The 56,703-nt window shown below is 72.2% G+C and carries 53 protein-coding genes (2 of these 53 running past the window's edge); 33 read left to right on the top strand and 20 right to left on the bottom strand.

Annotation, left to right across the window (positions count from 1 at the left end; translation table 11 throughout):
* The 4 genes from ACMCNO_RS12065 to ACMCNO_RS12080 form a co-directional block, all read left to right on the top strand.
* Positions 1-975: the 3' portion of an ABC-F family ATP-binding cassette domain-containing protein gene (locus ACMCNO_RS12065; RefSeq protein ID WP_412749495.1), read on the top strand. Its footprint begins 630 nt before the window's first position; only the last 975 of its 1,605 coding nucleotides appear in the window; its start codon lies off the left edge, out of view; its stop codon occupies positions 973-975.
* A gap of 450 nt (positions 976-1,425) precedes the next feature.
* Positions 1,426-1,653, top strand: a complete 228-nt coding sequence (locus ACMCNO_RS12070) for a helix-turn-helix domain-containing protein (RefSeq protein ID WP_015620263.1) — start codon at positions 1,426-1,428, stop codon at positions 1,651-1,653.
* Complete coding sequence (locus ACMCNO_RS12075) at positions 1,650-2,435, top strand: enoyl-CoA hydratase/isomerase family protein (RefSeq protein ID WP_412749496.1); 786 nt, start codon at positions 1,650-1,652, stop codon at positions 2,433-2,435. Before ACMCNO_RS12070 ends, ACMCNO_RS12075 begins: the two co-directional genes overlap by 4 nt.
* A gap of 113 nt (positions 2,436-2,548) precedes the next feature.
* Positions 2,549-4,492: an ABC transporter ATP-binding protein gene (locus ACMCNO_RS12080; RefSeq protein WP_412749497.1), complete on the top strand. Its 1,944-nt coding sequence runs from the start codon at positions 2,549-2,551 to the stop codon at positions 4,490-4,492.
* Between the two features lie 69 nt (positions 4,493-4,561).
* On the opposite strand, the gene mug is transcribed toward ACMCNO_RS12080, so the two are convergent.
* The 6 genes from mug to ACMCNO_RS12110 all read right to left on the bottom strand — a co-directional run bounded on the left by mug (position 4,562) and on the right by ACMCNO_RS12110 (position 8,869).
* Entirely contained in the window at positions 4,562-5,182 is a 621-nt protein-coding gene (mug, locus tag ACMCNO_RS12085) for a G/U mismatch-specific DNA glycosylase (protein ID WP_412749498.1), read from the bottom strand.
* An 8-nt stretch (positions 5,183-5,190) separates the two neighbouring features.
* A complete protein-coding gene (locus ACMCNO_RS12090) occupies positions 5,191-5,952 on the bottom strand; it encodes an SDR family oxidoreductase (RefSeq protein ID WP_412749499.1) in 762 nt (253 codons plus the stop codon).
* A gap of 53 nt (positions 5,953-6,005) precedes the next feature.
* Positions 6,006-6,470, bottom strand: coding sequence for a hypothetical protein (locus tag ACMCNO_RS12095; RefSeq protein WP_412749500.1), 465 nt, complete (start codon positions 6,468-6,470; stop codon positions 6,006-6,008).
* Positions 6,467-7,282 (bottom strand): DUF692 domain-containing protein, encoded by an 816-nt coding sequence (locus tag ACMCNO_RS12100; protein ID WP_412749501.1) that lies wholly within the window; start codon positions 7,280-7,282, stop codon positions 6,467-6,469. The genes ACMCNO_RS12095 and ACMCNO_RS12100 overlap by 4 nt, the downstream gene beginning before the upstream one ends.
* A complete protein-coding gene (locus ACMCNO_RS12105) occupies positions 7,279-8,220 on the bottom strand; it encodes a TIGR04222 domain-containing membrane protein (protein ID WP_412749502.1) in 942 nt (313 codons plus the stop codon). The genes ACMCNO_RS12100 and ACMCNO_RS12105 overlap by 4 nt, the downstream gene beginning before the upstream one ends.
* A 64-nt stretch (positions 8,221-8,284) precedes the next feature.
* On the bottom strand, positions 8,285-8,869 hold the full coding sequence (locus ACMCNO_RS12110) for a TetR/AcrR family transcriptional regulator (protein WP_412749503.1): 585 nt from the start codon (positions 8,867-8,869) through the stop codon (positions 8,285-8,287).
* A 185-nt stretch (positions 8,870-9,054) separates the two neighbouring features.
* Between ACMCNO_RS12110 and ACMCNO_RS12115 the strand changes: the two genes are divergently transcribed.
* Complete coding sequence (locus ACMCNO_RS12115; protein WP_130511623.1) at positions 9,055-9,705, top strand: HAD family hydrolase; 651 nt, start codon at positions 9,055-9,057, stop codon at positions 9,703-9,705.
* Positions 9,706-9,889: 184 nt separating this feature from the next.
* On the top strand, positions 9,890-10,816 hold the full coding sequence (locus tag ACMCNO_RS12120; RefSeq protein WP_412749504.1) for a serine protein kinase RIO: 927 nt from the start codon (positions 9,890-9,892) through the stop codon (positions 10,814-10,816).
* Positions 10,817-10,894: 78 nt separating this feature from the next.
* Here the strand turns inward: ACMCNO_RS12120 and ACMCNO_RS12125 are convergent, their stop codons facing one another.
* From ACMCNO_RS12125 to ACMCNO_RS12135, 3 genes are all read right to left on the bottom strand, one after another.
* Complete coding sequence (locus ACMCNO_RS12125; protein ID WP_412749505.1) at positions 10,895-11,140, bottom strand: DUF2630 family protein; 246 nt, start codon at positions 11,138-11,140, stop codon at positions 10,895-10,897.
* 81 nt (positions 11,141-11,221) lie between these two features.
* Complete coding sequence (locus tag ACMCNO_RS12130; protein ID WP_412749506.1) at positions 11,222-14,005, bottom strand: aconitate hydratase; 2,784 nt, start codon at positions 14,003-14,005, stop codon at positions 11,222-11,224.
* A gap of 144 nt (positions 14,006-14,149) precedes the next feature.
* Positions 14,150-16,087 (bottom strand): glycosyltransferase family 4 protein, encoded by a 1,938-nt coding sequence (locus ACMCNO_RS12135; RefSeq protein WP_412749507.1) that lies wholly within the window; start codon positions 16,085-16,087, stop codon positions 14,150-14,152.
* Positions 16,088-16,238: 151 nt separating this feature from the next.
* Here ACMCNO_RS12135 and ACMCNO_RS12140 point away from each other — a divergent pair, with 151 nt between their 5' ends.
* Entirely contained in the window at positions 16,239-16,703 is a 465-nt protein-coding gene (locus tag ACMCNO_RS12140) for a hypothetical protein (protein WP_412749508.1), read from the top strand.
* 6 nt (positions 16,704-16,709) lie between these two features.
* Here the strand turns inward: ACMCNO_RS12140 and ACMCNO_RS12145 are convergent, their stop codons facing one another.
* Complete coding sequence (locus tag ACMCNO_RS12145) at positions 16,710-18,179, bottom strand: aminopeptidase P family protein (RefSeq protein ID WP_412749509.1); 1,470 nt, start codon at positions 18,177-18,179, stop codon at positions 16,710-16,712.
* Between the two features lie 185 nt (positions 18,180-18,364).
* Between ACMCNO_RS12145 and ACMCNO_RS12150 the strand changes: the two genes are divergently transcribed.
* Entirely contained in the window at positions 18,365-19,303 is a 939-nt protein-coding gene (locus ACMCNO_RS12150) for a PfkB family carbohydrate kinase (RefSeq protein WP_412749510.1), read from the top strand.
* Positions 19,304-19,349: 46 nt separating this feature from the next.
* Here the strand turns inward: ACMCNO_RS12150 and ACMCNO_RS12155 are convergent, their stop codons facing one another.
* The 4 genes from ACMCNO_RS12155 to ACMCNO_RS12170 all read right to left on the bottom strand — a co-directional run bounded on the left by ACMCNO_RS12155 (position 19,350) and on the right by ACMCNO_RS12170 (position 22,305).
* Positions 19,350-19,742, bottom strand: a complete 393-nt coding sequence (locus ACMCNO_RS12155) for a thioesterase family protein (RefSeq protein WP_412749511.1) — start codon at positions 19,740-19,742, stop codon at positions 19,350-19,352.
* A 200-nt stretch (positions 19,743-19,942) separates the two neighbouring features.
* On the bottom strand, positions 19,943-21,373 hold the full coding sequence (locus ACMCNO_RS12160) for a PH domain-containing protein (RefSeq protein WP_412753682.1): 1,431 nt from the start codon (positions 21,371-21,373) through the stop codon (positions 19,943-19,945).
* Between the two features lie 158 nt (positions 21,374-21,531).
* Entirely contained in the window at positions 21,532-22,059 is a 528-nt protein-coding gene (locus tag ACMCNO_RS12165) for a PH domain-containing protein (RefSeq protein ID WP_412749512.1), read from the bottom strand.
* A gap of 9 nt (positions 22,060-22,068) precedes the next feature.
* Positions 22,069-22,305: a hypothetical protein gene (locus tag ACMCNO_RS12170; RefSeq protein ID WP_412749513.1), complete on the bottom strand. Its 237-nt coding sequence runs from the start codon at positions 22,303-22,305 to the stop codon at positions 22,069-22,071.
* Positions 22,306-22,609: 304 nt separating this feature from the next.
* On the opposite strand from ACMCNO_RS12170, the gene ACMCNO_RS12175 reads away from it, so the two are divergent.
* From ACMCNO_RS12175 to ACMCNO_RS12205, 7 genes are all read left to right on the top strand, one after another.
* Complete coding sequence (locus ACMCNO_RS12175) at positions 22,610-23,746, top strand: AAA family ATPase (protein WP_412749514.1); 1,137 nt, start codon at positions 22,610-22,612, stop codon at positions 23,744-23,746.
* The gene (locus tag ACMCNO_RS12180; protein ID WP_412749515.1) at positions 23,743-24,756 is read left to right on the top strand and encodes a DUF58 domain-containing protein; all 1,014 of its coding nucleotides are present in this window, start codon (positions 23,743-23,745) and stop codon (positions 24,754-24,756) included. The genes ACMCNO_RS12175 and ACMCNO_RS12180 overlap by 4 nt, the downstream gene beginning before the upstream one ends.
* Complete coding sequence (locus ACMCNO_RS12185) at positions 24,753-25,703, top strand: VWA domain-containing protein (RefSeq protein ID WP_412749516.1); 951 nt, start codon at positions 24,753-24,755, stop codon at positions 25,701-25,703. The genes ACMCNO_RS12180 and ACMCNO_RS12185 overlap by 4 nt, the downstream gene beginning before the upstream one ends.
* A 457-nt stretch (positions 25,704-26,160) precedes the next feature.
* Positions 26,161-26,865 (top strand): beta-ketoacyl-ACP reductase, encoded by a 705-nt coding sequence (locus ACMCNO_RS12190; protein ID WP_412749517.1) that lies wholly within the window; start codon positions 26,161-26,163, stop codon positions 26,863-26,865.
* A gap of 34 nt (positions 26,866-26,899) precedes the next feature.
* The gene (fabI, locus tag ACMCNO_RS12195) at positions 26,900-27,667 is read left to right on the top strand and encodes an enoyl-ACP reductase FabI (protein ID WP_412749518.1); all 768 of its coding nucleotides are present in this window, start codon (positions 26,900-26,902) and stop codon (positions 27,665-27,667) included.
* Between the two features lie 50 nt (positions 27,668-27,717).
* Positions 27,718-28,746, top strand: coding sequence for a ferrochelatase (locus ACMCNO_RS12200; protein WP_412749519.1), 1,029 nt, complete (start codon positions 27,718-27,720; stop codon positions 28,744-28,746).
* Positions 28,743-29,522 carry an HAD-IIA family hydrolase gene (locus ACMCNO_RS12205; protein WP_412742084.1) on the top strand — a complete coding sequence of 260 codons (780 nt, stop codon included), beginning with the start codon at positions 28,743-28,745 and terminating at the stop codon, positions 29,520-29,522. Before ACMCNO_RS12200 ends, ACMCNO_RS12205 begins: the two co-directional genes overlap by 4 nt.
* 234 nt (positions 29,523-29,756) lie before the next feature.
* On the opposite strand, the gene ACMCNO_RS12210 is transcribed toward ACMCNO_RS12205, so the two are convergent.
* Positions 29,757-30,260: an NUDIX domain-containing protein gene (locus ACMCNO_RS12210; protein WP_412749520.1), complete on the bottom strand. Its 504-nt coding sequence runs from the start codon at positions 30,258-30,260 to the stop codon at positions 29,757-29,759.
* A 7-nt stretch (positions 30,261-30,267) separates the two neighbouring features.
* On the bottom strand, positions 30,268-31,056 hold the full coding sequence (locus ACMCNO_RS12215; RefSeq protein WP_412749521.1) for a hypothetical protein: 789 nt from the start codon (positions 31,054-31,056) through the stop codon (positions 30,268-30,270).
* An 88-nt stretch (positions 31,057-31,144) separates the two neighbouring features.
* Between ACMCNO_RS12215 and ACMCNO_RS12220 the strand changes: the two genes are divergently transcribed.
* Entirely contained in the window at positions 31,145-31,960 is an 816-nt protein-coding gene (locus ACMCNO_RS12220) for a DUF3097 domain-containing protein (protein WP_412749522.1), read from the top strand.
* Positions 31,961-32,026: 66 nt separating this feature from the next.
* On the opposite strand, the gene ACMCNO_RS12225 is transcribed toward ACMCNO_RS12220, so the two are convergent.
* Positions 32,027-33,337 carry a serine hydrolase domain-containing protein gene (locus tag ACMCNO_RS12225; RefSeq protein ID WP_412749523.1) on the bottom strand — a complete coding sequence of 437 codons (1,311 nt, stop codon included), beginning with the start codon at positions 33,335-33,337 and terminating at the stop codon, positions 32,027-32,029.
* Positions 33,338-33,610: 273 nt separating this feature from the next.
* Here ACMCNO_RS12225 and ACMCNO_RS12230 point away from each other — a divergent pair, with 273 nt between their 5' ends.
* The 7 genes from ACMCNO_RS12230 (at position 33,611) to ACMCNO_RS12260 (ending at position 41,253) form a co-directional block, all read left to right on the top strand.
* Complete coding sequence (locus ACMCNO_RS12230) at positions 33,611-34,060, top strand: NfeD family protein (RefSeq protein ID WP_412749524.1); 450 nt, start codon at positions 33,611-33,613, stop codon at positions 34,058-34,060.
* A gap of 32 nt (positions 34,061-34,092) precedes the next feature.
* Positions 34,093-35,217: an SPFH domain-containing protein gene (locus tag ACMCNO_RS12235; protein WP_412749525.1), complete on the top strand. Its 1,125-nt coding sequence runs from the start codon at positions 34,093-34,095 to the stop codon at positions 35,215-35,217.
* 274 nt (positions 35,218-35,491) lie between these two features.
* The gene (locus tag ACMCNO_RS12240; protein ID WP_412749526.1) at positions 35,492-36,157 is read left to right on the top strand and encodes a hypothetical protein; all 666 of its coding nucleotides are present in this window, start codon (positions 35,492-35,494) and stop codon (positions 36,155-36,157) included.
* A 195-nt stretch (positions 36,158-36,352) separates the two neighbouring features.
* Positions 36,353-36,943 (top strand): dihydrofolate reductase family protein, encoded by a 591-nt coding sequence (locus ACMCNO_RS12245; RefSeq protein WP_412749527.1) that lies wholly within the window; start codon positions 36,353-36,355, stop codon positions 36,941-36,943.
* Positions 36,944-36,950: 7 nt separating this feature from the next.
* Positions 36,951-37,769, top strand: a complete 819-nt coding sequence (locus ACMCNO_RS12250) for a TrmH family RNA methyltransferase (protein ID WP_412749528.1) — start codon at positions 36,951-36,953, stop codon at positions 37,767-37,769.
* A 25-nt stretch (positions 37,770-37,794) separates the two neighbouring features.
* Positions 37,795-38,949 (top strand): MalY/PatB family protein, encoded by a 1,155-nt coding sequence (locus ACMCNO_RS12255; RefSeq protein ID WP_412749529.1) that lies wholly within the window; start codon positions 37,795-37,797, stop codon positions 38,947-38,949.
* A 657-nt stretch (positions 38,950-39,606) separates the two neighbouring features.
* Entirely contained in the window at positions 39,607-41,253 is a 1,647-nt protein-coding gene (locus tag ACMCNO_RS12260) for a globin (RefSeq protein WP_412749530.1), read from the top strand.
* Here ACMCNO_RS12260 and ACMCNO_RS12265 read toward each other — a convergent pair.
* Entirely contained in the window at positions 41,235-42,557 is a 1,323-nt protein-coding gene (locus ACMCNO_RS12265) for a hypothetical protein (RefSeq protein ID WP_412753683.1), read from the bottom strand. The genes ACMCNO_RS12260 and ACMCNO_RS12265 overlap by 19 nt on opposite strands.
* 84 nt (positions 42,558-42,641) lie before the next feature.
* Here ACMCNO_RS12265 and murD point away from each other — a divergent pair, with 84 nt between their 5' ends.
* From murD to ACMCNO_RS12310, 9 genes are all read left to right on the top strand, one after another.
* A complete protein-coding gene (murD, locus tag ACMCNO_RS12270; protein ID WP_412749531.1) occupies positions 42,642-43,994 on the top strand; it encodes a UDP-N-acetylmuramoyl-L-alanine--D-glutamate ligase in 1,353 nt (450 codons plus the stop codon).
* A gap of 429 nt (positions 43,995-44,423) precedes the next feature.
* The gene (locus tag ACMCNO_RS12275; RefSeq protein ID WP_412749532.1) at positions 44,424-45,386 is read left to right on the top strand and encodes a MurR/RpiR family transcriptional regulator; all 963 of its coding nucleotides are present in this window, start codon (positions 44,424-44,426) and stop codon (positions 45,384-45,386) included.
* Between the two features lie 68 nt (positions 45,387-45,454).
* Entirely contained in the window at positions 45,455-46,765 is a 1,311-nt protein-coding gene (locus tag ACMCNO_RS12280) for an extracellular solute-binding protein (RefSeq protein ID WP_412749533.1), read from the top strand.
* A 75-nt stretch (positions 46,766-46,840) separates the two neighbouring features.
* Entirely contained in the window at positions 46,841-47,821 is a 981-nt protein-coding gene (locus tag ACMCNO_RS12285; protein WP_412749534.1) for a carbohydrate ABC transporter permease, read from the top strand.
* Positions 47,821-48,723: a carbohydrate ABC transporter permease gene (locus ACMCNO_RS12290; protein ID WP_412749535.1), complete on the top strand. Its 903-nt coding sequence runs from the start codon at positions 47,821-47,823 to the stop codon at positions 48,721-48,723. Before ACMCNO_RS12285 ends, ACMCNO_RS12290 begins: the two co-directional genes overlap by 1 nt.
* Positions 48,724-48,762: 39 nt before the next feature.
* The gene (ngcE, locus tag ACMCNO_RS12295) at positions 48,763-50,193 is read left to right on the top strand and encodes an N-acetylglucosamine/diacetylchitobiose ABC transporter substrate-binding protein (RefSeq protein WP_412749536.1); all 1,431 of its coding nucleotides are present in this window, start codon (positions 48,763-48,765) and stop codon (positions 50,191-50,193) included.
* 23 nt (positions 50,194-50,216) lie between these two features.
* Positions 50,217-51,116, top strand: coding sequence for a carbohydrate ABC transporter permease (locus ACMCNO_RS12300; protein ID WP_412749537.1), 900 nt, complete (start codon positions 50,217-50,219; stop codon positions 51,114-51,116).
* Positions 51,117-51,135: 19 nt separating this feature from the next.
* Positions 51,136-52,059: a carbohydrate ABC transporter permease gene (locus ACMCNO_RS12305; RefSeq protein WP_412749538.1), complete on the top strand. Its 924-nt coding sequence runs from the start codon at positions 51,136-51,138 to the stop codon at positions 52,057-52,059.
* 116 nt (positions 52,060-52,175) lie between these two features.
* On the top strand, positions 52,176-53,567 hold the full coding sequence (locus ACMCNO_RS12310) for a methyl-accepting chemotaxis protein (RefSeq protein WP_412749539.1): 1,392 nt from the start codon (positions 52,176-52,178) through the stop codon (positions 53,565-53,567).
* A 64-nt stretch (positions 53,568-53,631) separates the two neighbouring features.
* Here ACMCNO_RS12310 and ACMCNO_RS12315 read toward each other — a convergent pair whose 3' ends face one another.
* Positions 53,632-54,048 (bottom strand): YbjQ family protein, encoded by a 417-nt coding sequence (locus tag ACMCNO_RS12315; RefSeq protein ID WP_412749540.1) that lies wholly within the window; start codon positions 54,046-54,048, stop codon positions 53,632-53,634.
* Positions 54,049-54,087: 39 nt separating this feature from the next.
* On the opposite strand from ACMCNO_RS12315, the gene ACMCNO_RS12320 reads away from it, so the two are divergent.
* On the top strand, positions 54,088-55,830 hold the full coding sequence (locus ACMCNO_RS12320; RefSeq protein ID WP_412753684.1) for a bifunctional 3'-5' exonuclease/DNA polymerase: 1,743 nt from the start codon (positions 54,088-54,090) through the stop codon (positions 55,828-55,830).
* Positions 55,831-55,928: 98 nt separating this feature from the next.
* On the opposite strand, the gene ACMCNO_RS12325 is transcribed toward ACMCNO_RS12320, so the two are convergent.
* Positions 55,929-56,703: the 3' portion of a methyl-accepting chemotaxis protein gene (locus tag ACMCNO_RS12325; RefSeq protein WP_412749541.1), read on the bottom strand. 302 nt of this gene lie beyond the right edge of the window; only the last 775 of its 1,077 coding nucleotides appear in the window; its start codon lies off the right edge, out of view — the gene reads right to left on this strand; it ends in the stop codon at positions 55,929-55,931.

Here is a 56,703-nt window from a genome sequence, read left to right on the forward strand (position 1 = left end):
GTGGTGATCAGCCACGACGTGTCCCTGCTGGAGGCCGCGGTCAACAAGGTCTGGTATCTGGACGCGAACCGCTCGGTCGTCGACGTCTACAACGTGGGCTGGAAGACCTACCTGGAGCAGCGGGAGACCGACGAGCGGCGGCGCCGCCGCGAGCGCGCGAACGCGGAGAAGAAGGCCGGGGCGCTGATGGCCCAGGCGGACAAGATGCGCGCGAAGGCGACCAAGACGGTGGCCGCGCAGAACATGGCCCGGCGTGCGGAGCGGCTGCTCAGCGGTCTGGAGGAGAGCCGGGTCTCGGACCGGGTCGCCAAGGTGCGCTTCCCGACCCCGGCGCCGTGCGGCAAGGTGCCGCTGACCGCGGCGGAGCTGTCCAAGTCGTACGGCTCGCTGGAGATCTTCACCGATGTCGGGGTGGCGGTGGACCGGGGCTCGCGGGTGGCGATCCTGGGGCTCAACGGCGCGGGCAAGACGACCCTGCTGCGCATCCTGGGTGGCCTGCTGCAGCCGGACACCGGGGAGGTGCGGGCCGGGCACGGGCTGCGGCTGGGTTACTACGCCCAGGAGCACGAAACCCTGGAGGTCGACCGTACGGTGCTGGAGCACATGCGCAGCGCCGCGTCGGAGCAGACCGACACGGAGCTGCGCAAAATCCTCGGCGCGTTCCTGTTCTCGGGCGACGACGTCGACAAGCCCGCCGGTGTGCTCTCCGGCGGCGAGAAGACCCGGCTCGCGCTGGCCACGCTGGTCTGCTCGGGTGCCAACGTGCTGCTGCTCGACGAGCCGACGAACAACCTCGACCCGGTGAGCCGGGAGCAGGTACTGGACGCGATCGCCAACTACCCGGGCGCGATCGTGCTGGTCACCCACGATCCGGGCGCGGTCGTGGCGCTGAAGCCGGACCGCGCGATCCTGCTGCCCGACGGCGACGAGGACGCGTGGAGCGACGAGCTGCTGGAGCTGGTCGAGCTCGCGTGACCCGCGTGGGGTCAACGGCATCGTCGGTTGTCAACCGGCCCCCACACAACATGTGCGACATCTGCGCGGTGTGCCACCTGTCCCGGCGCGGCCCGTGCGCGCGGGTCGCGCCATGCGCGCGCCGGGGGCGGAGTGCCCGCGGTCGTACGGTGAGCGATTGAGGACTCTGCGTAGTGTCGCGGTGTCCCGCGGGCATGGTCATTTCCGCAGGTGATCGACGGTGTGCGCGCTCCCGGTCGGATCGCCTGACCCGGTCGAGCGTGGCTGAGGACGCCCGGGCCCGCGGGTGGCGTCGCCGATCCCGCATCGATGCGCTTGGTCACCGTCGGGTTCCTGACAGTGGTAAATGGGCACGTTGGCTAACGCCGGATACCTAGCGCATGATCGTCCGAGGCGGTCTAATAGGTGGGACCGTATCGAACCGCACAGTCTGGGACGTGAGGATTCAACATGGCAGCCACCGGCACAGCCACCAGCACTGAGAAGGGTCGCCGAATCGTCGGTAGCGAGCGTCAGACGCTCGCCAAGGATCTGGTCAAGCGTTACACCTCCGGCGAAAGCATCCGCGCGCTGGCCGCCTCGACCGGACGGTCGTACGGTTTCGTGCACCGGGTGCTCACCGAGTCGGGCGTGCAACTACGCCAGCGCGGCGGCGCGCGGCGCCGGAAGAAGGCGTGACACCTGACGGCGCTGACCGCGTAGACGACGCGGAGGTCCGCTGGGAGCAGGCGGGGCCGGTAGCGACGGTGACGTTGTGCCGGCCCGATGTCCTCAACGCCCAGACCCCGGCCATGTGGTCGGAGCTGGAAGGCATTTCCCGGAAAATGCCGGGGGACGTGCGTGTCGTCATTGTCCGAGGACAAGGGCGTGCGTTTTCAGCCGGCCTGGATCTGTCGGTCGCGCGGGGCACGGGGGACGCCGCCCTGGCCCAACTGGCTCGATTGTCGCCGGAGGAGTGTGCCGAGCGGATCGCGGGTTTCCAGTCCGCGTTCACCTGGTTGCGGCGCCCGTCCGTGGTGACGATCGCGGCGGTGCAGGGGCACGCCATCGGGGCGGGTTTCCAGCTGGCGCTCAATTGCGACCTGCGGATTCTCGCCGACGACGCCCGGTTCTCCATGGCCGAGGTGACCCTCGGCCTGGTTCCGGACCTGGGTGGCACCAAGCGGCTCACCGAACTGGTCGGGTACGCCCGTGCGCTGGAGATCTGCGTGACCGGGCGGCGGATCGCGGCTGACGAGGCCGCGCGGCTGGGCCTGGCGACGGCGGTGGTGCCGGCCGCGGAGCTCGACGGCGCGGTGGCCGACCTGACCGCGGCGGTACTGTCCGCGGACGGAGCAGCGGTGACCGAGATCAAGGCGCTGCTGGCCGGGGCGGCCGACCGCTCGTACGACGAGCAGGATCGCGCCGAACGCGAGGCGCAGACCCGGCGGCTGCGGGACCTGGCGGGCACCGGCGAGTAAGGCCCACACAGGAGTAAGGCACATCCGGGAATACGGGCGTTACTTGCGGGGTTGTCAGACCCTGCGGGCACACTTGTCCCGCAGTCGTCTTCCACACCCCGGAGGTGCCACGCATGTCCGCCGGTTCCAGCTGGGGAATGCTGCGTTCGATCCAGAATTCGGACCGGGTCGCCCAGCACAACCTCAGTCGGGGCACCACGCGGCGCATCCTCACCTTCGCGCGGCCCTACCGCCGCGACATCCTGGTCTTCCTCGTCACCGTGGTGTTCGCCGCGGGCATCGGGGTGGCCACCCCGGTCCTCGCCGGTCACGTCGTCAACGCGATCACCGCCGGCGGGTCGGAGGCCACCACGCTCGTCGTGCGGCTCGCGCTGGCCATCGCCGCGCTGGCGGTCGTCGACGCGTTCCTGTCGCTGGCCCAGCGGTGGTATTCCGCGCGCATCGGCGAGGGCATCATCCTCGACCTGCGCACCCAGGTGTATGACCACGTCCAGCGCATGCCGCTGCAGTTCTTCACCCGCACACAGACCGGCGCCCTGGTCAGCCGCCTCAACAACGACGTGCTGGGCGCCCAGCGCGCCTTCACCTCCACCCTGTCCGGGGTGGTCAGCAACGTCATCCAGCTCGTGCTCACCGCCGCGGTCATGTTCACCCTGTCCTGGCAGATCACGGTGCTGTCGCTGTTGCTGCTGCCGGTGTTCATCGTCCCGGCCCGCCGGGTCGGCAAGCGGCTGGCCGAGATCACGCGCGAGTCGTACAACCTCGACGCGAAGATGAACGCGACGATGACGGAGCGGTTCAACGTCTCCGGCGCCCTGCTGGTCAAGCTGTTCGGCCGCCCGGACGCCGAGGCGGCCCGCTTCGGCGAGCGCGCCACCCGGGTCCGCGACATCGGGGTGCAGAGCGCCATGTATTCGCGCACCTTCTTCGTCGCCATGCTGCTGGTCGCCTCACTGGCCCAGGCGCTGACGTACGGGCTGGGTGGCTGGCTGGCGGTCACCGGCAGCGTCACCGCGGGCACCGTGGTCACCCTGGCGCTGCTGCTCACCCGGCTGTACGGCCCGCTCACCGCGCTGAGCAACGTCCGGGTCGACGTGATGAGCGCCCTGGTGTCGTTCGATCGCGTGTTCGAGGTGCTCGACCTGCGCCCGGGCATCGAGGAGAAGCCCGACGCCACGGCGATCCCCAGCGGTGCCGGCCGGGTGGAGTTCCGCGACGTGCACTTCCGCTACCCCAGCGCGGGCGAGGTCTCGCTGGCCACCCTGGAGGACGTGGCCGCGCTGGACCGGACGGCCAACGCACCCGTCCTGCGCGGCGTCGACTTCACGGTCGAGCCGGGCCAGATGGTTGCCCTGGTCGGCCCGTCCGGGGCGGGCAAGTCCACCACCTCGATGCTGGTGTCCCGGGTGTACGACGTCACCGACGGGGAGGTGCTGGTCGGCGGGGTGGACGTGCGCGACGCCACCCTCGATTCGCTGCGCGACACCATCGGCGTGGTCACCCAGGATTCGCACCTGTTCCACGAGACCATCGCGGAGAACCTGCGCTACGCCAGCCCGGACGCCACCGAGGACGACATGTGGGAGGCGCTGCGCGGGGCGCAGGTCGCCGACCTCGTCCAGGCCCTGCCCGATGGGCTGGACACCGTGGTCGGCGATCGCGGATACCGCTTCTCCGGCGGGGAGAAGCAGCGCATCGCCATCGCCCGGTTGCTGCTCAAGCACCCGTCGATCGTCATTCTGGACGAGGCGACCGCCCACCTGGACAGCGAATCCGAGGCGGCGGTGCAGCGGGCCCTGAGCAAGGCCCTGGAGGGGCGTACCGCGCTGGTCATCGCCCACCGCCTGTCCACGGTCCGCGACGCCGACCAGATCCTGGTCCTCGACGAGGGCCGGATCGTCGAGCGGGGCCGCCACACCGACCTGGTCGCGGCGGGCGGGCTCTACGCCGAGCTGTACCGCACCCAGTTCGCGGTGGCGGACAGCCCCGCACCGCCGTACGTCCAGGAGGGTGAGCCGGTCATCGTTCCGGTCCCCGCCAGCACCCTCGAGCCCTGACCGGCAAGTCGCCTTGCGACCCGGCCCTGACCGGCCGCGTGTCCGGCGCCCTCGCCGCCCGGCCGGGTGTCAGCCGCTCTCGGCGGCCGGGTCGGGGAAGGCGGCTTCGCGCAGTTCCGCGTACGCCGCGGCCAGGGTGTCGACGGTGTAGTGGGCGTTGAGGCCGCTCGGGTTGGGCAGCACCCACACCGGTGTCCCGGCGATCTCCCGGTCCTGCGGGCCCACCACCGCCCTCGGGTGCCCGAACGCGGCCCGGTACGCGGTCACCCCGAGCACCGCCAGGAACCGTGGCCGCCAGCGCCGCACCGTGGCGGCCAGCCGCTGCCCGCCCGCGACCAGTTCGGCGGGGGACAGCTCGTCGGCCCGGGCGCTGGCGCGGGCGACCACGTTGGTGATGCCCAGCCCGGCCGCGGGCAGTGACCCCTGCTCCGACGGGTGCAGCAGGCGCGCGGTGAAGCCCGCCCGATGCAGCGCGGGCCAGAACCGGTTCCCGGGCCGCGCGAAATGATGGCCGGTGGCCGCCGAGTACAGGCTCGGGTTGATGCCGGAGAACAGCACCCGCAGGTCCGGACCGACCAGGTCAGGAATGGTCCGCCCGGCCGCTGCGGCGAGGTCCGCGCGGCTCGGCGCTGCGTGGCTCGGCGCTGCGGCGTGGCTCGGCGCTGCGGCGTGGCTGGCGCGGCTCGGCACGGGCGGGTTCACAGGGTGCGCAGGGCGCCGCCGTCGACCGGGATGGTCAGGCCGGTGAGGTATCCGGCGGCGGGTGACAGCACGAACGCCGCGACCCGGCCGAACTCGTCCGGCTCGCCGAGGCGGCCCAGCGGAATGGTCGCCTCGGCCTGTGCCCGGGCCGCGCCGGGGTCGCCGGTCGCCGCGAACAGCTCGACGTTGCGGTCGGTGAGCAGCCGTCCGGGCAGCAGGCTGACCACGCGTACGCCGCGGGGGCCGTACTCGTCGGCCATGTCCTTGGCCACCCCGGCCAGCCCGGGGCGCAGGCCGTTGGACAGGCCCAGGCCGGGGATCGGGGAGTGGACCGAGGTGGACAGCACGAAACCGATCGCGCCGCCCGCGGGCAGTGCCTCGGCGAACGTGCGCGCGGCCCGGACCGAGCCGAGGAACACGGTCTCGAACGCGGAGCGCCACTGCTCGTCCGTCATCCGCGCCGCGGTGCCGCGGGCGGGCCCACCCACCGAGATCAGCGCACCGTCGAAGCGCCCGAACCGTTGCGTGGCCGTGTCGGCCAGCCGCTGCGGGGTCGCCGGGTCGGTGAGGTCGGCGGCCACCCCGACGGCTGCGGCCGGGCCGCCGAGCTGGGCGATTGCCGCGTTCACGCGGGCGTCGTCGCGGGCGGAGACCACCACCTTGGCGCCGTCGGCGACCAGCGCCTGGGCGGTGGCGAAACCGAGGCCCCGGGAGGCGCCGGTGAGGACGTACACGCGATCGGCCAGACCCAGATCCATGCCGAGATCCTGCCACTGTGCCCCCGCGGCGCCGCGCGCCGGGCCGAGGTGGATCAGGCAGTGCTGCGCAGGACGCGTACCCGGCCGAAGAGTTGCAGGACGACGGACCCGGCGGCGCGTCGCACCGCGGGTGCCCGGCGGGCGCGCGGCGCGGACCCGCCGTCGTAGCGGAAGACGGCCTCGCGGGTGGCCAGCTCCGCACCGGCCGCGGCCGGCAATCCACCGGCGGCCGCCAGCTCGCGGGCGAGATCCCAGCCGTCGCGCAACGAACCCTGGGTGGGCCGGGCAGCGGCCCACCGCGCGAACTCGCCCGGCCAGCGCTCACCCAGCGCGGCCGCCAGCAGCGGCCACTGCCGCGCGACCTCACCGGCGCGCTTTCTCAGCAGCGCGACCCGCGCGGCCTCGACCAGCCGGGCGTCGAAGCCCGCCGGTACGGGTGCCCCGCCGGTCAAGGCGGCGACCAGCTCGGCCTGCCGCGCCGCAAGACTCCCGGGCCGCCCACCGGCCGGGGCGCTCATGTGACCGCCGGGTAGCCGGAGGCGGCGGCGATCGCGTCGAGTTCGGCGCGCAACGCGGCGGCGCTCGGGTAGGCGCCGTCGCGTTCCAGCAGCAGCGCGGGTGGGCGGTGCCGGGCGCACAGCTCCGCGAGCAGGTCCAGCACGGGCTGCGGCACCGCGTCGGCGTGGGTGTCGTGGTAGATGCCGTCGTGCTCGCTGCCACCGGCCACGTGCACGTACGCGACGCGCTCCAGCGGCAGCGCGTCGAGCAGCGCCACCGGGTCGGTGCCGCGGTTGCGCGCGTTCGCGTAGACATTGGCCACGTCGAGCAGCAGCAACGCGCCGGTGCGCTCCAGGATCTCGGTCAGGAACGCGGCCTCGTCCAGGTCGTCGTCGGGCCAGTCGAACAGCGCCGCGATCGGCTCCAGCGCCAGCGGCACCCCCAGCTCGGCCTGGGTGCGTTTGACGTTGGCGACCACGGCGTCGACCGCCTCGCGGGTGCGGGGGACCGGCAGCAGGTGCCCGGCCTCGACGCCACCCGCCCGTACGAACGCGATGTGCTCGCTGGCCAGCGGGGCACCCAGCCGGTCGGCGACCGCGGCCAGGTGCGCGACCCGGGCGGGCTCGACCGGCTCCGCACCGCCCAGGGACAGCTTGACCCCGTGCGGCACCACGGCGGTGCCGCGCTCGCGCAGCCCCGTCAGGCCGACCGGCAGCTCGCCGTGGGCGGGTACCGACTCGGCGACCACCTCGGTGAAGCGCAGGCCGGGCAGCTCCGCGACGAATCCGGCGATCTCGGGCCGCCAGCCGATGCCGACCCCGTACGCGGTCATCCGCCGCAGCCTCCGCCCCCGCCGCCGCACGAGCTGCCGCTCGAACACGAGCTGCCGCTGGAGCAGGAGGAGCTCGACGACCCGCAGGAACTGGTGGTGCTGGCACAGGAGCTGGAGCTGCTGCCGCTGCTCCAGGCGCTGTAGGCGGCCTGGCGCTTGATCTCCGCACCGGCGGCGAAATCGGCGTCCAGGCTGTAGAGCGAGCCCGCACCGAACAGGGCCACGCCCATCGCCGCGCTGCTCGCCCCGTAGGTGGCGTACGAGGGGGACTGGCGGGGGGACAGGTAGTGGTTCTCGGTACGCATCCTGGTGAGACCACCGGCGACGCCGCGGGTCAGCCGCGGCACGCGGGTCAGCAGGAACGCGACGATGCCGACGACGACCACCACGGGCACGAGGAAGCCGACCGGCTTGTCGTTGGCGATTCCGGCGGCCACCCGGGCGATGCCGAGGCCCAGCAGCGCCAGCGTGGCCAGCGCCCACAGACGGGCGGTGCGCCGCTGGGCCGTGGTGGTGGCCAGCCCTTGGGCCTCCAGGCCGTCGCCCAGCTGGGTGACCGCGGTGCGGACCCACTGGTCGGCGTGGATGTCGCGGGCGCGGATGCGCTGGCCCGCGGCGTTGTAGATCGCGGTGTCCAGCGGCGTGACGCCGCTGGGCATCGGGCCGGCCTGGAGGAGCGTACGGTCGGGCCCGTGGCCGATCGCACCGGCCGCGCGCAACCCGCCCAGGGCCGAGAAGACCGCGAGCCGGGGCCCGCCCGCCAGATAGGCGACCTGCTGGGGGCCGAGCTGGCCGATCTGTGCGTCGCGCGGCCCGGCGAACAGGAAGCGGCGGTGGACGATTGCGGCGATGGTGATCACGGCCACCGCGGCGATGTAGTACCGGAGGAAGGTCGGGCCGGGGATACCCCAGGTGGCGCCGGTTGCGGCGAGGGTCATGTGCGGACCTCCCTGTCGTGCTGGTACTGAGGGCCTCATTGTGCAGGTCCGCGCAACAGTGCGGTCACGCCCGCCGGACGGCCTCCTCGACCAGGTCGAGCACCCGGCTGAGTTCGCCCGGCGGCCGTCCGGTGGCCAGGTGCAGCACCATCCCGTCGTACGCCAGCTCCAGGAACTGGGTGAGCACCTCCACCGGCACGTCGTCGCGCAGCACCCCGGCGTCGCGCTGGCGCTGCAGGCGTTCCCGGGTGGCGGTGGCGATCGCGTTCGACCGTTCGGCCCAGCGCTTGGCGAACGCCGGGTCGGTGCGAAGGCGGCGGGAGACCTCCAGCTGGGTGCCCAGCCAGCCGGCGGTGTCGCCGTCGCCGGCCGAGGCTCCGGCGCGGTCGAGCAGGTCCCGCATCACCTGGACGAGGCCGTTGCGGGTGACCGTTTCGACCATCGCCGCGGCGTCGTCCTCGGCGACCGCGAGGAACAGCGAGTCCTTGTCGCGGAAGTGGTGGAAGATGGCCCCCCGGGACAGGCCTGTGGCGTCCTCGAGGCGGCGCACCGTGGCTCCTTCGTAGCCGTAGCGCGCGAAGCAGCCCCGGGCCGCGGCGAGAATCTCGTGGCGACGGGCATCGAGCTGGTCCTGGCTAACCCTGGGCACGTCGTTGATCGTGTCATGAGCGCTCGGTGGCTTGCAATCCGTACGTACGGCTTGCCACACGGAAGCCGATCCGGGACGGACTCCGTGTCCGCCCTGGTCGGATGATGCGAATTCAGCCAGGCTGGTTAGGGCATGTTGACAGTTGCGGGCTGTTCGTCCCGCAACCACTCACGTAAAGTGCCCGCGTGCCTCTCGTCTTCCTAGCCCTGGACGACACCCTGCTCGACCGCAGTGGTGCGTTCCGGCTGTGGGCGAAGGGATTCCTCGACGAGATCGCGGCCCCCCACGACGACCTCGAATGGCTGATCTCGATGGACGCCGATGGGCTCACCTCCCGATGGGACCTCGCCGACCTGATCCGGGACCGGTATCGGCTGCGTACGCCGTCCATCGACCTGCTGGAGGAGCTGCACGAAGGTCCGCTGGCGCACGAGCGGCTGGACCCGCTGGTGGCATGCGCGCTGCAGATCGCGGGCGACGCCGGATTCGTCCCGGTCGTGGTCACCAACGGCCCGCACGAGCTCCAGGAGAGCCGCATCCGGCGCACCGGCCTCGACCGGTATGTCGCCGATTGGGTGATCTCCGGCCAGGAGGGCGTCAGCAAGCCCAACCCGCGCATCTTCGCGCTGGCCGCGCAGCGGGTGCGCATGCGCCTGGGCGGGGCGTGGGTGGTCGGCGACAGCCCCGAGGCCGACATCGGCGGCGCGGCCGCCATGGGCCTGCCCAGCGTGTGGTTGCACCGCGGCCGGGACTGGGTGGATCAGCGGTTCGCGCCTACCCGGGTCGTCGGCAACGTGATCCAGGGCCTGTCGGCCATCATGGCCACCGCCCGCTGACGTAATTCGCTTGCGCGGCCCCGCCGGGCCGGGCAGAGTCCTGCGCGTAACCCGACCGGCATGTCCGGTGTGGCGGAACCCGACCGGTGCGGCCGGTCCGAGAGAGAAGGGGGTGGCGAGAAATGGCTGTCTTTGCCCTGCGCCAGATCCCATCGTTCGTTCCTTCTCTCAAGGAGACTCCGCAGTGCGCGAGCACGACTCCTCCGGCCGGGCCACCATGCGCCGCGGCCGCCGTACCTTCGACGACGACGACCCCGGCTTCCTGAAGCGGGGCCGGCTGGAGCCGGCCCTGACCGAGGACCCCGACCTGCCCGAGGCCGGCGACCGCTGGTCCACCTGGGACGGGGCCCTGCACGGCCCACAGCCGCGCCCCGCATGGGTGCGCACCGAGCACAGGGCCGTCGACACCGAGCTGGGCATGCTCAAGACCGGCAAAGAGGCGGACGTCTTCCTCGTCCGCCGCGCGGTTCCGGACACCGGGCAGGTCAGCCTGCTGGCCGCCAAGCGGTACCGGGACGCCGAGCACCGGCTGTTCCACCGCGACGCCGGATACCTGGAGGGGCGCCGGGTACGCCGCTCCCGGGAGATGCGCGCGATGGCCACGCGCACCTCCTTCGGGCGCGACCTCATCGCGGGCCAGTGGGCGGCCGCCGAGTTCGCCGCACTGTCCCGGCTGTGGCAGCTCGGCCACGACAGCGGTGCGATCTGTGTGCCGTACCCGGTGCAGCTGGCCGGTACCGAGCTGATGCTCGAGTTCGTCGGCGACTGGGAGAGCGGGCAGGCCGCGCCGCGCCTGGCCCAGCTGCGACCCGACCCCGACGAGCTGCGTGACCTGTGGGATCAGCTGGTGGAGGCGCTGTCCGTGCTGGCCCGGTGCGGGCTCGCGCACGGCGACCTGTCGCCGTACAACCTGCTCGTGCACGGTGGGCGGCTGGTCCTGATCGACCTGCCACAGGTGGTCGACGTGGTCGCCAACCCGCAGGGGCCCCAGTTCCTCGCCCGCGATGTACGCAACGTGGCGACGTGGTTCGCCGCGCGCGGGCTACCCGCCGAGGTGCTGGACGACGAGGAGCTGACCGCGCGGCTGCTCAGCGACGCGGGGCTGGGGTGAGGATGCGGACCGATCGTGGCGGCCAGGTGGGCGACCGCCGCCCGGCGCTGGAGCCACCTCCGGCGGTACGCCTGACCGTCACTGCAGGTAGCCCTCCACCTCGCCGACGCTGCGGGCCTGCTCGGCGTCCGGGTCCTGGCCCTGGTCGCGGGCCGCGCGGCGCCGGCGCAGCAGGTCCCAGCACTGGTCCAGGGCCTCCTCGAGCGCCCTGAGCCGGGCGTGCTCCTCGTCGCTGCTGATCTCGCCGCGGCCCAGCTGCCGGCGCAGCTCCTTCTCCTCCTCGACCAGGACGTGGATCTGGTTCAGCGTTGATTTGTCATCCATGCCCAAGAGCCTAGGCATCCGGGGCCGGACACGCTGATGCCCCGCCGTCCGGAGACGGCGGGGCATCGGTACTGCGTCAGGTCAGTGCGTGAGCATCTTGCGCAGCACGTACTGGAGGATGCCGCCGTGGCGGTAGTAGTCCGCCTCGCCGGGCGTGTCGATGCGCACCACCGCGTCGAACTGGACCCCGGTGTCCGTGCTGACCTTCACCGTGCGCGGGGTGGTGCCGGAGTTGAGTTCCTCGACGCCGGTGACGGTGAACGTCTCCGTGCCGGTCAGCCCCAGCGACGCGGCGTTCTGGCCCTGCGGGAACTGCAGCGGCAGCACGCCCATGCCGATGAGGTTGGAGCGGTGGATCCGCTCGTACGACTCGGCGATGACCGTACGGACGCCGAGCAGCATGGTGCCCTTGGCCGCCCAGTCGCGCGAGGACCCGGAGCCGTACTCCTTGCCGGCCAGGATCACCAGCGGAACACCGGCGCTCTGGTACGCGACCGAGGCGTCGTAGATGGTGGTCTGCTCACCGGTCAGGTGGTTGACCGTGAAGCCGCCCTGCACGCCGGGAACGAGCTCGTTACGCAGCCGGATGTTGGCGAACGTGCCGCGGATCATCACCTCGTGGTTGCCGCGCCGCGAGCCGTACGAGTTGAACTCGTGCCGGGGCACCCCGTGCTCGGCCAGGTACTTCCCGGCCGGGGAGTCCGGCTTGATCGTGCTGGCCGGGGAGATGTGGTCGGTGGTGACGGAGTCGCCGAGCTTGGCCAGCACCCGGGCGCCGGCGATGTCGGTGACCGGCTGCGGCTGCGCCGCCATGCCCTCGAAGTACGGGGGCTTGCGCACGTAGGTCGACTCGGCGTCCCAGGAGAACGTGTCCCCGGTCGGCGTGGGCAGCGACTGCCACTGCTCGTCACCCGCGAAGACATCCTGGTACGCGTCCGAGAACGCGGTGGCACCGATCGCGGAGCCGATGACGTCCTCGATCTCCTTGGCGTTGGGCCAGATGTCGGTGAGGAACACCGGGCGGCCGTCCGAGCCGGTGCCCAGCGGCTCGTTGGCCAGGTCGATGTCCATCGTGCCGGCCAGCGCGTACGCGACGACCAGCGGCGGGGACGCCAGGTAGTTCATCTTGATGTCCGGGTTGATCCGGCCCTCGAAGTTGCGGTTGCCCGACAGCACGCTGACGACGGTGAGGTCGTTGGCGTTGACGGCCGCGGAGACCTCTTCGGGCAGCGGGCCGGAGTTGCCGATGCAGGTGGTGCAGCCGTAGCCGACCAGGTTGAAGCCCAGCTTGTCGAGGTACGGCGTGAGCCCGGCCCGGTCGTAGTAGTCCATGACCACCTTGGAACCCGGCGCGAGCGTGGTCTTGACCCACGGCTTGCGGGACAGGCCGCGGTCGACCGCGTTGCGGGCCAGCAGCGCCGCGCCGACCATGACCTGCGGGTTCGAGGTGTTGGTGCAGGAGGTGATGGCGGCGATGGTGACCGCGCCGTGGTCCAGCTCGTACACGGTGCCGTCGGCGCCGGTGACCCGCACCGGGTTGCTGGGCCGCCCGTCCGCTCCGCGTGCGGCGCTGATCAGCTCGTGCGGCTTGTCGGCGGGGTCGTCGCCGGTGTTGGCGGGCGGGTCGCTGGCCGGGAACGATTCGGCGCTGGCCTCGTCGGCGGTGCCCTCGACGCCGTTGGTGTCCACGTAGTCCACCAGGGCGGCGCGGAACATCGACTTGGCGCTGTTCAGCGGCACCCGGTCCTGCGGGCGCTTCGGGCCGGCCAGGGACGGCTCGATCGTGGACAGGTCCAGCTCGAGGTGCTCGGAGTAGTCCGGCTCGGCGGCCGGGTCGTGCCACAGGCCCTGCCGCTTGGCGTACGCCTCGACGAGGGCGACCTGGGCCTCGCTGCGGCCGGTGAGCTTGAGGTACTTGATGGTCTCGGCGTCGATCGGGAAGATCGCGGCGGTGGAGCCGTACTCCGGGGACATGTTGCCGATGGTGGCGCGGTTGGCCAGCGGCACCGCGGAGACGCCCGGACCGTAGAACTCGACGAACTTGCCGACGACGCCGTGCTTGCGCAGCTTCTCGGTGATCATCAGCACGAGGTCGGTGGCGGTGGTGCCGGTGGGCATGTCGCCGGAGAGCTTGAAGCCGACGACCCGCGGGATCAGCATGCTGACCGGCTGGCCGAGCATCGCGGCCTCGGCCTCGATGCCGCCGACGCCCCAGCCGAGTACGCCGAGGCCGTTGACCATCGTGGTGTGCGAGTCGGTGCCGACGACCGTGTCCGGGTAGGCGACGCCGTTGCGCTCCATGATCGTGCGGGCCAGGTACTCGATGTTGACCTGGTGCACGATGCCGGTGCCCGGCGGGACGACCTTGAACTCGTTGAACGCGGTCTGGCCCCAGCGCAGGAACTGGTAGCGCTCGCGGTTGCGCTGGTACTCCAGCTCGACGTTGCGGGCGAACGCGTCCTCGCGGCCGAACAGCTCGGCGATGACGGAGTGGTCGATGACCATCTCGGCGGGTGCGAGGGGGTTGACCTTGGAGGCGTCGCCGCCGAGCGCCTTGACGGCCTCGCGCATGGTGGCGAGGTCGACGACGCAGGGGACGCCGGTGAAGTCCTGCATCAGCACCCGGGCGGGGGTGAACTGGATCTCCACGCTGGGGTCCGCGCTGGGGTCCCAGGCGCCGAGCGCCCGGATGTGGTCGGCGGTGATGTTGGCGCCGTCCTCGGTCCGCAGCAGGTTCTCCAGCAGGATCTTCAAGGAGTACGGGAGCCGAGCGTGGCCCTCCACCTTGTCGATCGCGTACATGTCGTAGCTCGCGTCTGCGACGCGCAGCTGGCTCTTCGCACCGAAGGTGTCGAGGCTGGCCACGTCATCTCCTTCACACCCAGCGTGAGTTTTCCTCGGCAAGTCTGTCGCACGGGCGACTGCCGCCGCTCAGTTAGGCAGCCCTAACCAGCGGTTTCAGGTTGCCTGTAAACCGTACGTCCGTCTTGCTATGGGTGCAACCCGGGGTCAGGAATCGACGCGCGCCGAAAGTTCGTTCTCGCCCGTGTACTCCGGCTGGACGCGCACCCCGCCCACCTCGGCCGCCGGCAACACGAACGCGGTGCGCTTGTCGGCGACGTCGTCGAGGAACCGGCCCAGCCGCACCGCCGGTACGCCCGGGGCGTACTCCAGCCACAGCTGCCAGGTCCCCGGCGCGAGCGCGGGCAAAGACACCCGGAACCGGGTCGGCGAGAGTGCCCGGCCGACCTCCTCGCGGACCGCCTCGCCGTCGCGCGCCCGCAGCACCGGCGCCTGCGCGCCGAACTCCGCCCCGACCAGCAGCCCCTCCACGTGCAGCCCGGCGTCGTCCGCGAAGACCGCAGCCACCTCGGCATGCGCGGCCCGGCGCCAGCTGCGCACCGCGAACGTCCCGTCATTCGTGCGGTACGGCAGGTGCACCGTCACCCCGCCGTCGCCCGGCGGCTCGGGCTGCGTCAACGCCCGGGTGTCGCGCACCCCGGCCCACACCGGCCGCCCGTCGTCCAGGCGCAGCTCCCACGCACCCTCGGGCAGCTCGCCCAGCCGCACGGTGTGGCCGTCCTGGGCGATCTCGGCCGGCTCTGCTTCAGCGGCGCCGATCCGGTGCCAGCGCAGCTTCGCGTCTCTGGTCAGCGCCCCCGCCGGGTACAGCAGGACCTCGCCGTCCGCGGTCACGGTGCAGTCGACGACCGGCTGGGCCGGCACCGGTGCCGGGCCCAGGGCGGGCGGCGGCGACCCCGGCTTCGACCCCGCGCTCAGCCACCCCCACCGCCGCTTGCGGGCGGCCAGTCGTTCGAACAACTGTTCGTAGCGGGCCGCGATCGGGTCGGGGTCGTAGCGCGCCGAATTGGCCAGCGCCGCCCCGGCCATCGACCGGCGCTGCTCGGCGTCGCCGATCATCCGCAGCAACGCCTTGCCCATCGCGTCGGCGTCCCCGACCGGGGTGAGCAACCCGTCCACCCCGTCCTGGAGGATCTCCCGGGGCCCGTGCGGGGCATCCGTGCTGACCACGGGCAGCCCGCAGCGCATCGCCTCCACCAGCGTCATCCCGAACGGCTCGCGGTCCGACGGGACCGCGGCGATGCTGCCCCGGGCCCACTCCGAGTCGATCGGCGCGAACCCGCCCGGCAGCAGCACGTGATTGTGCAGGCCCAGCTCCAGCACCAGGCGGCGCAGTGCCGCGTTCTCCGCCCCGCCGCCGTAGATCCGCAGCTGCCAGTCGGGGTGCTCGGCGACCACCGTGGCGAACGCCCGGATCAGCACGTCGTAGCGCTTGCTGGCGACCAGGCGTCCCGCGGCCACCACGATCCGCGAGCTGCCGTCCGAGGGCGGCAGCGCCGGCTGCGGCACGCTGTTCGGGATGAACAGCAGCTCCGTACGGCCCAGCCGGCCCAGATGGGCCCGGTAGTCCTCGGCGTCGCGGGCGCTGACCGTGACGAACGCGTCCAGCCGCCGGATGTGCCGGGGCAGCTCCTCGCGCATCGCCTTGCGCTGCTGGCGCCGGGTCAGGTGCTCCTGGCCGATCCGGATCATGCGGCGCGGTGCGAACTGCGCGGCGTACGCGGTCAGCCCGGCCCGGGTGGCGATCACCACATCGGCGTCGCTGGCACGCAGGTAGGCCCGGTAGCGCTCCTCGACGAACAGGTCGTAGTCCCCCGAGCGGTAGTCCGCCTGCGGATACACCCGCGCCGGCTGGCCGCGCAGCGACGAACTGGCGAAGTGGTCCGTGTGTTCCGGACGGGTCTCCACCAGCGACGTCAACCGGATCGCCGGGTCCATCGGCAGTTGTGGCACGTCGCGGTTACGCAGCGTGCTCAGCACCTCGACGTCGTGACCGCGCGCCGCAAGCGCGCCGGCCAGATTGAACGTCGTGCGGATCGTGCCGCCGATGTTGAACCCGTTATTGATCAGAAAGAGGATCTTCATCCCTTTGGGTGCCTCCCCGTTCGCCGAGGACACACGCTAGCGCGGGTCGGCCAGCTGTGTTGCGGCGAGTTCGATCCGTGATCCCCGGTGATAGATTTTCCGGTCGGATCTGGGGGCGCCGTCGCGACGGCATCGGGAGTCGGAGGTCAGCGTGCGGCTGAAGGTGACGCTGTGTGGTGTCGCGGTGGTCGCTGCGCTCGGGGCGTGCACGTCGTCCCCGCCGAAACACCCGACGTTCGAGGGCGGATCGTCGGCCCCCACGGCCACCGGTTCGCCGCCGCCGTGGCACGAGCCCGCCGGGTACGGGTTCGTGGTCGAACGGCGCTGCGGGCAGGGCCCGTCGCTCGGTCGCTACCGGGTCGCGGTGCAGGACGGCCGCGTGGTGCGCACCGACCGGATCGACGGGAGGACCGCGGCCGGTGAGGAGGAGATCGAGGTGCCCGCGCTCGGCGAGCTGCTCACGCTGGCGCAGACCGCCGCCGACGACGGCGGGGCCGTCTCCACCACGTTCGACCCGGTCGACGGGCACCCCACCGCGGTGAGTTTCAGTGTCTCGGACCAGCAGGACGCCGACGGCTCGTGCTTCCTCGTCACGGAATACGCGCCGGCGTCCTGAGGGCCGCTACTCCGGCAGCCGGGGTCCGGCGGCCCGCTGGTCGGCCAGCCACGACTCCACGTCGTCGGCGGTGCGGGGCAGGCCCGCGGACAGGTTCCGGCAGCCGTCGGCCGTGACCACGACGTCGTCCTCGATCCGGACGCCGACGCCGCGCAACTCCTCGGGCACCAGGTCGTCCTCGGGCTGGAAATACAGGCCGGGCTCCACGGTCAGCACGTAACCCTCGCCGAGCGGGCCGTCCCGGTACGCCTGCTTGCGCGCCGAGTTGCAGTCGTGCACGTCGATGCCGAGCATGTGCCCGAAACCGTGCAGGGTCCAGCGGCGGTACACCGAGGACTGTTCCGACATGGCCTCGTCCACGCTGACCGGCAGCAGGCCCAGGTCGTGCAGGCCCTCGGTCAGCACCCGCATGCACACCAGCTGCACGTCGTGGAACTTGACGCCCGGGCGGATGAAGTCCATCCCGGCCTGCTGTGAGGCCAGCACGATGTCGTAGACCTGGCGTTGCAGCGGGGTGAAGGTCCCCGACACCGGCACCGTACGGGTCACGTCCGCGGTGTACAGGTTGCGGCCCTCGACCCCCATGTCCATCAGCAGCAGCTCGCCGGGGCGGGTGACGCCGTCGTTGCGGATCCAGTGCAGGATCGTCGCGTGCGGTCCCGCGCCCACGATGGAGCTGTAGCCGACGTCGTTGCCCTCGAACCGGGCCCGCAGCCCGAAGACGCCCTCCAGCAGGCGCTCCTTGACACTGCGGTCGGCGGGCAGCACCCGGGCCACGTCCTCGAAGCCGCGGACGGTCGCGTCGACCGCCTGTTGCAGCTGGGCGATCTCCCACTCGTCCTTGACCAGCTTCAGCTCACTGATGACGTGCGCCAGCTCGCGGTCGCGCGGGGCGTTTGCGGCGGGCTCATAGGCCAGGACGGCCCGGTCCACGTTGGGGTCCAGGCCGCGCAGCACCCGGGTACGGGCGGGCGCGCACTCTGCCAGGGCCCGGCCCAGCTCGCCGTACGGCGCGGTCTCGATGCCCAGCTCGGTCGACTTCTCGGCGAGGGTGGGGCGGCGCCCGACCCACAACTCTCCGTCGCGGCTGCGGAAGAACTCGTCGTTCTCCCGCGACGAGCGCTGGCGCGAAAACAGCACCGCGTCGTGACCGGAGCCGCTCGGGCGCAACACCAGCACCCCGTTCGGGCCGTGGTCGCCGGTGAGGTAGAAGAAGTCGCTGCCCGGCCGGAAGTGGAAGTCCGTGTCGTTGGCCCGGACCTTCTCCACGCCCGTCGGGATCACCAGAGTCTCGCCGGGGAACGCCTCGGACAGCGCGTTACGGCGCTTGGCGTAGTTGGGCGCCTCGGGCAGGGGCGTCACAGTGCGTGAGTCGTCCCGCCAGCCGCCGCGCATGAACTGCAGGAACGCCTCGGGGAAATCCGGGTCGTGCGACTCCGTCCTGGCCTGCGTGGTGCCGTCGGTCTGCTCGGCCATGCCTCATCCTCCCGTCGCTTCGGTTGCCGACGTTACCGCCTCACGGTGGGAAACACGTGGGTGACCGTTTGCGGCCCGCCAAAGCGCCTAGAGCGGCCGATACAGTTACGAACCGGAAGGGTGGTGTCTGCCGGGCGGGCCGCCAGGCTGACACCCGGCCGCTCCGCGACGTCGAAAGGTGCGACATGGGCTACGCGGTGGTGCTCGGTGAGGCGCTGATGGACCTGCTGGAGACCGAGCGCGACGGCGAGGTGAGCTACCGCCAGGCGATCGGCGGCGCCCCGCTGAACGTCGCGGTCGGCGTCACCCGGCTCGGCGGCCACGCCGAATACGTGGGCACCCTGGGCGGTGACGCGCTCGGGGACCGGATCGCCGCATTCCTGCGTACGGGCGGGGTCGGGGTCCGGGGTGTACGGCGCGTGCCGGTGCCCACCACGCTGGCCCTGACCACGTTCGACGGCGCCGAACCCACCTTCACGTTCTACGGTGAGCCCCCGTCGTACGCGTTGCTCGGGCCGGGGGACCTCGACACCGGCCTCATCGCGGGAGCGGCGGTGCTCTACGCCGGCTCCATCGCGCTGCTGCGCGAGCCGTTCCGGGCTGCCGCCCGCGCCGCCTGGGCGACGCCGGGCCCGATCCGCGTCTTCGACCCCAACGTGCGCCCCACCCTGCTGCCCGGCCCGGACGCGGTGGCGTCCCTGGTCGAGCTGGCCGAGGAGTTCATCGCCACGGCAGACCTGGTGAAACTCAGCGCCGCCGACGCGCAGCTGCTGTACGACGGGTGCGGGCCCGCCGAGGCCGCCGAACGGATCCGGCGGCTCGGCGCCGCCGCGGTCGTGGTGACCGCGGGGGCACGGGGCGCTCACGTGGCCACCGCCGACGGCGCGACCACGCTGCCCGCCCCTGCCGTTTCCGCGGTCGACGCGACCGGCGCGGGCGACTCGGTGATGGCGGCGCTCGTGTGGCGGCTGCTGACCGAGGGCCCGCCCGCCGACCTGGCTGCCTGGCAGCGTCACGTACGTTTCGCCCTGGCCGTGGCGGGCCTGGTGTGCGAGCGGCCCGGCGGCGCGGTCGCGATGCCCACTGCGGACGAACTCACCCGCCGTTGGGGGGACCTGCCCTGACTGGCCAGGGGCCCGCCCTGACTGGCCAGGTGCCCGCCCTGACTCGCTAGGCGCCCTGCGCCTTGGCGATGAAGCGTTGCCGGTCGAGTACGACCCGCTCGACCCGCACCTCGGCGACGACCTCCTCGCCGTCGCGGACGATCACATCGAAACCCAGCTTGCGGCCGTCCACTTTCGCCAGAGTGGCGAGCGCGGTGATCCGCCGGCCGACCGGGGTGGGTGCCCGGTGCTCGACCTCCGCACGCGTGCCGACCGTGGTCACCCCGCCCGGTATGTGGCGCGCGGTCGCCGCGACCGTCGCGGTCTCGGCGAGCGCGAGGACGCGCGGAGTGCCCAGCACCGGCACGTCGCCGGAGCCGAGGGCCTGGGCGGTGTCGGCTTCGGTGACGGTCAGCTCCACCCGGGCGGTGAGGCCGGGGGCGAACTCCGGAAGCTCCATCGGCTCAGCTTAAGGCGCACCGGATCGGCGCCCGCGCATGTCATCCGCGCCGGCGGCCCGGCGCGTCCCGATTGCCCGGCTCGCGGCGGCTGCCCGAGCGCCACGGTGACCTGCTGCGGGCGGGCACCGTGCGCATCCTCGGCCAGGCAGGGCCCTGCGGCAGGACGGCCGGGGCGGCCCTGCGGCAGGACGGCCGGGACCTACGGCCGGACGGCCGGGTCGTGGCCGCGGTCGGCGATGTCACCGCTGCCCCCGAGCGCCGCCGGCGACCCGTCCGGGACGGTGGCGGCGATCATGGCATGTCGACCGCGTTCGGCGAGCTGCGCCGCGAGCACCCACGCCTCGCGCAGGTCCCGGTCCCGGGCCGCCGCGCCGCGTCCGCCCGCGGTGTCCGCGTACACCGTGGCGAGGCCAAGCAGCCGCTGCACCGGACCCTGCACGACCCGGATGCTCTGCAGCCGCGCGTACGGGACGATCTGCAGCTCATGGGTGAGCCGTCCCCACCGGGTGACGAAGCCGGCGGGCGCCAGCCCGGCCCCCAGGTAGCGCAGCGCGAACGGGTGCAGCCACCGGGCCCGCGCGGGCGGCGCCGTCACCGGCAACGCCAGCAGGTCCACCCCCGGCAGCACCTCCCACACCACCGCCCGGGCGGTGTCCAGGTCGCCCACGGGGAGCAGCCGGTCGGAACGGTTGTCGTCGCGTTCCTGCGGACCCGCGAACCCGGCCACGTCCAGGCGCAGGTGCAGCCAGCCCTTCGCCCGCCACAACAGCGGCCAGGTGGCGCTGACGGACTGCACCCGGTGCAACGGGACGACCTGGCTGCGTGTCTCCACCAGCCCGTGGCGGACGGCGAGCCGGCCGTCGGCGTCGCGGGCCAGCCGGAAGGCCCAGTCCCGCAGGATCCGCCGTACCGGCTGGAGCAGGACCCCGACCATCGCCGTGATGGTGCTGGCGATGCCGACGAACGTCCACGTGCCCTCGAGGACGAACTGCATCGTCACGCCGGTGATGCCGATCGGGAGCAGCAGCGCCTGCGGGGTCAGCAGCTGGCTGACGATCAGGTCGGTGTTGTCGCCCGCCACGAGGGGGCGCTCGACGGCGGCGACCGGACGGTCCGGCGCCGCCGCGAGCGCGGGGGCACGCCCGGCCAGGCTCAGCAGGCGTTCGCGCAGGACGGCGGCGTCCCGGACGGTCAGGTACGCCAGCGGCGCCTCGGTCTTGCCCCCGCCGACCACCTCCAGCCGCAGCTCGGCCAGGCCGGTGAGCTGGGCCAGCAGCGGGCGGCGCAGCTCGACGGCCTGGAGCCGTTCCAGCGGAATGGCCCGGTTGCGCCGCCACAGCAGCCCGTCGGCGATGCGCAGCTCGCGGCCCACCACGTGATAGCCGGTGTTGAGCCAGCCGACGACGGAGAAGACCACCACGCCGAGGGCCGCCACGGCCACCACGATCGCGAAGCGTTCCAGGCCCACCTGCGACAGGGTCTGCCAGCTCAGCGCGGCCACGATGACGGTGAGCGACTTGGCGCCGTGCAGCAGCGGGCTCAGCGGATGCAGCCGCCGTCGCGGCTCCTCCACCGGTGCCGGATCGCCGGACGGTTGTCCGGCGGACTGCGGTGGTGCTGCCGGCGGCATGCCCCCGGCTGCGGGGGGTGCAGCTGGCAGCAGGCCCTCGCCCGACGGCGGTGCACTCGGCGGCAGGCCCTCGCCCGACGGCGGTGCCCCGAGCCGGGGAGGCGGATCGGGCTCGTCCGCCGGGGACGGCCCGTCGGGCAGGGACGCGTCGGCGGTGGTCACAGGCCCTCGGCCCGATCCTCGCCCAGCGCGGTGAGGCGGTCCCGCAGGCGGGCGGCCTCCTCGGGTGCCAGGCCGGGCACCCGGGCGTCGCTGGCGGCCGCCGCGGTGTGCAGCTGCACCGTGGCCAGGTGGAACGCCCGTTCCAGCGGACCGGCGGTGACATCGACGTACTGCATGCGCGAGTACGGCACGATGGACAGCCGGCGCACCAGCAGGCCATGCCGTACGAGCAGGTCGTTCTCGCGTTCGGCGTATCCCCATGCGCGGACGGCCCGGATCGTCGTCACCGACCGCCAGACCGCGAACGCCACGACGGCTGCCATGCCGGCCAGCCACAGCGGGTGCCCGGTGAGTAGGCGGCCGACCAGCAGGCCCGCCAGCAGCACCGCCACGAAGGTGCCCCGGGAGATCAGCTCCACAGTGATCAGCCGCGGGGACACCCGGCGCCAGGCGACCGTGTCGGGCCACGGCTCCAGTGGGTCACTGCCGGTTGCGGATCCGATGATCGGCGAGGGTTCGGCCACGCTTCGAGCCTAAGAGATCGGCGCACCGGGCGGCGACGGTGCGATCTGCGCCGGGTAGGGCTCCACCTCGCGCAGGAAGCGGCGGGCGCTCAGGAAATCACCCAGGGACTCCCGATGCTCGGCGCAGGCCAGCCACGTCTTGCGCCGCTGCGGCTCGTGCAGCTTGGGGTTGTTCCACCGCAGCTGCCAGACCGCGGGCGCACGGCAGCCCTTGGCGGAACACTGGGGGGTCGGATCCTCGAGCACGTCCGCAAGCCTACGCGGGCGGGCCCGGGTGGCGATCTGCGGGAAAGGGAAGATGAGCGCCGGGCGACCACGGGGGAAGTCGCCCGGCGACGCGCTGAATGTTACACGCTCCCAGTCCCCCGCCGTCCAGCCCTGCGCGGTGCCCGATCCGGCGGATCGCGCAGAAAGATCGAATCGTGGCGGTCGCCCGTCCGGCGCCCGGCGGGTATTGCGGCTCTGCCCCGACGGTTTTCCGCATGGTCGTGTAAGTCTTGAGCGTCGGCACCCACGCCGACGCGATGGACCGAACCGCTGTGGAGGACCGGTGGCCCAGCCGACCACGCCCGATACCGAGACCAGCACCGACGCCGGGGCCCCCGTACCGCCCGCGCAGGACGCGACGCAGCTCGAACGGGCGATGTTCGAGGTCAAGCGGGTCATCGTGGGCCAGGACAGGATGGTCGAGCGGATGTTCGTCGCCCTCCTGGCGCGCGGCCACTGCCTGCTCGAAGGCGTACCCGGGGTCGCCAAGACGCTCGCGGTCGAGACCCTGGCCACGGTCGTCGGGGGCACCTTCTCCCGGGTGCAGTTCACCCCCGACCTGGTGCCCGCGGACATCATCGGCACCCGCATCTACCGGCAGTCCCGGGAGAAGTTCGACGTCGAACTCGGGCCGGTCTTCGTCAACTTCCTGCTGGCCGACGAGATCAACCGGGCGCCCGCCAAGGTGCAGTCCGCGTTGCTGGAGGTCATGGCCGAACATCAGGTCTCCATCGGCGGGCAGACCCACGAGGTGCCGGATCCGTTCCTCGTCATGGCGACCCAGAACCCCATCGAGCAGGAGGGGGTGTACCCGCTGCCCGAGGCGCAGCGCGACCGCTTCCTCATGAAGATCCTCGTCGGCTATCCGACTGACGCCGAGGAGCGCGAGATCGTCTACCGGATGGGGGTGCGCCCGCCCGAGCCCAAGCCGGTGTTCACCCCGACCGAGCTGCTGGCCCTGCAGGGCCGCGCCGACCAGGTGTTCGTACACAACGCCCTGGTGGACTACGCGGTGCGGCTGGTGCTGGCCACCCGCGCGCCCGCCCAGCACGGGATGCCGGACGTCGCCCAGCTCATCCAGTACGGGGCGAGCCCGCGCGCCTCGCTCGGCATCGTCCGGGCCACCCGGGCGCTGGCGCTGCTGCGGGGCCGCGACTACGCCCTGCCCCAGGACCTGCAGGACATCGCCCCGGACATCCTGCGGCACCGGCTCGTGCTCAGCTACGACGCGCTGGCCGACGACATCCCGGCCGACCACATCGTCGCCCGGATCATGCAGAGCGTGCCGGTGCCGTCGGTGGCGTCGCGCCAGGGCGGCCCCGCGAACGGTCAGCCCGCGCCCACCAGCGGCGTACCGGGTGGCGGCTTCGACGTCCCGGCGCATCCGCACCACCCGGCTGCCTGGCCGGGGCAGCCGTGAGCCAGGCCGGGACCGCACCGCCCGGGGCCGACGAGGGCACCGCCCGGGCCGAGGCCGTGCTGTCCCGCCTGCAACTGCTGGTCACCCGCAAGCTCGACGGCCTGCTGCAGGGCGACTACGTGGGCCTGCTGCCCGGCCCCGGCAGCGAGGCGGGGGAGTCCCGGGAGTACCGCCCCGGCGACGACGTACGGCGGATGGACTGGCCGGTGACCGCCCGGACCACCACCCCGCACGTCCGGCGTACGGTCGCCGACCGGGAGCTGGAGACCTGGCTCGCGGTCGACCTGTCGGCCAGCGTCGACTTCGGCACCGCCCGCTGGCTCAAACGCGACCTGGTGATCGCCGCGGCCGCCGCGATGGCCCACCTCACCGTGCGCGGCGGCAACCGGATCGGCGCGGTCGTCGGCACCGGCTCGGGTGTCGCGCCGTCCGCCGCGTCGCGCGGGTGGCGGCGCCGCCGCGACACCACGCCGGTGGCCGCGCCGGCCCAGCCGTCGATGGTGCGGCTGCCCGCCCGGCCCGGGCGCAAGGAGGCGCAGGGGCTGCTGCGGGCGATCGCCCGTACCTCGGTCCGGCCCGGCCGGGCGGACCTGGGTGCACTTGTCGACATGCTGAACCGGCCGCCGCGCCGCCGCGGGGTGGCCGTCGTGATCTCCGACTTCCTCGCCCCGGTCGAGGGCTGGGCCCGCCCGGTCCGCAAACTCGGGGTACGCCACGACGTGCTGGCCATCGAGGTCGTCGACCCGCGGGAGCTGGAGCTGCCCGACGTCGGCGTGCTCACCCTGGCCGACCCGGAGACCGGGGCCCTGCACGAGGTCCAGACCGCCGACCCGGGGCTGCGCCGACGGTACGCCGAGGCGGCCGGTGAGCAGCGCGCCGTGATCGCCCGGGCCCTGCGCGCCGCCGGCGCCGCCCACCTGCGCCTGCGCACCGACACGGACTGGCTGCTGGACATGGTCCGCTTCGTCGCGGCCCAACGACACGCGCGCACCAGGGGGACCACCCGATGATCCGTTTCCTGGCACCCTGGTGGCTGCTGGCCTGGCTGCCCGTCATCGTCGTCGCCGGGGTGTATGTGTGGCGCCAGTTCCGGCAGCGCGCGTACGCGGTCCGGTTCACCAACGTCGACCTGCTGCGTACCCTCGCCCCCAAGGGTCTGGGCTGGCGCCGGCACGCGGCCGCGACCGCCTTCCTGCTCAGCATGGTCGCGCTGGCCTCGGCGATGGCCCGGCCCTCGGTGGACCGCAAGGAACCGCTGGAACGCGCCACGGTCATGCTGGCGATCGACGTGTCGCTGTCCATGCAGGCCGACGACGTCGCCCCGACCCGGATCCAGGCGGCTCAGGAGGCGGCCAAGGCGTTCGTCGACGAGCTGCCGCCCACCTACAACCTGGGGCTGGTGTCGTTCGCGAAGTCGGCCAACGTGCTGGTGCCGCCGACCAAGGACCGCGCCGCGGTGCTGGCGGGCATCGACGGCCTGACCCTGGCCGAGGCCACCGCGACCGGCGAGGCCGTCTTCACGTCGCTGGACGCCATCCGTTCCGTGCCCGCCGACGGGGCCGCCGGCGCCCCACCGGCCCGGATCGTGCTGCTCTCCGACGGCTACCGCACGTCGGGGCGTTCCATCGAGGACGCGGCCGCCGCGGCCTCGTCCGCGAACGTCCCGGTCTCCACGATCGCTTTCGGTACGGACACCGGCGTCGTGGACATCCGCGGCCAGTTGCAGCGGGTGCCGGTGGACCGGCTGTCGTTGCAGCAGCTCGCCGAGACGACCAAGGGCTACTTCTATGAGGCCGCCTCGGTCGGCGAGCTGAAGCAGGTGTACGAGGACATGGGCAGCTCGATCGGCCATCGGATCGAACCGCGGGAGGTCACCCAGTGGTACGCCGGGGCGGCCCTGCTGTTCGGGCTCGTCTCCGCGGGACTGAGTCTGCTGTGGACCTCCCGGCTGCCCTGACGGGATCAGGGTGTGCTGTGCACGAGCACGAACAGCACGACCACCCAGACGGTGGCGATGGTGAAGCCGAGAGGCGCGACGAAACGGCTCATCTGCGGGAACCTCCGGAAGTGAAGACCGGCGGGGACTGCGCACACGTCACGTCGCGGCCGGCACCGCTCCCCGGTGGTCGCGGCGCGCACGACCAGGCCCGCCGCCGATCATGCGGCGTGCGGGTGGGGAGGGCGGGAGGGTGTCAGCCGCAGAAGGGCTGACGACCGGCCCGGCCACGACTAGGAGGATCGCTATCTCGCACAGCGATCACCTCCGTCGGTCGTGGGCCACGTGTCGTGGCGGTCTTCGGGCCGCGGAAGAGCGTACCTCTTAAGCGCGACATAAGGAAAACGGGCGCGTGCCCGGCGTGGCGGGAAGCACCCGCTAGTCTCCAGATGATCCCCGCAGCAGTTAAGGAGTACGCGTGCCACGCACCGTGTTGGTCACCGGAGGCAACCGCGGCATCGGCCTGGCCATCGCGCAGGAGTTCGCCAAGCAGGGCGACCGGGTCGCGGTCACCCATCGCGGCAGCGGCGCCCCCGACGGGCTTTTCGGCGTCCAGTGCGACATCACCGACGGCGCCGCGGTCGACGCCGCGTTCACCACGGTCGAGGCGGAACTGGGCCCGGTCGAGGTGCTGGTGGCCAACGCCGGCATCACCGACGACACCCTGCTGCTGCGCATGTCGGAGGAGCAGTTCACCCGGGTCGTCGACACCAACCTGACCGGCGCGTTCCGGTGCGCCAAGCGGGCCAGCTCGAAGATGCTGCGCGCCAAGTGGGGCCGGATCATCTTCATCTCCTCGGTGGTCGGCCTGTACGGCGGCCCCGGCCAGGTCAACTACGCCGCCAGCAAGGCGGGGCTGGTCGGCATGGCCCGTTCCATCACCCGCGAGCTGGGCACCCGCAACATCACCGCGAATGTGGTCGCCCCCGGCTTCATCGAGACCGACATGACCGACGCCTTGCCCGAAGCCCGCCGGGCGGAGATCATCAACGCGGTCCCGGCCGGGCGGCTCGCCCAGCCCAGCGAGGTCGCCGCCGCGGTGACCTGGCTGGCCAGCGACTCCTCGGCGTACATCTCGGGCGCCGTGATCCCGGTCGACGGCGGCCTCGGCATGGGCCACTGACGGACGACCCGTTCCAGCTACTCAGGAGAGACCCGTGTCTGCACTGCTCGCCGGCAAGCGCCTGCTCATCACCGGCATCATCACCGACGCCTCCATCGCGTTCTCGGTGGCGAAGCTGGCACAGGAGAACGGCGCCACCGTCGTGCTCACCGGCTTCGGCCGGCTGTCGCTGGTCGAGCGGATCGCCAAGCGGCTGCCCGCACCGGCGCCCGTCATCGAGCTGGACGTGACCAACGCCGAGCACCTGGCCGGGCTGGCGGACAAGGTCCGCGAGCACGTCGACGGTCTGGACGGAGTGGTGCACTCGATCGGGTTCGCGCCGCAGAGCTGCCTCGGCGGCGGCTTCCTGGACGCGCCGTGGGAGGACGTGGCGACCGCGGTGCAGGTCTCCACGTACTCGTACAAGTCGCTGGCGACCGCGTGCCTGCCGCTGATGGGCCGCGGTGGCAGCGTCGTCGGCCTGACCTTCGACGCCACCAAGGCGTGGCCGGTCTACGACTGGATGGGCGTCGCCAAGGCCGGGCTGGAGTCCGCCTCCCGCTACCTCGCCCTGCACCTTGGTGAGCGGGGCATCCGCAGCAACCTGGTGTCGGCCGGGCCGCTGCGCACCATGGCCGCCAAGTCCATCCCCGGCTTCGAGCAGTTCGAACAGGCGTGGTCGGACCGCGCGCCGCTGGGCTGGGACCTGCAGGACCAGGAACCGTCGGCCCGCGCGGTGTGCGCGCTGCTGTCCGACTGGTTCCCCGCCACCACCGGCGAGATCGTGCACGTCGACGGCGGCTACCACGCCCTGGGGGCCTGAGGCCGACCTCACGTGGGCGGACCCGGGCAGGCTCGGGAAGGATGGTCGCCGTGGAGTACGACGCTTTCCTGCTGATGTCCTTCGGCGGCCCGGAACACCGCGACGACGTCATGCCGTTCCTGCGCAACGTGACGCGCGGGCGCGGCGTGCCCGAGGAGCGGCTGGCCGAGGTGGCCGAGCACTACTACCACTTCGGCGGGGTGTCGCCGATCAACCAGCAGTGCCGTGACCTGCTGGCCGCGATCGACGCCGACTTCGCCGCGCACGGGGTCGGCCTGCCGACGTACTGGGGCAACCGCAACTGGCAGCCGATGCTGGCCGACACCGTGGCACGGATGCGCGACGACGGCGTCACCTCGGCCCTCGGCTTCGCCACCAGCGCGTACGGCGGGTATTCGTCGTGCAGGCAGTACTGGGAGGACATCGCCGCGGCCCGCGCGCACGTCGGGCCCGGCGCGCCGCGGATCACCAAGCTGCGCCACTTCCACGACCATCCCGGCTTCGTGCGGCCGCACGCCGACGCCGTACGCGCCGCCCTGGCCGGGCTGGATCCGGCCCGGCGGGCGAGCACCCGGCTGGTGTTCACCGCCCACTCGATCCCGGTGAGCATGGCCGCCACGGCCGGGCCGGACGGCGGCCGCTACACCGCCCAGCTGCACGAGACCGCCGCCCTGGTGCACGCCGCGGCCGCCCCCGACCTGCCCTGGGACCTGGTCTGGCAGAGCCGCTCCGGGCCGCCGCAGGTGCCGTGGCTGGAGCCGGACGTCAACGACCACCTGCGGGAGCTGGCCGACAAGGGGGTCACCGACGTGGTGGTCAGCCCGGTCGGTTTCGTCTCAGACCACCTCGAGGTGGTGTGGGACCTGGACAACGAGGCCGCCGCGACCGCCCGGGAACTGGGCCTCGGGTACGCCCGCGCGGCCACCCCCGGCACGGATCCCCGTTTCGTCGCGATGGTCCGCGAGCTGGTATTGGAGCGGATCGAGCAGGCCGCCCCGGCCCGGCTCGGTACGCTCCCCGTCTGGGACGTGTGCCCCGAGAACTGCTGCCCGCCCCCACCGCGACGAGGAGCGTCATGAGCGAGCGCAAGGCCATCGAGAGCTGGCTCACCGACATGGACGGCGTCCTCGTGCACGAGGGCGTGCCCGTCCCCGGCGCCCCCGAGTTCGTGGCCAAGATGCAGCAGTCCGGCAAGCCGTTCCTCATCCTGACGAACAACTCCATCTACACCCCACGCGACCTGCAGGCCCGGCTCAGCCGCATGGGCATCGAGGTGCCGGAGCAGTCCATCTGGACCTCCGCGCTGGCCACCGCGCAGTTCCTCGCCGACCAGCGCCCCGACGGCACCGCGTACGTGATCGGTGAGGCGGGCCTCACCACCGCGCTGCACGCCGTGGGGTATGTGCTGACCGACTACGCCCCCGACTACGTCGTGCTCGGCGAGACCCGGACGTACAGCTTCGAGGCCATCACCAAGGCGATCCGGCTGATCAACGGCGGCGCCCGGTTCATCTGCACCAACCCCGACGTCACCGGCCCGTCGAACGAGGGCGACCTGCCCGCCGCCGGCTCCGTCGCCGCGATGATCTCCAAGGCCACCGGGGTCGACCCGTACTTCGTGGGCAAGCCCAACCCGATGATGATGCGCTCGGCGCTGAACACCATCGAGGCGCATTCGGAGAGTACGGCGATGATCGGCGACCGGATGGACACCGACGTGCTGTGCGGGCTGGAAGCCGGGCTGCAGACGATCCTGGTGCTCACCGGGATCAGTACGCGTGCCGAGACCGAGCGGTACCCGTACCGGCCGTCGCGCATCGTCGACAGCGTCGCCGACCTCATCGACGAACTCTGACCAGCGACGCCGCCCAGACCGGGTCAGCCGATCCTGGAATCGGCTACCGGGATCAGTGCACCGCCAACGTGGTCTGGAAAGACGGCTTCCCGGGGCGCTACACCATCAATCGCCGCGTCTACTCGAGACCCGACCTGCCCGCGTCCGGCAGCGGTAGCACTCGGATGGGTCCCGATGGGTCATCGCGGAGCCTCTTCCGGCGTTGACGTCCCGCCGCAGTGGTCAGTGGCGGCGTCAGAAGTCGGCAGCGACCTCGGCGAAGTACGCCTCGACCACCTGGGTGTGCAGGTCGAAGCCGAGGGGGCGGGGCGCGTCGAGGATCCACCAGCCGTGTGATTCCGCGTTCGCGAGGCTCGTCGGCAGCGCGTCCGCGGAGGCCAGCGCCGGGAGCAGGCCGAAGATCAGCAGGGTGCCGTCCGGCGCGCTCAGCACGTCGAACAGCCGTACCGTCTTCGCCTCGGCGTCCAGGCCGACCTCCTCGTGCAGCTCCCGTACGGTCGCCTCCTGCCAGGTCTCGCCGCGCTCGATGAAGCCACCCGGCAGGGCCAGCAGGTCCTCGGCCGGGGGAATGGCCCGCCGCACGGTCAGCAGGCCGAGGCCGACCGGCTGCAGCGCGACCGCCACCGGCAGCGGGTTGAGGTAGCTGGTCTCGCCGCAGGCGGCGCAGCGCCTCGGCCACGGCTGGCCGGGGGTGAACCTGGCGCCGCAGAACGTGCAGTGCGCGTATCGGTCCTGCATGTCCGGCTCAGGGATGCAGCGGCGAGTTGCACGCCGCGACCAGCGCCTGGCGGCAGGCCGAGGTGAGCGGGCGCAAGGCCGCGTCGCGCTGCTGTGCCTCGAACCCGTTGACCGCGCCGCCGGGGGCGCTGTGCTCGGCGAGCGCGAGCACCTGGTCGAGGATGCTCGCCCGGGCGAACAGGCGCCGCGAGCGCGGGTCGAAACCGGGTGGCAGCGTGGCGGCGCTGTCCGGGCGGCGTAACGCCTGCAACGCGCCGGCCAGCTCGGGCCGCCACTGCGCGACGTCGAGGCGGGTCAGCTGTGCCGTCGCCTCGGTCAGGGCGGTGGTCAGCTCGGCCTCGGCCTCGGCGGCGGCCATCTGGAAACCGGGCCGGAAACCGGACGCGGGCACCGGATGGAAGCGCCACAGCACCGTCTCGAAGGTCACCCCGGAGCCGGAGGTGTGCCGGCGCACCTCCGGCACCACGCCGAAGTCGGGGGTCATCACGGCCTCGCCCGCCAGCAGCGCGGCACCGGTCAGCTCGCCCGGGCCGGGCAGCCCGCGCGGGTCGCCGGGCGCCGGCAGCACCAGCCGGATGTCGTCCGGGTGCAGCTTGGCGAGGGAGGGCAGCGCGGCGGACAGGGGCACGTCGGTCCAGGTGCCGGGGGCGTCCGCGACCAGGTGCTCCTCGCCGGCGGCGATCTCGTCGGTCAGCTCGTCGAACGGCACGAGACCAGCGCGCCAGGCACGCACCCAGGCGACGAACCGGGTCGAGCGGCGCACCGTCAGTGTCGCCGCATCAGCTGCGGGGGACATGCGAGCAAGGGTACGTGCCGTTCGCCGGGGTTGTCTCGGCCGGAGCGTCGGCGGGGCATACCCGCTCGGGGGAGTTACCGTGCCGGTCATGTATGGGGAGGATGTGCTGGCCGGGAACTGGCGCAAGCGCACGGTGGTGCCCGTCGTCGACGCGGAACGCGACCTGGTGGTGGAGGACGTGGACTCCGGGTTCTGCGGCGCGGTGGTCGGGTTCGAGCTGGGCGCGGTGGTGCTGGAGGACCGCAAGGGGCGCCGTCGGAATTTCCCGCTGGACCCGGCGGCGTTCCTGCACGAGGGCAAGGTCGTGACGCTGCGCCGACCGGCGGGCGGGGCCGTGCCGGTGCGGCCACGGCGGACCGCTTCCGGCTCGGTCGCGGTCGACGGGGTACGCGCGCAGGTCGCCAGGGCCAGCCGGATCTGGGTCGAGGGGATCCACGACGCCGCCCTGATCGAGCGGATCTGGGGTGACGACCTGCGCATCGAGGGTGTGGTGGTGCAGCCGCTGGACGGCATCGACGAGCTGCCCGCGGCGGTGCGTGGCTTCGCCCCCGGCCCCCGGCGCAAGCTGGGGGTGCTGGTCGACCACCTGGTGCCCGGGTCCAAAGAGAGCCGGATCGTCGCCGCGGTCACCTCGTCGCACGTGCTGGTCACCGGCCACCCGTACGTGGACGTGTGGCAGGCGGTCAAGCCGGAACGGGTGGGTCTGCGCGCGTGGCCGGTGGTGCCGCCCGGGCGGCCGTGGAAGGAAGGTGTCTGCGCCGCGGCCGGGATCGCCGAACCGGCGGAGATGTGGCGCCGGGTGCTCGCCGGGGTGAACAGCTACAAGGATGTCGAGACGCCGCTGGTGAACGCGGTGGAGCGGCTCATCGACTTCGTCACCGTCCTCGACGACCCGGCTGGCTGATCACGACGGGTGGCCGGTCCGGACCTGGTCAGCTCCGCGCCCGAGCTCTTCGCCCGGATGGTTCCGCTATGCCAGGTGCAACGGGTCGCGGCCGAAGACGAACGTGGCGATGTCCAGTTTGTCCACTTCGCCGTCGGCGTCGCGAAGGACGGTCAGGATCTCGCCGTCGTTCATGCCGGAGGTGCCACGCCACCGGTCGGGTGCCTCGCGCACGAACCGCCACGGCACCGTCGGCACGGTGAGGCAGGTCATCACCACGCCGTCGGCGTCGGCGCGGATCTCGTACTCGCGGCCCATCCACCACCAGCGGCCGCACAGCTCGGCGGCCTCGCCCTCCGGCGCGGCGGTGGGCTGCCACGGCTGCACCGTGACCGGCTCGGCGTCCAGCACCACGGTCAGCGCCTCCAGCGCCACCTGCTGGATGTGGGTGCCGCGCAGGCCGTACGCGTTGGCGAAGGCGATCACGCCGGTGCGGCTGGGCCGGTGCACGGCCAGCTGGGCCACGTACCCGGGCATCGAGCCGCCGTGGCCCACGAACACGCGTTCGCCGACCCGGTACAGCTGCGGGCCCAGCCCGTGCCCCGCGGTCCACGTCTCGTCCGCGATGACGACCGGTGTGCACATCTCGTCGAGGGTGTCGCGGGCCAGCACCTCGGGCGCCGGGTCGGCGAGGAAAGCCGCCCACGCCGCCATGTCGGTGACCGTGGACCACAGCTGTCCGGCGGGGGCCATCGCGCCCGCGTCCAGCCGCGGCTCCTCGTGCACGGTGCCGTGCAGGGGGTGCACGACGTAGCCGCGGGCGAACGGCTCCACGGGCCCGTACGAGGTGCGCTTCATGCCCAGCGGGTCGAGCACCCGCTTGGCCAGCAGGTCCGGCCAGTCCTCGCCGGTCACCCGGTGCAGTACGGCGCCGAGCAGCCCGTACGCGAGGTTGGAGTAGTGGTACCGCCGGAACGGGGGTCCGGCCACCTTCTCGTACGGCAGCTCCGCCAGCAACCGGTCGACGTCGCCGCCGGTGTGGCGTTCCCACCAGGGGCCTTCGGGTTCGCGCTGGAGCCCGGAGACGTGACCGAGCAACTGGCGCAGGGTGATGCCGCCGACCGAGGTGCCCGGCAGGTGGCGGTACAGCAGGTCGTCAAGGGCGAAGAAGCCCTCGTCGCGCAGCTGCATGATCATCGTCGCGGTCATCGTCTTGGTGATCGAACCGAGGCGGTACTGCATCGCCGGGTCGGGCTGCGGTGCTGCGCCCGCGGCGGCGAAGTGCAGCAGCGCGGAGTCGCGGACGATGCCCAGCGCCAGGGACGGCGCCCGGCCCGCGGACTGGGCCTGCACGGCGATCTCGGTGACACGTCGGCCGGTTTCGGGCAGCAGGGACACGGCATACCTTCCTTGGGGGGATGTTCGGGGGGTGATGCCTCGTGTACAACTGCCCGGCGCCCATATGGCTACGGACTGGCGTGCGCGAGTGCACCGAGCGCAGCGAGGGCCGCGAGGGCACGCCCGGCCGGCACCGCGTGCGCGAGTGCACCGCGCGCAGCGAGGGCCGCGAGGGCACGCCCGGGCTGGCACCGCGTGCGCAAACGCGCCGAGCGCAGCACATGGTCGGGACGGGGCATCGCCGTGCGTGCGCGTCCGTGTCACGATCGTGGGGTGGAAGCTGTGCTGTGGATTGTCCTGGCCATCGCCCTCGCGATCGCCGAGGCGTTCACCGCGACCCTGTTCGTCATCATGTTCGCCGCGGGTGCGCTGGCGGCCGCCGGTGCGGCCGCGCTCGGCGCCCCGGTGCTGCTGCAGACGATCGTGTTCGCGATCGTCTCGGCCCTGTCCATCGGCGCGATCCGCCCGCTGATCGTGCGGCGCTCCAACCCGGCGCTGGAGGGCGGCGAGACGCCGTTCGGGCTGGCGGCCCTGGAGGGTGCGCAGGCGACCGTGCTGGAGCAGGTCGACGCGGACCACGGCATGATCAAGATCGACGGGGAGCTGTGGCAGGCGCGCTCGTTCGACGGCACGGAGACGTACCAGCCGGGCGACCATGTCCGGGTCGTCAAGGTACGCGGTGCCACCGCGCTGGTCTGGCGCGACGACCTGCCCCATCTCTGAGCTGCTGAGCACCTTCGATAAAGAGAGGCACCATGGATTATGTGATCGGTCTCCTGGTCATGGTGATCGCGTTGTTCGCGGTCATCACCCTGATCAGGTCCGTGCGAATCGTTCCGCAGCAGCGGATGGACGTGGTCGAGCGCCTGGGCCGGTACAAGCGCACCCTGGCGCCCGGGCTCAACCTGCTGGTCCCGTTCGTCGACGCGGTCCGTACCAAGGTGGACATGCGCGAGCAGGTGGTCAGCTTCCCGCCGCAGCCGGTCATCACCAGCGACAACCTGGTGGTCTCCATCGACACCGTGCTCTACTTCAAGGTCGTCGACCCGGTCCGGGCCACCTACGAGATCTCGAACTTCCTCCAGGCCATCGAGCAGCTCACGGTCACCACGCTGCGTAACGTCATCGGCTCGCTCGACCTGGAGCGCGCCCTGACGAGCCGCGAGGAGATCAACCGGCACCTGTCGAGCGTGCTCGACGAGACCACCGGCCGCTGGGGCATCAAGGTGACCCGGGTCGAGATCAAGGCGATCGAGCCCCCGCCCAGCATCCGCGACTCCATGGAGAAGCAGATGCGCGCGGAGCGGGAGCGTCGCGCCACGATCCTCAACGCCGAGGGGCACAAGCAGGCGCAGATCCTCACGGCCGAGGGCGAGAAGCAGGCCGCGGTGCTGCGCGCCGACGGTGACCGGCAGTCCCGCATCCTGCAGGCCGAGGGCCAGGCCAAGGCCATCCGTACGGTGTTCGACGCGATCCACCAGGCCAACCCGAGCCAGAAGGTGCTGGCGTACCAGTACCTGCAGTCGCTGCCGCAGATCGCCAACGGCTCGGCGAACAAGGTGTGGATCGTGCCGACCGAGCTGACCAAGGCCCTGGAGGGCCTCGGCGGTGCGCTGGGCGGTCTGGCCAACATGGCCGGGGATGCCCCGGCGGCGGCGGTCGACACCGGTGCGGTGGAGCGCGAGGCCGCGGCGGCGGCCCAGGCCGCGGCCGCGGAGGCCGAGAAGGTCGACGCCGCGGTACGGGCGGCCGAGGCCCAGGTCTCCGGCGACAACGCACCCAAGGGCCTGCCCGCCTCCGAACCGACTCCTCCGGCGCTGGGCACCTCCGAGTACAACGGGGATGTGTCCGGCGCGCACCGCCAGCCAGATCTGGGGTAACCCGAGCGCTTGAACCATGGCGGGTGGCTGACCGGCACGCAGGGCGCCTTGCCTGCACGCCTTCCAGCTCGATCCGGACGACGGCCCCCGGGGATTCCCGGGGGCCGTTTCGCGTCTTGGTCGCCGCGTCCTCGGCGTCGGGTGATGTCGAGGGCGTGGCCGTCAGTCCGATTTTGGCGGAAATGATCCGTGCGTGCCTGGTTTCTGGAAGGCTGTCCGCAGGGATCCGACGGTGCCCCCCGGCCGCTCGGCTGAGGTCAGCGGGGGGCGTGCCATGAGCATCAGCCAGCACCACACGGCCAGTGGGCGTCCGTTGCGGGTCGCTCCCGCGTGGGTCGGCGCCGCCAGCCCCGCCACCGACGCGGACGACGGCCTGTTACCGGTCCGCGAGGCCGTCTGGATCTGGTCCGTGCGCCGCTACGCCCGGGTCGCCCTGTGGGCGCTGCCGATGGGCGCCGTGCTGTACGGCTGGTCCACCCTCGGCGCCCAGCCCGGTCCCCTCGCCCTGCGCCTGTCCGCCGGCTGGTTCTCGCTCGTCGCGATGATCGCCCTGGCCGGGCTGCTGGCGGGTTCGCGGGTGCGCCGTCCTGCCCTGGCCGGGCTGCTGGTCGGGCTCGCCGGTGCCGTGCTGCTGCTTCCGACGGTTGCGCTGCCGCTGGACGCCGCGCCGACCGGCAGTGCACTGTCCGCCGACGCCGTACGCACGGTCGCGTTCATGGGTGCGCTGGTCACCGGAGCGGGCTGGCTGCTGCTCGGCTGGGCGGTCTTCCGGTCGCGTCTGGTCAACCCGGCGGACGGGGTCCTGCTCATGCTCGCCGCGGTGTCCGTCGGCGCCGGGGCGTACGCGGTACGCCCCCTGCCCACGGTCGGTGCCCTGCTGATGCTGGCCGCCGGAATGGGTCTGGCCTGGACCGGCAACCGCCTGATCCCCCCAGCCTGACTCCTCCGCGCCGCACCACCCCGCCCACGCTCCGGTCCCTGCTCCGGCCTCCCCGTTCCGCCCCGCTTCGGGTCGCCGCTTTGCGGTGGGCTGGCTGTGGGGTGGTGGGCTGGGTCGTTCGGTGCTGGCTGCGGGCCGGATGGCATGCTCCGGGGAGCGGGGCGCGGGCGGTGTGCCTCGCGGGAGGAGCGTGACATGGCCAAGGTGGTGGCCGACATCTCGATGTCCGTCGACGGGTTCGTCACCGGCCCCGGCCCCGATCTCGCCCACGGCCTGGGCCGGGGTGGCGAGGCGCTGCACATCTGGGCGTTCCAAGGCGACCGGGTGGATGGCGAAGTGCTCGACGAGGCGGTCGACAACACCGGCGTCATCGTGATGGGCCGCCGTCTGTTCGACATCGTGGACGGCCCGCACGGCTGGAACGACGAGGTCGGCTACGGCGCCGGCGCCGCCGGTCAGCAGCCCGTCCTGGTCGTGACCCGCAACCCGCCCGACGAGGTACGCCTGGCCGACCGGTTCTCGTTCGTCGTGGACGGTGTCGGCAGCGCGATCAGCAAGGCGTCCGCGATGGCCGAGGAACGCGACGTGGTGGTGATGGGCGGCGCCGCGGTCATCCGCGGTTGCCTCGACGCCGGGCTGCTCGACGAGCTGCGCCTGCACGTGGCGCCGGTGCTGCTCGGCGGAGGCACGCCGCTGTTCGCCGGGGGAGTCGTCCCGCGCGAGCTGCGCCAGGTGCGGGTCCGGCCCTCCACCACCGCCACCCACCTCACGTACCGGGTGGGCTGAGCCGCCGATGCCCGACGTGCACCTCGTCACCGACCCGGACGACGAGCGGCTCGGTGACTACCGGGCGCTCACCGACGTCGAGTTGCGGACCCGGTGGGAACCGCCGCACGGCCTGTTCATCGCCGAAGGGGAGTTGGTGCTGCGCCGCGCCCTGCGGGCCGGCTATGCGCCACGGTCCTATCTGGTCGATGCGAAACGCGTGGACCAGCTCGGCGACCTGCCCGCCGACGCTCCCGTGTACGCGGCAACCCCCGACGTGCTGGAACGCGCCACCGGTTTCCACGTGCACCGGGGGGTCCTCGCCTCCTTCCACCGGCTGCCGCTGCGCGACGCGGATGAGGTGCTGGCCGCGGCGCGGCGGGTGGCGATCCTGGAGGACGTCAACAACCACACGAACATCGGCGCGGTCTTCCGGGGCGCGGCGGCGCTGGGTATCGACGCGGTGCTGCTGTCTCCGTCGTGCGCCGATCCGCTCTACCGGCGCAGCGTACGGGTCAGCATGGGCGAGGTGTTCGCCGTCCCGTACGCCCGGCTGGAGCCGTGGCCGGACGGCCTGGAGCGGGTCCGCGCGGCCGGTTTCACGGTGCTGGCGCTGACCCCCGACCCGCAGGCCGTACCGATGCAGCACCTCACCGCGGCGCAGCGCGCCCGCGCCGCGCTGGTGCTCGGCGCCGAAGGCCCGGGTCTGTCCCGGCACGCGTTTGCGGGCAGCGACGTGCGGGTGCGCATCCCGATGCGTCGCGGCGTGGATTCGCTCAACGTCGCGGCCGCGGCCGCGGTCGCGTTCTGGGAGCTGGGACGCGACGACGAGGTGCCGGTCGGGTGATCGATCCCTGGGCGAGGATGGGGAGATGAGTGCCGAGCTGCCCGTCCCGCCCCTGGCTGAGCTTCGCGGCCGCCGCAGTGCCAAGTGGCGGACGTACCCGCCCGACGTGCTTCCGCTGACCGTCGCCGAGATGGACTTCGGGCTCGCCCCGCCGGTCGCCGAGGTGCTGCGGGAGGCGGTCGACTCATCCGACACCGGGTACGCGGCACCCGACTCCACTGTGGGCACAGCGCTCGCCGGGTTCGCGGCGCGGCGCTGGGGGTGGACCGTCGATCCCGGGGCGGTCACCGCCGTACCGGACGTGGGCGTCGGGGTGGTAGAGGTGCTGCGGACCCTTGCCCGGCCCGGGGACGCGGTGGTCGTCAGCCCGCCGGTGTACCCGCCGTTCTTCGACTGGGTGCCCGAGGCCGGCGCCCGGACCCACGAGGTGCCGCTGGCCCGCGACGCGGACGGCGGCTACCGGCTGGACCTGCCCGCGCTGGAACGGGCGTTCGCGACCGGCCCCGCCGCGTACGTGCTGTGCAATCCGCACAACCCGGTGGGGCGGGTGCACACGCCGGACGAGTTGGCCGCGCTGGTCCGCCTCGCGCGGATCCACCGCGTCCCGATCATCAGCGATGAGATCCACGCGCCGCTGGTGCTGCCGGGCGCCGCCTTCACACCGCTGCTGAGCGTGCCCGGCGCCGCCGAGGCGGCGGTGAGCGTGGTGTCGGCCAGCAAGGCGTTCAACCTGGCCGGACTCAAGTGCGCTGCCGTGGTGACCGCGTCGCCGGTGACCGCCGGGCTGGTGCGGCGGTTCCCGCCGGATGCCCGGTGGCGCACCGGCCACTTCGGAGTGCTCGCGACGGTTGCCGCGTACACCGCGGGTGATCGGTGGCTGGACCGGCTCCTCGCCACCCTCGACGCGCGCCGCGCCCAACTCGGCAAGCTCCTCGCCGAACGACTGCCGAAGGTGCGCTGGCGGCCGCCCGAGGCGACGTACCTGGCGTGGCTCGACTGCGCGGCCCTCGGGGAGGGCGACGCGCCGCGGGAGCTGTTCCTGGCGCGGGGGCGGATCGCGCTGGAGCCGGGCATGCGCTTCGGCGCGCCGGGCGCCGGGCACGTGCGGCTCAATTTCGGCACCAGCGCCGAGATCCTGGACGAGGCGACCGCGCGGATGGCGGGCGCGGTCCGGGGGTAGCGGGCCGCCCTCGCGCACGGGCTCGTCACGGTTTCCAGCCGCCCCATGGGTGGTCGCGGACGGCCGCCGCGCACGGGGTGGTCGCGAGTTGCCGGCCGCGCATGGGGCGGTCGCGGGTTTCCGCGCGACGGCAGTACGGTTGTCCTGTTCGCGTGGTCCGGCGGATTCGTGATGGTCTGGCGTAGCGGGGGTGTGCAGGTGTCGATGATCGGTTCTGGTTCTGGCTCCGACCAGCCGCACCTGCGGGCGCTGATCCGGGCTGTCCGCGCGCGCATGGCGGGCCCGGACCCGAGCGCCGGAACCGATCCAGCCGTTCCCACCGCCACCGGCGGGCGAACTGCCCCCACCGGCACGGGCACCGGCACTCCGGCTGCCCCGACCGGCAATGCCAGCCCGGTCGGCACTGCCAACCCGACCGGCACTGCCAACCCGACCGGCGCCGCCAGCCCGACCGGCACTGCGAACCCGACCGGCGCCGCCAAGCCGGCTGGCAACGCCGGGCTGGCGTCTGCGGGCGGGGTGTCGGCCGGCTCGGGCACGGCTGCGTTGCCAGCCCCGGCCGGCACGGCCGCGGGCGGGGCTGGTGGCACGAGCGGTGCCGCGGGGGCTTTCGGTGTCATGGGAGCAGCTGGGAACGCTGGGGCCGCCGTAGCACCCATGCACCCGGACTGGTTCATCACGGCCTACCCGCTGGGCGCACCACGAGCGGGCGTGTCCGGGTCGGGTTCGGCGGCGCTGCCCGGGTCGGGTTCGGCGGCGCTGCCCGGGTCGGGTTCGGCGGCGCTGCCCGGGTCGGGTTCGGCGGCGCTGCCCGCCCTGCCCGCCGGGTCGGGTTCAGCCGCGCTGCCCGCGTTGCCTGCGGGGTCGAGTCCGCAGGGGCCCGCAGGTCTGCCCGCCGTGCCGCGGCCGCCCCTGCTCGCTGCTCCGCTGCCGCCGACGGGTGCCCTCCCGGTTGTCCCGGGCAGCGGGGACGTCCGGGGGATGGCCGGCGGCGGCCTGCAACCCATCGGCCGCCCGTTCCCGAGCCCGCCGCCCCCGTCTGCGCCCGAACCGGCCCCGGCCGGCTCGGTCTCGCCCAACCCGGGCGGGGTCTACGCGGAGTCGCAACCACTGCAGCCGGGCTCGGCGCCGATCATCGTGCCGCCGGGCCGGACCGCCGCGGCCTCCCTCGACGGGATGGACCCGGCCGACGAGGCCGCGCTGCGGGAGGTGCAGCGGCTGCTCGGGACCAGCTTGACCGAGGCCGGCGGCGTGCCCGAGGTGGCGGCCCGGCTGCAGGCGGCGCTGCGGCAGGCGACACCGAATCTGCTGGCCACGCTGCCGGGCGGCCCGCTGAGCCAGCGCGAGCAGATCGCCCAGGCGCTGACCTGGCTGGTGGGTCACCTCGACGATCCGCCGGCTCTGGTGGCCGGGTGCACCGAGCTGGGGTCGGCGCTGGCCCAGTGCGGCGTGACGCTGCCCGCGCCGCAGCTCGTCGGGGCGGCGCTGGCCGAGGCGATGCGGGCGGGCCTGGCCGGGGCCTGGCGGCAGGACTTCGACCAGGCATGGCGCGGCACCTGGCAGCACGCCCATGACTGGATCGCGCACGGCATGGCCACCTCCGGGTACGCGCCGATCACCTGGCGCGCCGTGGTGGTGGAGCACGAGCTGCGCCGGCCCGACCTGGCCGTGGTGCGGGTCCGGCCGTACCTGCCGATGCCGTACCGGCCGGGGCAGTTCGCCCGCATCGAGGTGGCCGAGCTGCCGGGGGTGTGGCGGCCGTACTCGCTGTCGGGGGCGCCGCGCCGGGACACCATCGTGGAGCTGCACGTACGGGCGAAGACCCACGCCGGGGTCAGCGGGACCCTGGTGCACCGGACCAGCCCCGGTGACCACATCCGGCTGGCCGCCGCGGAGGGTGCGATGGGCGTGCCCACGGACAACCGCAGCGACCTGCTGCTGGTGGCCGGTGACACCGGGGTCGCGCCGCTCAAGGCGCTGCTGATCGAGCTGGCGGCGACGAACGACCCCCGGTCGGCGGTGCTGTTCTGGGGCGCCCGCACGCTAGCCGAGTTGTACGACATCGACGAGATCACCGAGATCGCCCACTCCTGCCGCCGGGCCACCGTGGTCCCGGTCATCTCGGAGGGCGACCCAGGCCCGTACGCATCCGGCCTGGTCACGGACGCGATCGCGGCGTACGGCGAGTGGTCGGCGCACGAGGTCTTCCTGGCCGGGCCGCCGATCATGCTCGAGGCCACCAGCGCCGCCCTGCGCCAGCTAGGGGTGGCGCCGGAGCGGATCCATCACGACGCGGCGGAGTAGGCGTCCGCCAGCGCCTTCGCGTACGCGGGCGGCACGTACGTCGGCCCGCCCGGGGTCAGCACCTCCTGGCGGGAGGCGTCCGTCCACGCCGCGTCCGGTACGGCAGCCCGCAGCGCGGTGACCACGGGCGCGTCGCGCCAGCGCGGGTCCTCGGCCAGCATGCCGAGCGCCACCAGGGACTCCTCCACCTCGCCCACGCACTCGAACGGCTTGTGCGAGTCGATGCCGAGCAGTTCGCCGAACCCGGGCACCTGGGCCGGGTCGGCCAGCAGGTCGTGGCCGAAGATCTCGGCGATCCGGTCCGGGCTCATCGCGGGCGCCATGGCCAGGTAGACGAACCGGCATTTGGGGCAGTCGCCGCACCAGCGGGCCGTCCGGTCGTGCAGCTTGAACGCCTTGTTGCAGCTGGTCACGACCGCGTCGTAGCGGGTGTGCCGGGCGAACAGCTGGGCGATGTGCAGCTCCGACAGCGAGCGCAGCAGCGAGAAGTACGGCTCGGTCAGCCCGGCGTGGGCGGTCACCGCGGCCCGCAGCAGCCCTTCGGCCTCGACGCCCTTGGACCACTGGTGGTTGACCTCGTGGCCGTTCCAGACCAGGTTCGGGTCGGAGGCGGAGCGCTCGTTGGACATCACGACCGGGCCGAGGCCGTGCAGTGCGGCGGTGGCGATCGCGATCAGCGAGTTGATAGCGGTGACCGGGATGTGGCCGTTGAGTGCGCCGGCCGCGTTGAGCTCGAACAGGCGCGGGTCGAGGCGGCGCCGGGCGGCCAGCGCGGGCAGCCCGGACGCGGCGTTCACGTCGACGATCACCGGGTTGGGGTTGACTGAGAAGGGCACCGGGTCGAGCCCGGCCGCGCGCAGGATCTCCAGCGTGACGATGGAGTCCTTGCCGCCGCCGACCGCCGACAACGGGCGGCCCTCGGCGTTGTCCACGGGCGCTGCGGGCTGCGCCGTGCCGGGCACCTCGACCGTCAGGTCGAGCACGTGCGGCAGGTCGTTGCGGTACGCGTACTCGGCGAGGCCGTGGGTGTAGACGGCCGTGAACAGCGCCGCGGCCTCGGCCGGAACGGGCGCCGGCGCCACCACCCGGGGCGGCGCGCCGACCTTGTAGTAGCTCACCCCGGCCACCACGTGCAGCAGGTCGAGCACCCGGCGCACCGTGGCCAGGGTCGCCGCCGAGGGCGGCGCGGCCGGTACGGGCAGCTCGATCGTCTCGGTGAAGCGCAGCGGGGACGGCCCGTCGAGCAGGTAGTCGAACGTGGCGACGCCGGTGCCGGGGTCGAAGGCGTACGAGGGGAATCGCATGACCTCGAATTGCGTGCGCACCCAGAAGCTCCCGTCGTCGTCCCGGCGAGCCATACTAGTGCGACTCGACCAAGGGAGACGACGTTGCGCCTGGCAGACCTCACCGGCCGTTCCGTCGCGGTCTGGGGCACCGGCCGGGAGGGCCGGGCGGCCGTCCGGGCGATCGCGGGGCACCGGCCGGCGCGGCTGATCGCCGTCGACGACAGCGCGGACTACCTGTCCGTGCCGTGGGAGGGTGAGCTGGCCACCCTGGCTCCGCTGGCCGGCGGCGACCATGCGTTCGCCGCCCTGGTCGCGGCGGATGTCGTGGTCCGTTCGCCGGGGGTGCCCTCGACCCACCCGTGGATGGCCGAGCTGCGCTCGCGGGGCATCACGGTCACCGGCGGCAGTGCGCTGTGGCTGGCCGACCACGCGGCCCGTACGGTCGGGGTGACCGGCAGCAAGGGTAAGAGCACCACCGCCAGCCTGATCAGTCACCTGCTGGCCGCCGCGGGCCGGCCCAACGTGTTCGGCGGCAACATTGGGGTGCCGCTGCTCGACCTGCCCGACGCCGAGCTGTACGTGCTGGAGCTGTCCAGCTACCAGTGCGCGGACCTGACCGACTCGCCGCGGGTGGCCGTGGTGACCGCGCTGTTCCCGGAGCACCTGGACGCGCACGGCGGCGAGCGTGAGTACTACCGCGACAAGCTCAATCTGCTCCGGCACGGCCCCCAGCTGATCGTGGTCAACGGTGCCGACGAGCGCCTGGCCGGTGAGGTGCGCGGCATCTCGGACCTCAACGGCTGGCCGCCGGTCGAGGCCGCCGGGCCGGACTCGCGCTTCCGGATCGGCCCGGACGACTACGTGTACGCGAGCGACACCCGGCTGTTCGCGCGGTCGGCGCTGCGGCTACGGGGCGCTCACAACGGGCGCAATCTGTGCGTGGCGCTGGCCGTGCTGGACGGCATGGGCGTGGACGTGGTGGATCAGCGGGGGGTGCTGGAGAAGGCGGTGACGGCGTTCGAGGGGCTGCCGCACCGGCTGGCGGAGATCGACGACCCGTCGGGCCTGACGTTCGTCGACGACACGTTGTCGACCAGTCCGTACTCGGCGATGCATGCGATCGACGCGTACGAGGGGCGGCCGTTGACCGTGCTGGTGGGTGGCACCGACCGGGGTCTGGATTACGGGCCGCTGCGGGAGCATCTGCGGGGCCGCGACATCACCGTGATCGGGCTGCCGGACAGTGGCCCGCGGATCCTCTCGGCGCTGGCGGGGCTGCCCGGGGTGCGTACCCAGAACGCCGAGGATCTGCCTGCGGCGGTGCGGCTGGCGCGGGAGATTACCCCGGCCGGGGGAGTGGTGCTGCTGTCCCCGGCGGCGCCGAGTTACGGCCGGTTCCGCAACTTCGAGCACCGTTCCGAGGTCTTCGCGGAGGCCATTCGCGCCACCGCTTGACGGCCCTCGCCCGCGTCGCGCCCGCCGATGATCGGCGGGCGTTTTTTTGCCCATGATTGTCGGGACGGGCAATTTTTTCGTCATGCGTGGAGGGATCGCCGAGGGTTTCCGGGAGGCGTCGGTGGTGAGAAGCGGGCCTCTGACTGCCGTGAAAATCAGCCGAACAGCCGACAGGGCAACGTCGTTCGGGGGTCCACAGAGGGGCGTTCGGCCGACGGATAAATACGGGCAAAGGCCACTATGTGATGGCCGCCACGCCGTTTCGTCCAAATCGGGATCGACGCGCGTCAACCGGTGTCGCCGCGGCAGGAATTCACGAGCTCCGTTCTCGTAACGGTTTGAAAACTTGGCCCATGGTCTTGACAGGAGGGGGTCCGCAGTAAGAACTTTTACCGCGACAGTTAACACTCCTTGCTGAGAGGGCGGCCCATGGTGGAGCCAGAGGTGGACGGCACGTCGTCGACCGCGGTCGTCGTTTCACCCGAGCGCGACGCGAAGCCGGCGGTCGATGCTTCCAGCGGCGCGCTGGTCCGGGTCCGCTCGATGCTGCCGGAATTCACCGGCGCCCTGCAGCGGGTCGCGGAGCAGGTCCTCGCGGACCCGGCCGCCGCCTCCCGCGCGACCATCGTCGAGCTGGCCGAACGCAGCGGCACCTCCCCGGCCACGATCACCCGCTTCTGCCGGGCCCTGGGCTTCGAAGGCTACGCCGACCTGCGCCTGGGCATCGCCGCCGAGACCGGCCGGGCCCGCTCCGCCGGCTGGACGGTCGACATCGGCCGCGAGATCCAGCCCGGCGACCCGCTGGAGCGCGTCCTGCAGCACATCATGGCCGCGGACACCCAGGCCATGCACGACACCGCCACGCTGCTCGACCTCGCCGAGGTGGAGCGTGCCGCGGGCGCCATCGCCGCCGCGGGCCGGGTCAACATCTTCGGCGCCAGCGGCAGCGCCCTGGTCGGCGAGGAGATGCAGTTCAGCCTGCACCGCATCGGCGTACCCGTGTGGGCCTGGACCGATGTGCACAACGGCCTGGCCAGCGCGGCGCTGTCGCGACCGGGCGACGTCGCGCTCGGCATCTCGCACAGCGGCGAGACGGGCGAGACCATCGAGCTGCTGGCCGAGGCGGGCAGCCGGGGCGCCACCACGATCGCGCTGACCAGCTTCCCGCGCTCGCCGCTGGCCGAACTGGCCGACATCGTGCTGGTCACCGCCACCCAGGCGACCACGTTCCGGCCGGACGCGCTGTCCGCGCGCCACCCCCAACTGGTCGTCCTCGATCTGCTCTACGTCGCGGTCGCGCAGCGAACCCACGAACGTTCGCATGCCGCGTTCCAGCGCACCGCCCAGGCCGTCCACGGTCACAAGGCCGCCAAGGACGGGCATTCGCCATGAACGAAAACCACCCCACATAGCACCGCCCACCCCACCTCAGACCACAGCCATCCCTCAAGGAGGACAGCGTGAAGCGCACCATCGCGGTCACCGCAGCGCTTGCCGCGACACTGCTCGGCGCCGCCGCCTGCGGCGGCTCGAGCGACAAGGACGAGGTCACCACCGCCGCGTCAGGCCCGGTCAACGGCGCGGGCAAGACCGTCAAGGTCTGGCTCATGGTCGACGCCGAGTCCGCCTGGAAGAACGTCGTCGAGGACGCCAACAAGCGGTTCACCGCCGCGACCGGCGCCCAGGTCAACGTCGAGTACCAGCAGTGGGCCAACCACCTGACCAAGCTCGACGCGACGCTGGCCGGCACCGACGTGCCCGACGTCGTGGAGCTGGGCAACACCGAGTTCTCCAAGTACGTCTTCAACGGCGGCTTCACCGCCCTGAACAAGTCGGACTTCGAGAACTCCGGCACCTGGCTGTCCGGCCTGGCCGGCGCGTGTGAGCTGGACGGCAAGACGTACTGCGTGCCGTACTACGCGGGCGCCCGGGTGCTCATCTACCGCACCGACCTGTTCAAGAAGGCCGGCATCGCCCAGCCCCCGGCCACGTACGCGGAGCTGCTGGCGGACGCGGACAAGCTGGCCGCGGCCAACAAGTCCGACGCGAAGTTCGGCGCGTTCTACATGCCGACCTACTGGTACGCCGCGATGAGCTTCGTCAAGGCGACCGGCGGCGAGATCGCGGTGAAGAACGGCGACAAGTGGCAGGGCCAGCTCTCCCAACCCGCCGCCGTGCAGGGCCTGCAGCGCTGGGCCGACCTGGTGAAGAAGTACTCGCAGGCCGACCCGGCCAAGGACGAGAACGACCAGGCCGCGCTGTTCGCCCAGGGCCACGCCGCGATGTTCATGGGCAACACCTGGGAGAAGGGCGCCGCGGAGCAGGTCAAGAAGGACCCCAACGACCCGAACTCCGCGATGGTCAACACGAAGGTGTTCGGCAAGCTGGCCACCGCGCCGATGCCGGAGACCCCGTCGTTCCTCGGCGGCTCCAACCTCGGCGTCACCGAGAAGAGCCAGAACAAGCAGCTGGCCGCCCAGTGGATCAAGTACTTCACGGACGCCCAGTCGATGCAGGGCCTGATCGCGAAGGGCGTGCTGCCCAACTCGACCGCGCTGCTCGACAAGGCCGCCGCCCAGCCGGGCAGCGAGGCCGCCGCGGCCGCCGCGAAGAACAGCTGGTTCACCCCGAACGCCGAGAAGTGGGCCGATGTCGAGAAGGCCACGGTGCTCCAGCAGATGCTGCGCGACATCACCACCGGCAAGAAGTCCGTCCAGGACGCGACCGCCTGGGCTGACCAGCAGATCAACAGCATTCTCAACGAAGGCTGACACCGGGTGCCGCCTGCCCGGGGGGACCGGGCGGGCGGCACCACCCGAACGACACGAGCGGAGAGGAGCAGCACGATGCACGCCGTCGATTCACCGACGTCCGACCCGATGATGACGTCGTCCGACGTCGTCCCGCCGCCCGCGCCGGGCCGGACCCGCCGCCGCTCGGCGGACGCTCGTACCCCGTGGTTGTTGGCACTGCCCACCCTGCTGGTGCTGCTCGGCCTGCTCGGCTACCCGCTGTACCGCATGATCGTGCTGTCGTTCCAGAACATGCGGCTGCGCGAGCTGATCACCGGCCGGACCCCGCCGTGGGTCGGCGTGGACCAGTACACCAAGGTGCTCACCGACCCGGTGTTCTGGACCGTGGTCCGCCGTACGGTGATCTTCACGGCGGTGTCGGTCGTCATCTCGGTCGTGCTCGGTCTCGCCGTCGCGCTGCTGATGCGCCGGGTGCACCGCCGGGTCCGGCTGATCATGATCGTCGCGATGATGTTCGTGTGGGCGATGCCCCAGCTGGTCGCCGCGCAGATCTTCAAGTGGATGACCGATGCCGACTTCGGGGTGCTGAACTACCTCATCGACAAGCTGCCCGGAGTGGATTTCCGGAACCACAGCTGGTTCCTGTCGCCGACGCAGGGCTGGATCGTCATCACCACCCTGGTGGTCTGGGCGGGCGTCCCGTTCCTCGCGATCACCCTGAACGCGGGCCTGACCCAGGTGCCCAAGGAGCTGCTGGAAGCGGCCACGGTGGACGGTGCGAGCGCGTGGCAGGCACTGCGCGGCATCACCCTGCCGATCCTGCGGCCGTTGCTCATCATCGTCACCACGCTCTCGGTGATCTGGAACTTCGGCCTGTTCACCCAGCCGTGGGTGTTGCGTGACAGCAAGGTCGAGGCGGAATACCAGACCCTGGCCACGTACGCCTTCACCCAGGCGTTCGGCCGCTCCAACTACAGCCTCGGCTCGGCGATCTCCGTGATCACGGTCCTGCTGATGCTCGGCGTCATGGCGTTCTACATCCGGCAGATGTTCAAGATCGGAGAGGTGGACTGATGGTCGCGACCGCTCCCAGCGCCCGCGCGGTACGCAGGCGCCGCGCCGCCGCCGACGACGATGCGGTGCTGACCGTCGGCCGCAGCCGCACCGGCACGCTCCTCGCGAACCTCGCCGGCATCCTCTTCTCGATCGTGATGATCTTCCCCGTGTACTGGGTGATCAACACGGCGTTCAAGCCCGGCCCCGAGGTACTGCAGCTCACGCCGTCCTTTGTGCCCGAACATCCGACGCTGGACAACTTCGTCTCCGCGTTCAAGGCCCCGCTGTTCCTGCAGGACCTGCTGAACGGGCTCATCGTCACGGTCATCGCGGTGATCGGGGCGCTGGTCGTCGGGTTCCTGGCGGCGCTGGCGATCGCCAGGTTCAAGTTCCACGGCCGCCGCGGGATCATCCTCGTGGTGCTGGCGGTGCAGCTCGTACCGTTCCTGGCGCTGCTGATCCCGCTGTTCCTGATGCTGCAGAAGGCGAGCTTGACCAACAGTCTGATCGGTGTGAGCATCACCTACCTGGTGCTGATCCTGCCGTATACGGTGTGGACTCTGCGCGGCTTCATCGCCGCCATTCCCAAGGAGCTGGACGAGGCCGCGCTCATCGACGGGTGCAGCCGGTTCCAGACGTTCTGGCGCATCATCCTGCCGCTGACCGGTCCCGGTCTCGTGGCGACCTCGGTCTACGGCTTCATTCAGGCGTGGAACGAGTTCATCATCATCAACACCCTGAACAGTCCGGAGAAGCAGAACCTGATGGCCTGGTTGCTGCAGAACCAGACGAACCGCGGTACCGCCTGGGGCCCCCTCATGGCCGGTGCGATCATCACCTCCCTTCCGGTGGTGGTCTTTTTCCTCATCATCCAGCGCAACATCGCCGCCGGTCTCACCGCCGGCGCCGTCAAGGGCTGACCAGCCAGAGCACCATCAGCAATTCTCGAGGAGAAGCCGATGACCGAGATAACTCCTGCCACCCCCGGGGTCGACCGCCGTACGCTGCTGCAACGCGCCGCCGTCGCCGGACTGATGGCCGCACCCGCGGTCGGCATGCTCAGCGCCTGCGTCGGAGGTGCCGACGACACGCAGAAGCAGGCCGAGGGCACCAAGAGCGCGGACAACCCGCTGGGCCTGGACCCCAAGGCGCCGGTGGAGATCGTGATCTTCGACGGTGGCCTGGGCACCAAGTACGCCACCGATGTGGACACCCCGCTCTACAACAAGAAGTGGCCGGACTCGAAGGTCACGTACTCCGCCACCCAGGAGATCTCGACCGTCGTCCAGCCGCGGATCAACGCGGGCGACGCGCCCGACATGATCAACAACTCCGGCGCGAAGCTGATGGACATGGGCGCGCTCGTGTCGGCCGGCCAGGCGCAGGACCTCACCGAGCTGTTCGCCGCGCCGTCGCTGGACATCGCGGGCAAGACGGTCAAGGACACCCTGGTGCCGGGCACCATCGAGCAGGGCACGTTCGACGGCAAGCCGTTCGCGCTGAACTACGCGTACACCGTCTTCGGGCTGTGGCACAACGCGAAGCTGTTCCAGAAGAACGGCTGGACCGTGCCGAAGACCTGGGCCGAGTTCACCGCGCTCTGCGACAAGATCAAGGCCGCGGGCATCACGCCGTACGGCTACGCGGGCGCCAACGCGTCGTACTACCAGTACCTGGTGATCCTCACCAGCGCCGCGAAGATCGGCGGCCCGGACGTCCTGAAGAACATCGACAACCTGGTGGACGGCGCCTGGACGGCCGAGCCGGTCAAGAAGGCCGCCGCGGCGTGGGCCGAGATCGGCGCCAAGTACTCCAACAAGTCCTTCCTCGGCCTGAAGCACACCGAGGTCCAGCTGCAGCAGGATCAGGACAAGGTGGCCTTCTACCCCTCCGGCTCCTGGCTGGAGAACGAGCAGGCCGCCGACACCCCGGCCGGCTTCGAGTACGCCGTCTGCCCGGTGCCGAGCGTCACCTCCTCCGACAAGCTGCCGCAGACCGCGATCTACGCCTCCGCGGGCGAGATCTACTTCGTCTCGTCCAAGGGCAAGAACCCGCGCGGCGGCATGGAGTACCTGCGCACCATGCTCAGCAAGGAGGCCGCGATCGGCTTCACCAAGCTGACCAAGACGCTGACCGTGGTCCAGGGCGCCACCGACGGCCTGACCATCTCGCCCGGCCTGACCAGCGGCAACGACATGCTCAAGGCGGCCGGCAGCGACGTCTTCAGCTACCGCTTCGACACCTGGTACAAGAAGCTCGACGACGAGGCGCGCGCCGCGACCAACGAGCTGATGTTCCAGGGCGGCACCGCCGACAAGTTCTGCCAGCGGATGCAGAAGGTCGCCGACGCCGTGAAGGCGGACTCGTCCATCAAGAAGTTCCAGCGCTGATCGGCTAACGGACGGAGAGCGCCATGCGGCACGGCAAGTACCCCTTCATCATCGGCTTCCTTGCCGTGCCCGTGGCGCTCTACGTCACTTTCGTGGTCGCGGCTTACCTCCAGACCTTCCAGCTGTCGATGACCAGCTGGTCCGGTCTGGGCCCGATCAAGTACATCGGCCTGGACAACTTCACGAAGCTGTGGCACGACAACCTGTTCTGGAGTTCGCTGCGGCACAACCTCGTGCTGCTGATCTTCCTGCCCCTCATCACCATCCTCATCGCGCTGGTCTTCGCGTTCCTGCTCAACGTGGGCGGCGGTGCCCGCGGCGGGGTCCAGCGCGGCGTGTGGGGCTCGAAGGTCTACCGGGTCATCTTCTTCTTCCCGCAACTGCTGGCCCTCGCGATCGTCGCGGTGATCTTCGGCCGGGTGTTCTCGTCGGACGAGAGCGGCCTGCTCAACGGCCTGCTGCCGGGTGAGCCGGTGCTCTGGCTGGCGGACAAGCGGTTCGCCCTGGCCTGCATCCTCGCGGTCCTGGTCTGGCAGGCGGTCGGCTTCTATGTGGTGCTGTTCTCGGCGGGCATGGGCTCCATCCCCAACGAGATCTACGAGGCCGCCGCGCTGGACGGCGCCACCCGGGTCACGCTGTTCTTCCGGGTCACCGTCCCGCTGCTGTGGAGCACCATCCAGGTTGCCTGGGTCTACCTGGGCATCGCGGCCTTCGACGCGTTCGCGCTGGTCAACATCATGTCCGTGGACCGGGGCGGGCCGGACGGCGCCACCTCGGTGATCAGCTTGATGATCTACCGCAACGCGTTCGACTACTCGCAGGCCGGATACGCCTCCGCCCTCGGCGTGGTGCTGTTCTTCCTGACCTTGACCTTCGCCGCGCTGACCCTGCGGGTCACCCGCCGCGACGCCGTGGAAATGTGAGAGAGACGGGAGCGCGGCGATGACCAACGCCACCAGCACCAAACCCCCGGCGACCCAGCACCGGGCGGCCTCCGCGGGCCCCGGCAAGGCGCCGAGCGCCAAGCGGGAGATCCGCGCGCTCAGCGGCCTCGCCCACATCTCGCTCGTCGTGTGGGCACTGGCCACCGCGGGACCGCTGATCTGGGTGGTCCTGGCGTCCTTCAAGAGCAACACCGAGATCTTCCTGGGCCGGCCGTTCGCGCTGCCGCAGCACTTCTCGTTCGCCACCTACGTGAACGCGTGGGACGAGGCGCACGTCGGCCGGTACTTCCTCAACAGTGTCTTCGTGGTGCTGGTGAGCACCGCGGGCACGATGCTGTTCGGCTCGATGGCCGCGTACGTGCTGGCCCGGTACCGGTTCTTCGGCAACCGGTTCATCTACTACATGTTCGTCTCGGGACTCGCGTTCCCGACGTTCATGGCCCTGGTGCCGCTGTTCTTCATCCTCAAGGGCTTCGGCCTGATCAACACGTTCACCGGCCTGATCCTGGTGTACATCGCGTACTCGCTGCCGTTCACGGTGTTCTTCCTGGCCGCGTTCTTCAAGACGCTGCCGAACGAGATCGCCGAGGCGGCCACGATGGACGGCGCGTCGCACACCCGGCAGTTCTTCCAGATCATGCTGCCGATGGCCCGGTCCGGACTGGTCAGCATCACGATCTTCAACATCGTCGGGCAGTGGAACCAGTACCTGCTGCCGGTGGCGATCATGCAGGGCCAGGGGGCGGACTCCAAGTGGGTGCTCACCCAGGGCATCGCGAACATCAGCGTCTCCGCCGGTTACCACGCCGAGTGGTCGACGCTGTTCGCGGCGCTCACCCTGGCGATCCTGCCGATGATCATCATGTACGCGATCTTCCAGCGCCAGATCCAGTCCGGCCTGACCGCGGGCGCGGTGAAGTAGGGCCGCGGACTCCCAAATGTCGGACAACTCAGCCGGCAGGCTTGTCTCGAGAGCGTCTTGGTGATATATGCCTCCCGCCTCTCAAGAGGGCCTGCCGGTTCGCCGAACAACGGCTCGTGACCGACGACATCGCCGCCCGCGCCCTGCCCGCTGCGTCCGCCGCCGCCGAGGGCGTCGCCGCTGACCTGCCCGCTGCGCTGCCCGCCACCGAGGGTGCCGCCTCCGACCTGGCCGCTGCGCCGCCCGCCACCGAGGAGGCGCGCCCCCGACCGTCGCAGGACATGACCCTGTCGGCCAAACTCCTGCCCCCGCTGTGGCTGGTCTGGGGGTTCGCCGCGCTGGCGTCGATCCTCAGCGTCGACCAGAGTTCCGCACGGCTCTGGCTGGGCATCACGGCGGTCAACGCGCTGGCGGTCGCGGCGGGGATGTTCGTGGTCAAGCTGAACCGGCTGCCTCTGGTCGTCGTGCGCGGCACCCCGGCGCTGGCCACGGCGAACCTCTTCCTGACCGGCCTCGGCGGGAACAAGCTGATGGTCATCATCGGGTTCGCGATGCTGCTGATGTGGGTCGGCTTCTCGCTCGACCGGCGCGACCTGATCGCCACGTCGGGCCTGGCCGCGGTGGGCATCGGCATCCCGCTGGCCATGGCCGAGACTCCGCTGCACACCATGGCCCTGCTCGTCGCGTCCTGGGCGTCGGTGACCGCCATCGGCATCACCATGCACGTACTGCGCGGCTGGCTGGACGCGGCCAGTTCCGCGGCCGCGGCCAGCGAGCAGCGCGCCGCGGAGGCGCAGGCCCAGGCGGCCGCCGACCGGGAACTCGCCGACCGCGAACGGATCGCCGCGGCCGACGCGGAGTTGGCCCAGCGCCAGCTGATCCAGCAGCAGATCGCCGACAAGGGTGCCGTGCTCGCCGAGGCGGCCGAGCAGGTACGGCAGCAGACCGCGTCGGTGGCCAGCGCCAGCGACGAGATGTCGCGCGCCATCGAGGACCTGACCCGTACCGCGCACCTCACGGAGGAGATCACCGGCACGGTGGCCGCCAAGGCCGGCAACGCCTCGGAGCTCATGCGCGCCCTGGAGAAGTCCAGCGAGCAGATCATGGCGGCCTCGGACGTCATCCACGGCGTGGCGGAGCAGACCAACCTGCTGGCCCTCAACGCCACGATCGAGGCGGCCAGGGCCGGGGAGGCGGGCCGCGGGTTCGCGGTCGTCGCCGGCGAGGTCAAGGATCTCGCCCACCAGTCCGGCGGCAACGCGGAGACCATCGCCCGCACGCTCGGTGAGGTCCAGACGCAGGTGGCAGCCGCCGTGGAGCGGGTCTCGGAGATCACCGCGAGCGTGGGTGACCTCTCCTCGCACAACACGGCGCTGGCCGCCGCGCTGGAGCAGCAGTCGGCGTCGGTCCGGCAGATCGCACTGAGCGTCCAGGAGGCGGCGGGCCAGGTGGGCCTGATCACCGACGAGGTGCACGTCCTCGAGCGACTGTCTCGCAACTCGGCGTAGCTGTTCCGCGCCGTCAGACCCGTGTCCCGGCCGGTCCCCGGCGGCCGGGACACGCTCCGTCTCGTCAGTGCGGGGCCACCGCGCCGGGCTCGCCGACGTTCGTGGGATGCGGGACCTGGTGCGGCAGGCCGCCAGCCCTGGTCATCGCCTCGTACTGCTGCTTGGCGTGGTCGGTGAGCGGGGCCACCCAGACGGCCGTGCCGTACGCGCAGATCTCGGTCCAGCCCTGGACGGACTCGCAGTTGTCGAACCGGAACGCGACGACGGCGTTCGCCCGGCGCTGGCGTGCCTGCCAGATCATGCGGCCCATGGCCTCGTTGCGGTTGTGCACCATGAGCTGGGTCACCTCGCTCATCTCGCCGCCGCCCAGCGCCCGCAATCCCGTCGCGACGTTGGGCGCCCGCACCGTCACGCCGAACACCTCCCCGAGGACCGCGTCGATGCGGTACCCGGGAATCTCGTTGGTACTCACCACCAGCATGCGGAAGATCGTATAGATCGACGCCAACAGCACCCGGGACTGTCACACCCCGGCGGCACAATGGCCGACGTGCTGGTCGCGGTGGTGCCGAACTCGTCGGGCGGGGAGTCCGCCGGTGCTGGGGTGTGCGGCGGGCTGCTCCAGCCGTTGCACCCCGACGGCAGTCCGTCGGCCACCCCCGAGCCGGTGGACGACCTGCCTGCCGCGGTCCGGGCCCGCGCGGCCACCGGTCCGATCCGCTGGGTCTGGCCCGCCACCGCGGACATCTACCCCACCCTGCTGCGGGCCGGCGTGCGGGTCGACCGCTGTCACGACGTCGAGCTGTCCGAGTCCCTGCTGCTGGGCTACGCGGGCCGGTGGGGCGAGCCACGCGCGCTGCCCGCCGCGTGGGCCCGGCTGACCGGCGCCCCGGTGCCCGCGGACCCGCCGCCGCGCCTGCCCGAGCCACCCGGCCACGCCCAGGGCGCATTGTTCGAGACCACCACCGGTCCGCCGGCCGCCGCCGCGCCCGAGCGGCTCCGGGCCCTGACCGACGTGTACGCCGACCAGCAACGCCGGGCCGCCGCCACGGACCATCCCGGCCGCTTCCGGCTGCTGCTGGCCGCCGAATCCGCCGGTGCCCTGGTCGGCGCCGAGATGGGCCGGGTCGGCCTGCCGTGGCGCCCCGACATTCACGACGAGTTGCTCCGCGAGCTGCTCGGCCCACCCCAGCCGGTCGGGCCGCCACGCCGCCTCGCCGAGCTGGCGGCCGAGATCAACGACGCGTTCGGCGTGCACGGCCTGCATCCGGATTCACCCGCCGAGGTGCTGCGCGCGTTCGCCCGCGCCGGCGTCGACATCCCGAACACCCGGGCCTGGGTGCTGCGCCGGGTGGAGCACCCGGCGGTCAAGCCGCTGCTGGAATACAAGGAGCTGTACCGGATCTGGACCGCGCACGGCTGGGCGTGGCGCGACGCGTGGGTGCGCGACGGCCGGTTCCGCCCGGAGTACGTACCGGGCGGTGTCGTCTCGGGCCGGTGGGCCACCCGCGGCGGAGGCGCGCTGCAGGTCCCCAAGGTGGTACGCCGGGCCGTCGTCGCGGACCCCGGCTGGCGGTTCGTCGTCGCCGACGCGGGTCAGCTCGAGCCACGGGTGCTGGCCGCGGTGTCGGGCGACGCCGGGCTCGCCGCGGCCGCCGGTGCGGGCGACCTGTACGCCGCGCTGGCGGCCGACGCGTTCGGCGGCGACCGGGCGCGCGCCAAGCTTGCCCTGCTCGGCGCCATGTACGGCCAGACCGGCGGGGCCGCGGTGCCCGCACTTGCGGTGCTGCGCCAGCGCTACCCGACGGCCTTCGAGTACGTGGAGGCAGCCGCCCGTACGGGCGAGGCCGGCGGGCTGGTCCGGTCCTGGCTCGGGCGCACCTGCCCGCCCGCCGCCACGGCCTGGCGCGACGCGGGACTGGAGCCGCCCGAGGAGCTGGGCTCGGCCGAGTCGCCGCAGGGCGGCGCGTCCGGGCGGGCCCGGGGCCGGTTCACCCGTAACTTCGTCATCCAGGCCACGGCCGCGGAATGGGCCCTCGTGCTGCTGGCCACGCTCCGCGCCGCGCTCGCGGACGCCCGCGCCGAGCTGGTCTTCTTCGTGCACGACGAGGTGGTGGTGCACTGCCCGGCGCAGGAGGCCGACCGGGTCGTCGCGGCGGTGCAGGCGGGCGCGGCCGAGGCGGGGCGGCTGCTGTTCGGGCCGAGCGCGGTCCGCTTCCCCCTCGACGTGTCCGTGGTGGACTGCTACGCCGACGCCGCGTAGCGGATCCGGGGCTGAGGCGCTCGCGGGCCAGGTCGGACACGGGATGGCTTACCGTCGCCGCCGCGACCGGTGAGGGGACCGGCCGCGGCGGCGAGGGGTCAGTGTTCCGCGGCGGCGGTGAGGGTGATGAGCCGGGCGGCCTGGTCCTTCAGGCTGGCGGCGGCGGCGAGGACGGTCTCGGCGGCCTCCGCCGAGGACTGGACGGCGTCCGCGACGGCCTGCATGCCGCCGGTCATGTCGGAGCTGGTCGCGCTCTGTTCCTCGACGGCTCCGGCGATCATGCCCTGCTGTTCGGCGACCGCGTCGATCAGTTCGACGATTCCGGAGATGCCCTCGGCGGCTTCGGTGCTCTCCGCCTGGATGCCCTCGATGATCTCGGAGATCTGCCCGGTGGCCTCTGCGGTGCGGGCGGCCAGTTCCTTGACCTCACCGGCGACGACCGCGAAGCCCTTGCCCATCTCGCCCGCGCGGGCGGACTCGATGGTGGCGTTCAGGGCCAGCAGTTTGGTCTGTTCGGCGATCTCGGTGATCAGCTTGGTGACGCTGCCGATGCGCTGGCTGGACTCCTGCAGCTGGCCCATCCGGCGGGTGGCGTCGCGCGCGGCCTGCACGGCGGCGCTGGTGCTGGAGGAGGCACTGTTCACGCCGCGGGAGATCTCCTTGATGCTCTCGGTCAGCTCGGCCGAGCCCTGCGAGACGCCTTCGGCCTGCTCGGAGCTGCGCCGCGCGTTGCCGACGAGTTCCTCCCCGGCCTCGGCCAGCGACGAGCTGGCCGCGGACAGCTCCTGGGCCAGCTCCGCGGCGAGCGCCTGGGCCCGGGACTGCTCCGTGGTGTCAACGTAGGTCACCAGGATGCCGCCGGCGAACCGGTCG

It is taken from the genome of Krasilnikovia sp. M28-CT-15 (assembly GCF_047159595.1).
In the GTDB taxonomy this organism is placed as follows: Bacteria; Actinomycetota; Actinomycetes; order Mycobacteriales; family Micromonosporaceae; genus Actinoplanes.

Excerpts from the sequence above, each read along its gene's own strand:
- ACMCNO_RS12070 (WP_015620263.1), top strand. The coding sequence starts at position 1,426 with ATGGCAGCCACCGGCACAGCCACCAGCACTGAGAAGGGTCGCCGAATC.
- ACMCNO_RS12080 (WP_412749497.1), top strand. The coding sequence starts at position 2,549 with ATGTCCGCCGGTTCCAGCTGGGGAATGCTGCGTTCGATCCAGAATTCG.
- ACMCNO_RS12090 (WP_412749499.1), bottom strand. The coding sequence starts at position 5,952 with ATGGATCTGGGTCTGGCCGATCGCGTGTACGTCCTCACCGGCGCCTCC.
- ACMCNO_RS12095 (WP_412749500.1), bottom strand. The coding sequence starts at position 6,470 with ATGAGCGCCCCGGCCGGTGGGCGGCCCGGGAGTCTTGCGGCGCGGCAG.
- ACMCNO_RS12100 (WP_412749501.1), bottom strand. The coding sequence starts at position 7,282 with ATGACCGCGTACGGGGTCGGCATCGGCTGGCGGCCCGAGATCGCCGGA.
- ACMCNO_RS12105 (WP_412749502.1), bottom strand. The coding sequence starts at position 8,220 with ATGACCCTCGCCGCAACCGGCGCCACCTGGGGTATCCCCGGCCCGACC.
- ACMCNO_RS12125 (WP_412749505.1), bottom strand. The coding sequence starts at position 11,140 with ATGGATGACAAATCAACGCTGAACCAGATCCACGTCCTGGTCGAGGAG.
- ACMCNO_RS12135 (WP_412749507.1), bottom strand. The coding sequence starts at position 16,087 with ATGAAGATCCTCTTTCTGATCAATAACGGGTTCAACATCGGCGGCACG.
- ACMCNO_RS12145 (WP_412749509.1), bottom strand. The coding sequence starts at position 18,179 with ATGGCCGAGCAGACCGACGGCACCACGCAGGCCAGGACGGAGTCGCAC.
- ACMCNO_RS12150 (WP_412749510.1), top strand. The coding sequence starts at position 18,365 with ATGGGCTACGCGGTGGTGCTCGGTGAGGCGCTGATGGACCTGCTGGAG.
- ACMCNO_RS12155 (WP_412749511.1), bottom strand. The coding sequence starts at position 19,742 with ATGGAGCTTCCGGAGTTCGCCCCCGGCCTCACCGCCCGGGTGGAGCTG.
- ACMCNO_RS12160 (WP_412753682.1), bottom strand. The coding sequence starts at position 21,373 with ATGCCGCCGGCAGCACCACCGCAGTCCGCCGGACAACCGTCCGGCGAT.
- ACMCNO_RS12185 (WP_412749516.1), top strand. The coding sequence starts at position 24,753 with ATGATCCGTTTCCTGGCACCCTGGTGGCTGCTGGCCTGGCTGCCCGTC.
- ACMCNO_RS12205 (WP_412742084.1), top strand. The coding sequence starts at position 28,743 with ATGAGCGAGCGCAAGGCCATCGAGAGCTGGCTCACCGACATGGACGGC.
- ACMCNO_RS12210 (WP_412749520.1), bottom strand. The coding sequence starts at position 30,260 with ATGCAGGACCGATACGCGCACTGCACGTTCTGCGGCGCCAGGTTCACC.
- ACMCNO_RS12215 (WP_412749521.1), bottom strand. The coding sequence starts at position 31,056 with ATGTCCCCCGCAGCTGATGCGGCGACACTGACGGTGCGCCGCTCGACC.
- ACMCNO_RS12220 (WP_412749522.1), top strand. The coding sequence starts at position 31,145 with ATGTATGGGGAGGATGTGCTGGCCGGGAACTGGCGCAAGCGCACGGTG.
- ACMCNO_RS12235 (WP_412749525.1), top strand. The coding sequence starts at position 34,093 with ATGGATTATGTGATCGGTCTCCTGGTCATGGTGATCGCGTTGTTCGCG.
- ACMCNO_RS12240 (WP_412749526.1), top strand. The coding sequence starts at position 35,492 with ATGAGCATCAGCCAGCACCACACGGCCAGTGGGCGTCCGTTGCGGGTC.
- ACMCNO_RS12245 (WP_412749527.1), top strand. The coding sequence starts at position 36,353 with ATGGCCAAGGTGGTGGCCGACATCTCGATGTCCGTCGACGGGTTCGTC.
- ACMCNO_RS12250 (WP_412749528.1), top strand. The coding sequence starts at position 36,951 with ATGCCCGACGTGCACCTCGTCACCGACCCGGACGACGAGCGGCTCGGT.
- ACMCNO_RS12255 (WP_412749529.1), top strand. The coding sequence starts at position 37,795 with ATGAGTGCCGAGCTGCCCGTCCCGCCCCTGGCTGAGCTTCGCGGCCGC.
- ACMCNO_RS12260 (WP_412749530.1), top strand. The coding sequence starts at position 39,607 with ATGCACCCGGACTGGTTCATCACGGCCTACCCGCTGGGCGCACCACGA.
- ACMCNO_RS12265 (WP_412753683.1), bottom strand. The coding sequence starts at position 42,557 with ATGCGATTCCCCTCGTACGCCTTCGACCCCGGCACCGGCGTCGCCACG.
- ACMCNO_RS12275 (WP_412749532.1), top strand. The coding sequence starts at position 44,424 with ATGGTGGAGCCAGAGGTGGACGGCACGTCGTCGACCGCGGTCGTCGTT.
- ACMCNO_RS12285 (WP_412749534.1), top strand. The coding sequence starts at position 46,841 with ATGCACGCCGTCGATTCACCGACGTCCGACCCGATGATGACGTCGTCC.
- ACMCNO_RS12290 (WP_412749535.1), top strand. The coding sequence starts at position 47,821 with ATGGTCGCGACCGCTCCCAGCGCCCGCGCGGTACGCAGGCGCCGCGCC.
- ngcE (WP_412749536.1), top strand. The coding sequence starts at position 48,763 with ATGACCGAGATAACTCCTGCCACCCCCGGGGTCGACCGCCGTACGCTG.
- ACMCNO_RS12300 (WP_412749537.1), top strand. The coding sequence starts at position 50,217 with ATGCGGCACGGCAAGTACCCCTTCATCATCGGCTTCCTTGCCGTGCCC.
- ACMCNO_RS12305 (WP_412749538.1), top strand. The coding sequence starts at position 51,136 with ATGACCAACGCCACCAGCACCAAACCCCCGGCGACCCAGCACCGGGCG.
- ACMCNO_RS12315 (WP_412749540.1), bottom strand. The coding sequence starts at position 54,048 with ATGCTGGTGGTGAGTACCAACGAGATTCCCGGGTACCGCATCGACGCG.